The organism is Massilia sp. Root335 (assembly GCF_001425685.1).
GTDB classification, from domain to species: domain Bacteria; phylum Pseudomonadota; class Gammaproteobacteria; order Burkholderiales; family Burkholderiaceae_D; genus Telluria; species Telluria luteola.
The window spans coordinates 101,738-159,408 of record NZ_LMCY01000008.1 but is presented as its reverse complement, the minus strand read 5'-3'; the positions used below and the strand labels follow the sequence as shown (position 1 = coordinate 159,408).

General features: G+C 66.1%; 40 protein-coding genes (1 of these 40 cut by a window edge). 18 read left to right on the top strand and 22 right to left on the bottom strand.

Features of this window, described 5'->3' with window-relative positions; translation table 11 throughout:
* The 3 genes in view from tldD to ASC93_RS06605 are tightly spaced (at most 43 nt apart) and all read right to left on the bottom strand, a layout consistent with a single transcriptional unit that may run on beyond the window.
* Nucleotides 1-1,108, bottom strand: partial view of a metalloprotease TldD gene (gene tldD, locus ASC93_RS06615; protein ID WP_056439003.1) — the 5' portion only. Its footprint begins 353 nt before the window's first position; only the first 1,108 of its 1,461 coding nucleotides appear in the window; it begins with the start codon at nucleotides 1,106-1,108; the stop codon falls past the left edge of the window.
* 43 nt (nucleotides 1,109-1,151) lie between these two features.
* The gene (locus tag ASC93_RS06610; RefSeq protein WP_056439000.1) at nucleotides 1,152-1,964 is read right to left on the bottom strand and encodes a carbon-nitrogen hydrolase family protein; all 813 of its coding nucleotides are present in this window, start codon (nucleotides 1,962-1,964) and stop codon (nucleotides 1,152-1,154) included.
* A complete protein-coding gene (locus ASC93_RS06605) occupies nucleotides 1,961-6,229 on the bottom strand; it encodes a YhdP family protein (protein ID WP_082547808.1) in 4,269 nt (1,422 codons plus the stop codon). Before ASC93_RS06605 ends, ASC93_RS06610 begins: the two co-directional genes overlap by 4 nt.
* A 166-nt stretch (nucleotides 6,230-6,395) precedes the next feature.
* On the opposite strand from ASC93_RS06605, the gene glnE reads away from it, so the two are divergent.
* The 4 genes from glnE to map all read left to right on the top strand — a co-directional run bounded on the left by glnE (nucleotide 6,396) and on the right by map (nucleotide 16,606).
* Nucleotides 6,396-9,152 (top strand): bifunctional [glutamate--ammonia ligase]-adenylyl-L-tyrosine phosphorylase/[glutamate--ammonia-ligase] adenylyltransferase, encoded by a 2,757-nt coding sequence (gene glnE / locus ASC93_RS06600; RefSeq protein WP_056438997.1) that lies wholly within the window; start codon nucleotides 6,396-6,398, stop codon nucleotides 9,150-9,152.
* A gap of 195 nt (nucleotides 9,153-9,347) precedes the next feature.
* Nucleotides 9,348-12,239 (top strand): TonB-dependent siderophore receptor, encoded by a 2,892-nt coding sequence (locus ASC93_RS06595; protein WP_056438994.1) that lies wholly within the window; start codon nucleotides 9,348-9,350, stop codon nucleotides 12,237-12,239.
* 523 nt (nucleotides 12,240-12,762) lie between these two features.
* On the top strand, nucleotides 12,763-15,648 hold the full coding sequence (locus ASC93_RS06590) for a TonB-dependent siderophore receptor (RefSeq protein WP_229412622.1): 2,886 nt from the start codon (nucleotides 12,763-12,765) through the stop codon (nucleotides 15,646-15,648).
* A 190-nt stretch (nucleotides 15,649-15,838) separates the two neighbouring features.
* Nucleotides 15,839-16,606, top strand: coding sequence for a type I methionyl aminopeptidase (map, locus tag ASC93_RS06585; protein ID WP_056438988.1), 768 nt, complete (start codon nucleotides 15,839-15,841; stop codon nucleotides 16,604-16,606).
* A gap of 150 nt (nucleotides 16,607-16,756) precedes the next feature.
* On the opposite strand, the gene gap is transcribed toward map, so the two are convergent.
* Together gap and tkt are read right to left on the bottom strand one after the other, a co-directional pair.
* Nucleotides 16,757-17,767: a type I glyceraldehyde-3-phosphate dehydrogenase gene (gap, locus tag ASC93_RS06580; protein WP_056438985.1), complete on the bottom strand. Its 1,011-nt coding sequence runs from the start codon at nucleotides 17,765-17,767 to the stop codon at nucleotides 16,757-16,759.
* 94 nt (nucleotides 17,768-17,861) lie between these two features.
* Nucleotides 17,862-19,859, bottom strand: a complete 1,998-nt coding sequence (gene tkt / locus ASC93_RS06575) for a transketolase (RefSeq protein ID WP_056438982.1) — start codon at nucleotides 19,857-19,859, stop codon at nucleotides 17,862-17,864.
* A gap of 122 nt (nucleotides 19,860-19,981) precedes the next feature.
* On the opposite strand from tkt, the gene ASC93_RS06570 reads away from it, so the two are divergent.
* Nucleotides 19,982-20,710, top strand: a complete 729-nt coding sequence (locus tag ASC93_RS06570) for a 16S rRNA (uracil(1498)-N(3))-methyltransferase (RefSeq protein ID WP_056438979.1) — start codon at nucleotides 19,982-19,984, stop codon at nucleotides 20,708-20,710.
* A 123-nt stretch (nucleotides 20,711-20,833) separates the two neighbouring features.
* Here ASC93_RS06570 and ASC93_RS06565 read toward each other — a convergent pair whose 3' ends face one another.
* Nucleotides 20,834-23,725, bottom strand: a complete 2,892-nt coding sequence (locus tag ASC93_RS06565; protein WP_056438976.1) for a TonB-dependent receptor — start codon at nucleotides 23,723-23,725, stop codon at nucleotides 20,834-20,836.
* 736 nt (nucleotides 23,726-24,461) lie between these two features.
* Between ASC93_RS06565 and ASC93_RS06560 the strand changes: the two genes are divergently transcribed.
* Nucleotides 24,462-26,078: an NAD(P)/FAD-dependent oxidoreductase gene (locus ASC93_RS06560; RefSeq protein WP_056438973.1), complete on the top strand. Its 1,617-nt coding sequence runs from the start codon at nucleotides 24,462-24,464 to the stop codon at nucleotides 26,076-26,078.
* A 267-nt stretch (nucleotides 26,079-26,345) separates the two neighbouring features.
* A complete protein-coding gene (locus ASC93_RS06555; RefSeq protein ID WP_082547807.1) occupies nucleotides 26,346-29,033 on the top strand; it encodes a TonB-dependent receptor in 2,688 nt (895 codons plus the stop codon).
* Between the two features lie 104 nt (nucleotides 29,034-29,137).
* On the opposite strand, the gene corA is transcribed toward ASC93_RS06555, so the two are convergent.
* The 5 genes from corA to glnA all read right to left on the bottom strand — a co-directional run bounded on the left by corA (nucleotide 29,138) and on the right by glnA (nucleotide 35,137).
* Complete coding sequence (corA, locus tag ASC93_RS06550; RefSeq protein ID WP_056438967.1) at nucleotides 29,138-30,106, bottom strand: magnesium/cobalt transporter CorA; 969 nt, start codon at nucleotides 30,104-30,106, stop codon at nucleotides 29,138-29,140.
* 258 nt (nucleotides 30,107-30,364) lie between these two features.
* Nucleotides 30,365-31,882 carry a nitrogen regulation protein NR(I) gene (gene ntrC / locus ASC93_RS06545; RefSeq protein WP_056438965.1) on the bottom strand — a complete coding sequence of 506 codons (1,518 nt, stop codon included), beginning with the start codon at nucleotides 31,880-31,882 and terminating at the stop codon, nucleotides 30,365-30,367.
* Between the two features lie 62 nt (nucleotides 31,883-31,944).
* Entirely contained in the window at nucleotides 31,945-33,030 is a 1,086-nt protein-coding gene (gene glnL / locus ASC93_RS06540) for a nitrogen regulation protein NR(II) (RefSeq protein ID WP_056438962.1), read from the bottom strand.
* A gap of 16 nt (nucleotides 33,031-33,046) precedes the next feature.
* Nucleotides 33,047-33,559, bottom strand: coding sequence for a hypothetical protein (locus ASC93_RS06535; protein WP_056438958.1), 513 nt, complete (start codon nucleotides 33,557-33,559; stop codon nucleotides 33,047-33,049).
* Nucleotides 33,560-33,721: 162 nt separating this feature from the next.
* Nucleotides 33,722-35,137, bottom strand: a complete 1,416-nt coding sequence (glnA, locus tag ASC93_RS06530; protein WP_056438955.1) for a type I glutamate--ammonia ligase — start codon at nucleotides 35,135-35,137, stop codon at nucleotides 33,722-33,724.
* A gap of 328 nt (nucleotides 35,138-35,465) precedes the next feature.
* Between glnA and ASC93_RS06525 the strand changes: the two genes are divergently transcribed.
* Together ASC93_RS06525 and ASC93_RS06520 are read left to right on the top strand one after the other, a co-directional pair.
* Nucleotides 35,466-35,924 (top strand): rhodanese-like domain-containing protein, encoded by a 459-nt coding sequence (locus tag ASC93_RS06525; RefSeq protein WP_056438952.1) that lies wholly within the window; start codon nucleotides 35,466-35,468, stop codon nucleotides 35,922-35,924.
* Between the two features lie 99 nt (nucleotides 35,925-36,023).
* Nucleotides 36,024-37,106, top strand: coding sequence for a hypothetical protein (locus ASC93_RS06520; protein WP_056438949.1), 1,083 nt, complete (start codon nucleotides 36,024-36,026; stop codon nucleotides 37,104-37,106).
* A gap of 228 nt (nucleotides 37,107-37,334) precedes the next feature.
* Here the strand turns inward: ASC93_RS06520 and ASC93_RS06515 are convergent, their stop codons facing one another.
* From ASC93_RS06515 to ASC93_RS06485, 7 genes are all read right to left on the bottom strand, one after another.
* Nucleotides 37,335-38,702, bottom strand: a complete 1,368-nt coding sequence (locus ASC93_RS06515) for a TAXI family TRAP transporter solute-binding subunit (RefSeq protein ID WP_056438946.1) — start codon at nucleotides 38,700-38,702, stop codon at nucleotides 37,335-37,337.
* 40 nt (nucleotides 38,703-38,742) lie between these two features.
* Complete coding sequence (locus ASC93_RS06510) at nucleotides 38,743-42,132, bottom strand: transglycosylase domain-containing protein (RefSeq protein ID WP_229412633.1); 3,390 nt, start codon at nucleotides 42,130-42,132, stop codon at nucleotides 38,743-38,745.
* 500 nt (nucleotides 42,133-42,632) lie between these two features.
* On the bottom strand, nucleotides 42,633-43,433 hold the full coding sequence (locus ASC93_RS06505; RefSeq protein WP_056438940.1) for a molybdopterin-binding protein: 801 nt from the start codon (nucleotides 43,431-43,433) through the stop codon (nucleotides 42,633-42,635).
* An 86-nt stretch (nucleotides 43,434-43,519) separates the two neighbouring features.
* Nucleotides 43,520-44,344 (bottom strand): EI24 domain-containing protein, encoded by an 825-nt coding sequence (locus ASC93_RS06500; RefSeq protein ID WP_307188977.1) that lies wholly within the window; start codon nucleotides 44,342-44,344, stop codon nucleotides 43,520-43,522.
* Nucleotides 44,341-45,336 (bottom strand): sterol desaturase family protein, encoded by a 996-nt coding sequence (locus ASC93_RS06495; RefSeq protein WP_056438937.1) that lies wholly within the window; start codon nucleotides 45,334-45,336, stop codon nucleotides 44,341-44,343. The genes ASC93_RS06500 and ASC93_RS06495 overlap by 4 nt, the downstream gene beginning before the upstream one ends.
* Nucleotides 45,337-45,371: 35 nt before the next feature.
* Nucleotides 45,372-46,163 (bottom strand): polysaccharide deacetylase family protein, encoded by a 792-nt coding sequence (locus tag ASC93_RS06490; protein ID WP_056438934.1) that lies wholly within the window; start codon nucleotides 46,161-46,163, stop codon nucleotides 45,372-45,374.
* Nucleotides 46,163-47,134, bottom strand: coding sequence for a beta-propeller fold lactonase family protein (locus ASC93_RS06485; protein ID WP_056438931.1), 972 nt, complete (start codon nucleotides 47,132-47,134; stop codon nucleotides 46,163-46,165). Before ASC93_RS06485 ends, ASC93_RS06490 begins: the two co-directional genes overlap by 1 nt.
* A gap of 184 nt (nucleotides 47,135-47,318) precedes the next feature.
* Here ASC93_RS06485 and ASC93_RS06480 point away from each other — a divergent pair, with 184 nt between their 5' ends.
* Together ASC93_RS06480 and ASC93_RS06470 are read left to right on the top strand one after the other, a co-directional pair.
* Complete coding sequence (locus ASC93_RS06480; RefSeq protein WP_056438928.1) at nucleotides 47,319-47,675, top strand: FKBP-type peptidyl-prolyl cis-trans isomerase; 357 nt, start codon at nucleotides 47,319-47,321, stop codon at nucleotides 47,673-47,675.
* 233 nt (nucleotides 47,676-47,908) lie between these two features.
* Nucleotides 47,909-48,166 (top strand): acyl-CoA-binding protein, encoded by a 258-nt coding sequence (locus ASC93_RS06470; RefSeq protein WP_056438922.1) that lies wholly within the window; start codon nucleotides 47,909-47,911, stop codon nucleotides 48,164-48,166.
* Here ASC93_RS06470 and ASC93_RS06465 read toward each other — a convergent pair whose 3' ends face one another.
* Nucleotides 48,167-48,445 (bottom strand): polyhydroxyalkanoic acid system family protein, encoded by a 279-nt coding sequence (locus tag ASC93_RS06465; RefSeq protein WP_056438919.1) that lies wholly within the window; start codon nucleotides 48,443-48,445, stop codon nucleotides 48,167-48,169.
* Between the two features lie 159 nt (nucleotides 48,446-48,604).
* On the opposite strand from ASC93_RS06465, the gene ASC93_RS06460 reads away from it, so the two are divergent.
* The 4 genes from ASC93_RS06460 (at nucleotide 48,605) to ASC93_RS06445 (ending at nucleotide 53,455) form a co-directional block, all read left to right on the top strand.
* Nucleotides 48,605-50,101 carry a hypothetical protein gene (locus ASC93_RS06460; protein WP_229412621.1) on the top strand — a complete coding sequence of 499 codons (1,497 nt, stop codon included), beginning with the start codon at nucleotides 48,605-48,607 and terminating at the stop codon, nucleotides 50,099-50,101.
* 311 nt (nucleotides 50,102-50,412) lie between these two features.
* On the top strand, nucleotides 50,413-50,736 hold the full coding sequence (gene fdxA, locus ASC93_RS06455; RefSeq protein WP_056438916.1) for a ferredoxin FdxA: 324 nt from the start codon (nucleotides 50,413-50,415) through the stop codon (nucleotides 50,734-50,736).
* Nucleotides 50,737-50,894: 158 nt separating this feature from the next.
* The gene (locus tag ASC93_RS06450) at nucleotides 50,895-51,986 is read left to right on the top strand and encodes an NAD(P)/FAD-dependent oxidoreductase (RefSeq protein WP_056438915.1); all 1,092 of its coding nucleotides are present in this window, start codon (nucleotides 50,895-50,897) and stop codon (nucleotides 51,984-51,986) included.
* 233 nt (nucleotides 51,987-52,219) lie between these two features.
* A complete protein-coding gene (locus ASC93_RS06445) occupies nucleotides 52,220-53,455 on the top strand; it encodes a polyhydroxyalkanoate depolymerase (protein ID WP_056438910.1) in 1,236 nt (411 codons plus the stop codon).
* Between the two features lie 74 nt (nucleotides 53,456-53,529).
* Here ASC93_RS06445 and ASC93_RS06440 read toward each other — a convergent pair whose 3' ends face one another.
* Both ASC93_RS06440 and ASC93_RS06435 read right to left on the bottom strand, forming a co-directional pair.
* A complete protein-coding gene (locus ASC93_RS06440; protein WP_056438907.1) occupies nucleotides 53,530-53,952 on the bottom strand; it encodes a VOC family protein in 423 nt (140 codons plus the stop codon).
* A 263-nt stretch (nucleotides 53,953-54,215) separates the two neighbouring features.
* On the bottom strand, nucleotides 54,216-54,713 hold the full coding sequence (locus ASC93_RS06435) for an RcnB family protein (RefSeq protein ID WP_056438904.1): 498 nt from the start codon (nucleotides 54,711-54,713) through the stop codon (nucleotides 54,216-54,218).
* 180 nt (nucleotides 54,714-54,893) lie between these two features.
* On the opposite strand from ASC93_RS06435, the gene rsxB reads away from it, so the two are divergent.
* From rsxB to udk, 3 genes are read left to right on the top strand one after another with little or no spacing between them, the layout of a single operon-like run.
* A complete protein-coding gene (gene rsxB, locus ASC93_RS06430; RefSeq protein WP_056438901.1) occupies nucleotides 54,894-55,592 on the top strand; it encodes an electron transport complex subunit RsxB in 699 nt (232 codons plus the stop codon).
* Between the two features lie 6 nt (nucleotides 55,593-55,598).
* Nucleotides 55,599-56,246, top strand: a complete 648-nt coding sequence (gene nth / locus ASC93_RS06425; protein ID WP_056438898.1) for an endonuclease III — start codon at nucleotides 55,599-55,601, stop codon at nucleotides 56,244-56,246.
* 52 nt (nucleotides 56,247-56,298) lie between these two features.
* Nucleotides 56,299-56,940 carry a uridine kinase gene (gene udk, locus ASC93_RS06420; RefSeq protein ID WP_056438894.1) on the top strand — a complete coding sequence of 214 codons (642 nt, stop codon included), beginning with the start codon at nucleotides 56,299-56,301 and terminating at the stop codon, nucleotides 56,938-56,940.
* A gap of 23 nt (nucleotides 56,941-56,963) precedes the next feature.
* Here the strand turns inward: udk and ASC93_RS06415 are convergent.
* A partial coding sequence (locus ASC93_RS06415; RefSeq protein WP_200958277.1) for a hypothetical protein occupies nucleotides 56,964-57,671 on the bottom strand: 708 nt, incomplete at its 5' end.

Sequence of the window (57,671 nt, the reverse complement as noted above, 5' to 3'; positions counted from 1 at the left end):
TCGTCATGCGCGGCATCGGCAGGTGGGCGAACGACTCGCGGCGCGCGTTGCCCGTCACCGGCATCTTCATCAGGCGCGCGTTCATCGTGTCCTGGATATAGCCTTTGAGGATGCCGTCTTCGATCAGGGTCGTGCACTGGCTCGGATTGCCCTCGTCATCCATGTTGAGGGAGCCGCGGAGATCCTTCAGCGTGCCGTCGTCGACGACCGTCACGCCCTTGGCCGCGACGCGCTGGCCGATCATGCCGGCATACGCGGACGAGCCCTTGCGGTTGAAGTCGCCTTCGAGGCCGTGGCCGACGGCTTCGTGCAGCAGCACGCCGGGCCAGCCCGGGCCGAGCACGATGGTCATCGGGCCGGCCGGGGCCGGACGCGCTTCCAGGTTCACGAGGGCCGCCTGCACGGCTTCGCTGGCATATTTTTCCAGCAGTTCGTCGCTGAAATAACCGTAGTCGTAACGGCCGCCGCCGCCGGACGAGCCCATCTCGCGCCGGCCGTTCTGCTCGGCGATGACGGTGACGGACACGCGCACGAGCGGACGGATGTCGGCCGCCAGCACGCCGTCGCTGCGCACGACGAGCACGACGTCGTACTCGCCCGCCAGGCCGGCCATCACCTGCACGACGCGCGGGTCCTTGGCGCGCGCGATCTTTTCGACGCGCTCCAGCAGGGCGACTTTCGCCGTGGCGTCGAGCGAGGCCAGCGGATCGTTCGGCAGGTAAAGCGCACGGCCGCCGGTCGGCTGGACGCCGGCCGCGACCTTCACGCGCCCGGCGCCTGCGCGCGCGATCGTGCGCGTGGCGGCGGCGGCGTCCAGCAGGGCTGCCTGCGAGATGTCATCGGAGTACGCGAAGGCGGTCTTGTCGCCCGACACGGCGCGCACGCCGACGCCCTGGTCGATCGAAAAACTGCCGCTCTTGACGATGCCCTCTTCCAGGCTCCAGCCTTCGCTCTTGGTGAACTGGAAATACAGGTCGGCATAGTCGACCTTGTGCGTGAACATGGTCCCCAGCGTCGTGATCAGCTTGCCTTCGTCGAGCCCGAATGGCGTCAACAGTATGTCGCGCGCGACGGCGAGGGAGGAGAGATTCGGTTCGAATGGAGTCATTGCGTCGGGTCTTTCTGATAAGGATAGGGCATTGTGCCATACGTCAGAGTTTGCGGTGTTTCAGCGCCGGCAAACTCTCGCGCACCTTGGCGATGTACTCGGGATCGATCTCGCCGCTGACGATGCCCTCGCCTTCCGGCAGGATGTCCTTCACGTCGCCCCACGGATCGATGAGCATGCTGTGGCCGAACGTGCGGCGGCCGTTCCGGTGCGTGCCGCCCTGGGCCGCGGCCAGCACGTAGCACTGGTTCTCGATGGCGCGGGCGCGCAGCAGCACTTCCCAGTGCGCGAGGCCCGTCGTGTGCGTGAACGCGGCCGGCACGACGATCAGCGCGCACTCGCCCATCGCGCGGAACAGTTCCGGGAAGCGCAGGTCGTAGCAGATCGACATGCCCACGCGGCCGAACGGCGCCTCGAAGCTGCCGACCGTCGCGCCCGGGACGATCGTGCGCGCCTCGTCGTACGATTCGCTGCCCTTGTTGAATCCGAATAAGTGGATCTTGTCGTAGCGGCCGACGTGGTGCCCTGCCGGGTCGTAGACGAGCGTCGTGTTCAGCACGCGGGCAGCAATGCCCGACACGAGGGGCAAGGTGCCGCCGATCAGCCAGATGCCGTGCTCGCGCGCCTGCGCGGCCAGGAAATCCTGGATGGGGCCGTGACCCGGCTGTTCCGCGTGGGCGACCTTGTCCGTGTCCGCCATGCCCATGATGGGCCAGTATTCCGGCAACGTGACCAGCTGCGCGCCACGCGCCGCGGCAGCCGCGATCAGGCGGCGCGCGGTGGCGATGTTCTCGTCCACGTCGGGCGTGGACACCATCTGTACTGCTGCGACGGTCGACTTGGCGACGGATTTCATTGGGCTCCCTTCTTTTGCTTGCTGCGGTCCTGCTGGGCCGCCGCCTCGGCGGCGGCCGCAACGGCGGGCGAATTGTCCAGCTTGACGATGTGCGGCGACTTCCACGGCCCCGTGACCTGCATGTGGTAAGTGAGCGCCTTCATCACGGGTGCGCGCAGGAACAGTTGGGCCAGGAAACTGCCCAGGCCGATCACGGGGTTCACGGCCAGGCCGTACACGAGCGAGCTGGTGCCGAGGTTGAATTCCGGGATCACGACGACGTGCAGGTTCGTCGATTCGTGCGCGATGTCGGCCGTGCCGTCCATCAGCACCGTCGCCGCGACGCCGTGCATCTTGAGGTTGTCGGTGCGCACGACGCCGCGCGTGATCATCGCATTGGCCGTGATGCCGTCGAAGGCGAGGCCTTCCGAGAAGACGTCGTGGAAGTCGAGTTTCAGCATGCGCGGCAGCATCTGCAGGCTCAGCACGCCCAGCAGTTTCGCGGCGCCCGGGTCCTGCTTGAGGAACTGGCCATCCTCGACGTTCATCTGGATCTGGCCCGACAGGCTCGGAATGTCGAGCGAGTATGGCAAGCCGGCCCACGAAATGTCGCCGGACAGCGAGCCCTTGCCGTGGCGCAGCGTCTCCGGGAAACCGAGGCGGTCGAGCAGGCGGCCGGCGTCGCTGATGTCGAGCGTGAAATTCAATGCCGTATTGCTCTTGCCGTCGCGCGTGAGCCAGCGGCCGTTCGCCTTCAGCTGGCCGTCCGGATTCGTCAGCGCCAGCCGCTCGATGCGCCATTCGCGTCCGGCCAGCGCCTGCGCATTGCTGGCCGCCAGTTCCAGCCGTCCGAACTGCTTGCCCGACAGCTCGAAGCGCTCGGCCACGATATCGAGGCCGGGAATGCTGGCAGTGGCGCCCTTGCTCGATTCGAGCAGGTCCTTGACTTCGTTCGCGGACGATTCCGGGATCACGAGCGACGCGAGCCGGGCCGTCACCTTGCCCAGGCCCTGGCCCGTGGGCGACTCGTTCCACGTCACGTAGCCGACCACCTGGCGCGAATCGATGCTGGCCTGCCACGTATTGTTCTGGTGCGTGGCGCCGACGACGACGTCGCGCAGCGACCGTTCGCCGATGGTAAGTTCGCTGGCGCGCGCGGCGATCGTGTCCGGCAGCACGTACTGGGCCATGCCCGCGCCGGTGGCGCTGTCGACGGTCGCGTTGCCCGTCGGCGCGGCCTCGCCCGGCCCGGCGATCTCGGCGGCCGCCGCGAGCCAGCGGTCGACGTTCAGCGCCTTCATGTTCACGTTGATCATCATGCCGCCGTCGGGCTCCGGCGCCGGCACGTTGACGCCGATACCGCCGCGCTTGACGATCCACGTGCCGTGCGGCTGGCGTTCGCGCACATACTTTGCGGCGGCGATGTTGCCGAGGGCGACGCGGACCTCGTCGTGGCCGACGCCGTCAAGCCCCGTCGGCTGGCCGGCGAGCACGAAGTGCAGCGGCAGCGCTTCCGCGGCGGGCTTGTTCAGCGGCGCCGGCAGTTCGACGCCGAGACCGGCCAGGTTGGAGTCGATGACGATCTGCGACTGGCGGTCCTTCACGGTGACGGTGCCGCCGAAGCGCGCCCCGCCGCTCAGCTTGGTGCCCAGGCGCTGCAGCGCCGGCAGCGAGCCCGTGCGGCGCATGCCGTCGGCGGTGACGCTGCCGGCCATGCGGATCTGGATGGTGCCGTCGCGCTGGGTGCCGCCGGACAGTTGCAGCGGCCCGCCGAGGAAGCTGGCGCCCACGCCGTTCAGGTTGACGCCGCGCTCGGAGAATTCGATGCGGCCCAGCGCGGCTTCGATGGGCGGCAGTTCGGGGAACAGCACGACGTCGTTGTTCTGCAACTGCAGCGCGCCCTGCACCTTCGCGTCGTGCAGGCTGGCGAGCGGCAGGTGCAGCTTCAGGCCCAGCCTGGCGGCGCCGGTCGCGCGCGTGTCCTCGGTGAAGTTGCCGATCCATTCGAGCACGGGGCTGGCCGCCACGTAGCGCAGGAAGTCCGGCAGCGGGCCGGCGGCCGCGCCGTCGATGTCGAGCATCATCTCGTGCACGCCCAGCTCCGGGATCACGGCGCGCACGTTCGACAGCGCGATGCCCTGCGTGCGCGCCGTATCGGCGTGGATGTCCATGCGCGCGCGGTCGAACACGATCGACCCCTCGATGTTTTCCAGCAGCGGCCACAGCGGTGCCTTGCCGTCGGCCGCCTTGTGGCCCGGTGCGTACTCGAGCTTGCCGTCCTCGATGCGGCCGCTGACGCGGAACTCGCCCTTGGCGCGCAGGGCCGCGTTGTCGGCGTGGAACGGGAAGTGGGCCAGGTCGCCGCGCAGGCGCAGGCGCGCGTCGTGCAGGGTGCCGCCCTGGAGCGCGCCCGTCAGCCACTCGCGCAGGCCCTCGGGAGTCGCGAGCGGCAGCCAGCGGCCAATGCTCGCGATGTCGAAATTGTCGACCGTGCCCGTGAAGTCGGCGTCGCCCGGCCCCTGCCCGGGCGTCAACGGCAGCAGGTGGCGGCCGGACAGGCTCGCCTTCAGCGCGCCCTGCGACAGGTTCATGCTGTCGACTTCGACGAGCAGGCGGTCGTCCTGCGGGAAGCTCCAGCGCGCGTGCAGCGCGAGCTGGTCGAACGGCATCTCGGGTTCGGCGAACCATGCCGGCAGCGCCAGCACGAGCTTGTCGGAATCGACGTCGACGCTGCCGCCATGGTCGCTCGCGTCGACGCGGCCGGACAGGTTCCTGAAGCCGGGCAGCGCCGGCCGTGCCGCCTGGGCCGGCTGGCCGTCGGTCGCCGCCAGTTCGGCGCGCGCCGCCAGCGGATTCATGCCCAGGTTCTCGACCTCGCCGCGCACGCGGTAGCCCGTGACGTGCGGAAAGCGGCCCTGCCATTCGACGTCGGCGTCGTTGATGCGGCCGTGCGGCGCCAGTTCCGTCAGCAGCTGGCGCTGGGCCGGTGCGATGGGGAGTTGCACGGCGAGCGCGGCCAGTGCGCCCACGTCCAGCTGTGCGGCGCGCACCTCGAAGCGTTCGGGCCGGGTGCGCGTGGCCGGGTGCCAGGATTCGGTCAACGTGGCCGGCGGCAGCACGACGCCGTCTTCCGTGACGACGGCAAAGTTTTCCAGGCCGATGGCATGGCCGAGCGCGCCGAAGGTCGGCTTGCCGTCGTCCACGTTCGGCGCGATGGTTTCGCTGGCCGACAGCCGGCCCGACACGCGCGCCAGCGCCAGCGGCGGCGTGTCCGGCCCGAGGCGCGCGCTGACGCCGGCCAGCGCGAGGTCGGCGGTAAAACCGGCCAGGCGCGCGTGATCGAAGTCGAGCCAGGCGCGCACGGAGCCGCGGCCCTGCTGCAGGGCGAACGGGTAATCGACGTACTGCTTCCAGGCGGCGAGATCGGTGTTGCGCAGGTCGGCATACACCTGGCCTTTCCAGCGCCGCGCGTCGGACGGCCTGGCGCCGAACGCCGGGTGGGAAAAGCGCGCGCGCAGGTCGAGCGGGTCGCCGGCGCCCGGCGGCGGCGCGGCTTTCAGGGCGAAGCGGTGCGTCGTCCAGCGGTTCTGCAGCACGAGGGTCACGTCCGACAATGCCAGCGTCGGCGCGCCGCGCAGCTCGTCGGTCCAGGACAGCCGGCCTTCGCGGATCACGATTTCGTGCTGGCGCAGCAGCCAGTCGGCGCCGCCGCCCTCTTCCTTCCGGTTCGGATCGATGCGCACCCCGGCCACGGCGATGACGCCATCGCGGCCGCGGCGCACGTCCAGCTCGGGCCGGTTGATTTCCAGCGCGTCGAAACGGGGTTCGGCCGCCACCACCGACCACCACGACAAGGTGGCCGACACCGACGGCAGCGCCAGCAGCTGGCGCCCGGCGCGGTCGCGCACACGCAGGTCGCCGAGGTACAGGTTCGGATGCAGGCCGCGCCACGACGCGTAGACGCGGGCGATGGTCACCTGGTTGCCGAGCGCGCGGCTGGCGGCCCGTTCGATGTCCGGCTTGTAGAGGTCGATGTTCGGCAGGACCGCGTAGCGCAGTACGAGGAACAGCGCCATGAACGCGAAGTAGACGAGCAGGACGGCCTTGATCGTAAAGCCGAGCACGTGATGCGACGCCAGGTTGGCATAGCGGTAGCACGTACGCGCGCGCGCCCAGCGCTCCGCCAGCGGCACATGCTCGTGCGCGTGCTCAGGCGCGCCTCCCTGCGGGTGCGCCTGCTCGTGCGCGTCGTGCTCGCGCTGCGCCTGCGGTTCCGGGTTGTGCATCAAAACGCTCAAAGGCTCGCCAACTATTGTTTATCTGTAAATAAGAGAGCGCTTGCAACATTCGCGGCGTCTACCTTACCATCATGCTGACCCAGGGCAGCATGGCGGGCAATTTTACCCCATAGCAAGCGTCCCGGAACGCACAAACTCCTCTGGAATTCGCCCCATGCTCCAAGTTTCTCCCTCGCAACCCTCCACGCAGTCGATGGCGCCGATGTCGCGCTTTTACCAACGCTGGATCGGCGCCGACCCGGCCCGTGCCGGACGCGTCGATACCCTTGCCGCATTATCGCTGGCCTCTCTCGATTTCGGCGCAGCGCTGAAGTCCGAAGCCGCGCTCGGTCCGAACGGTTCGGTGCTCCCGACGGTACGGGCAATGCGCCGCCTGCGCAACCTGCTCATCTGCGCCATCATCCGGCGCGACCTCGCCGGCCAGGCCGACCTCGACGAGGTCGTCACGGCGATGAGCCGCTTCGCCGACTTCGCCGTCCAGACCCACCTGGCCGAGCTGATGGCCGAAATGACGGCCCTGCACGGCGAGCCGATCGGCGCCGATTCCGGCCGCCCCCAGCAGATGATGGTGCTGGCGATGGGCAAGCACGGCGGCGGCGAACTGAACGTCTCGTCCGACATCGACCTCATCTTCGTCTACCCCGAGGACGGCGACACGAATGCCGGCCCCGGCCGGAAATCGCTGTCGAACCACGAATTCTTCGTGCGCCTGGGCCGCAAGCTGATCGCCGCGCTGTCGGAGGTCACCGAGGATGGTTTTACGTTCCGTGTCGACATGGCATTGCGTCCAAACGGCAAGTCGGGCCCGCTCGTGGCGAGCCTCAACATGGTCGAGGACTACCTGATCGTACAGGGGCGCGAGTGGGAACGTTATGCCTGGGTCAAGGCGCGCGCGGTCACGGGCGATCCGGCCGACATCGCGGCCCTCGACGCCATCGTGCGGCCGTTCGTGTTCCGGCGCTACCTCGATTTCGGCGTGATCGATGCGATCCGCACCATGCACGCCCAGATCCGCGCCGAGGTCAACCGCCAGGAACGCCTGCATCCGGAGCGCAACCAGAACGTCAAGCTGGGCCGCGGCGGCATCCGCGAGATCGAGTTCCTGGCCCAGGTGTTCCAGCTGATCCGCGGCGGCCGCGACCCCGCGCTGCGCGAGCGTTCCACGCGCAAGACGCTGCGCCTGCTGGCCGAGCGCGAACTGCTGGCCGGCGACACCGTCGAGCAATTGCTTGAGGCGTATTCTTTCCTGCGCAACCTGGAGCACCGCCTGCAATACCTGGAAGACGCGCAGACGCACACCATGCCCGTCGCGCCCGAGGACAAACACACCGTCGCGCGCATGATGGGGATGGCGGACGAAGGCGAACTGCTGGCCCGGCTGGACGCCTGGCGCCACTTCGTCGCCGCCCAGTTCGACGCGATCTTCGCCGACAAGGCGGCCGGCGCCGAGCCCGTCGACCCGGACGCCCTGCTCACCGATCCGGACAACCGCGACGCCATCGCCGACCGTCTCGCCAGCCTCGGCTTCGACGACCCGCAAGCGGCCGCGAACCGCCTCGTCGCCACCTGGCAGGCGCCGCGGCTGCAGACCCTGCCCGAAGCGAGCCGCCACCGCCTCGTCGCCCTCGTGAATACGGCGCTGACGCAGATTCCGGCCGTCGTCGCCGACGCCGGGCTCGGCAGCCACGCGGCCCTGCTCGGCCGGCTGCTCGATTTCTTCGAAGCCATCGCCCGGCGCTCCGCCTACCTGTCGCTGCTGACGGAATATCCGCACACCCTGGAGCGGGTGCTGCGCATGATCAACGCGTCCGGCTGGGCCGCGACCTTCCTCACCCAGCATCCGATCCTGCTGGACGAATTGCTGGACGACCGCGGCAACGCGGCCGAAGACTTGCCCGCGCTGGCGGCCAGCCTTGCGGCCCAGCTCGACGCGGCCGCCGGCGACACCGAACGCCAGCTCGACATCCTGCGCGAAGCCCACCACGCCCAGATGTTCCGCCTGCTCGCGCTGGACCTGGCCGGCGAACTGTCGGTCGAACGCCTGGCCGACCACCTGTCCGCGCTGGCCGACCTGATCGTGTGCGAGGTCGTGCGGCGCGCCTGGCGCACCATCGCCTCGCGCCACCGCGAGGTCCCGCGGTTCGCCGTGGCCGCCTACGGCAAGCTGGGCGGCAAGGAACTGGGCTATGTGTCCGACCTGGACGTGATCTTCCTGTTCGACGACGACGACGACATGGCCGCGTCCAACTACGCCAAGCTCGCGCAGCGCTTCATCACCTGGATGACGACGCACACGCCGGCCGGCATCCTGTTCGACATCGACACGGCGCTGCGGCCGGACGGCGCGTCCGGCATGCTCGTGTCGTCCGTGGCCGCGTTCGAGCGTTACCAGCAGACATCGGCATGGATCTGGGAGCACCAGGCCCTCACCCGCGCCCGCTTCTGCGCCGGCGACGCCGCCATCGGCGCGCGCTTCGAGGCGATCCGCGAACAGGTGCTGCGCCAGGACAGGTCGGACCGCGAGGCCGAGCTGCGCGGCGAGGTCGTCAAGATGCGCCAGCGCATGCGCGATGCGCACCCGCCGCGCGACGAGCGTTTCGACCTCAAGCACGACGAGGGCGGCATGATCGACATCGAATTCATCGTCCAGTACCTCGTGCTGCGCCATGCCTGCGCGTATCCGCGGCTGACGGCGAACGTCGGCAACATCGCGTTGCTGAAACTGTGCGGCCAGCTCGGCCTCATCGACGCCGGGCTGGCCGACGGCGCGGCCGCGGCCTACCGCGCGATGCGCAAGCTGCAACACCAGGTGCGCCTGCAAGGCCAGGAAAACGCCCGCGTGGAACGCAGCCTCGTCGCGAAGCATGCGGACGTCGTCGTGCGGCTGTGGCACGACTGCTTCCACGTATAGGGGCACGCAAAGGCGCACACGAGCGCCTTTTTCCTTTCGGCATGTTGTTTTTTATCAACGTTTCCATTACAACAAATTTCCATATTGACATTTGTCAATACCGAATGCTCTGATAAGGCCAGCGTATGGTTTGATCTGCGGCAAAGTATTTACGCCCAGCCGCGCAGCCAGGAACGCGTCCTCATCGGAGAATCCATGCAACACCGTACAAAGATCGCCATGGCCGTTGCCGTCGCCTTGAATGCGATGGCCGGCCTTGCCCATGCACAAACCGCGGACGCGATGCAGCGCGTCGAAGTGACCGGCTCGCGTATCCGCCAGGTCGACCTGGAAACGGCCCAACCCGTCCAGGTGATGACCCAGGAACAGATCCAGAAAACGGGTCTCGTCACCGTCGGCGACATCCTCAACAACCTGTCCGCCGCAGGCACCCCGGCCTTCTCGAAGGGCTCGACGCTGACGTCGAACCGCGAACAGGGCGGCCAGTACATCAATATGCGCAACCTGGGGGCGAACCGCCTGCTGGTGCTGGTGAACGGCAAGCGCTGGACCCAGACCGTCGCCGGCTATACCGACATGTCGACCATCCCGGCGTCGCTGATCGAGCGCATCGAAGTCCTCAAGGACGGCGCCTCGTCGATCTACGGTTCCGATGCCATCGCCGGCGTCGTCAACGTCATCCTCAAGAAGACCATGCATGGCGGCCTGGCCAGCGTGTACGACGGCCAGAACGAGAAAGGCGACGGCAGGAAGAAGGATTACGCGCTCGCCTGGGGCACGGGCGACGACAAGGCCGACATGATGTTCGGCCTGACGTACACCGAGGACGGCGTCGTCTGGGCGAAGGACCGCGACGTCACCGCCACCGCCTATGGCCCGAACCACCTGAACGCGGGCTTCGGCGCGAGCCCGTGGGGCCGCATCCGCCAGGTGAGCGCCAGCGGCGGCGCCGGCGGTTTCAACAAGATCCTGAACCACACCGGTTCGTACCTGGGCGACGGCACCGGCTCCAATGCGCGCGATCCGGACAATTATCACAACTATGCCGGCGCCGACGCCGACACGTTCAATTCGTCGAACCAGATGATGTACACGTCGCCGACCCGGCTGGCGTCCATCTTCACCAAGGGCAGCATCGCCCTGCCGCACGAGATGCGGTTCACGGCCACCGCGATGTTCGCGGACCGCGCATCGTCGCGCGAGGTCGCCGGCTATCCGCTGAACTCGATGACGCAGTCGAAGTACCCCGTCTACATCGACAAGGACGATTACTACAACCCGTACGGCAACCAGGTGGCCGGCGCCGGCAAGGGCGTCGACCTGTTCTTCTACCGCCGCACGATCGAAGTGCCGCGCGTGACCGACAACGGCAACCGCACCCTGCACATCGACGCGAGCCTGGAAGGCGCTGTCGGCGTGCTGGGCAACGTCTGGAACTGGAACGTCGGCTACAACCACAGCGCCATCACGGGTTCGGTGCAGTCGGCCGGCAACCTGAACCTGCTGAACCTGAAAAAGGCCCTGGGGCCGTCGTTCATGAACGCGTCGGGCGCCGTGCAGTGCGGCACCGCCGCCAGCCCGATCCCGCTGGCCGAATGCGTGCCGTTCGACATCCTGGGCGGCCCGTCGGCTTCGACCGCCGCCGCGCTGAACTACGTCATGGCCAACGGCCAGGCCACGTACGGCTCGACCGTCAACAGCGCCACCGCCGACATCACCGGCGACCTGTTCGACCTGCCGGCCGGCGCCGTCGGCATGGCGGCCGGACTCGAGCACCGTTCGGTCAGCGGCTACGACCGCCCGGGCCAGTTCGAGCAGTCGGGCTATTCGACCGACCTGGCCGGCAATGCCACCGTCGGCAAGTACACCGTGCGCGAAGCCTACCTGGAATTCAACGTCCCGCTGCTGAAGAACCAGCCGTTCGCACAACTGCTGAGCGTCGACATCGCGTCGCGCTACTCCGACTACAGCAACTTCGGCACCACGACCAACAGCAAGGCCAGCGTGATGTGGAAGCCGATCCGCGACCTGCTCGCGCGCGCCACGTACGCCCAGGGCTTCCGCGCCCCGACCCTGAGCGACACGTTCGGCGGCGGCCAGCAGGCCTACGATGCCTACCTCGACGCCTGCGACAGCAAGTACGGCGAAGCGGCCCGGAACCCGGCCGTGGCGGCGCGCTGCGCGGCCGCCGGCGTGCCGGCCGGCTTCCGCCAGCTCAACCAGGCGGGCTCGCCGGTCCCGGCCGGCGGCGCCCAGACCCCGGTGCCGTTCAACGCGGGCGCCGGCAACGGCGCGGTGCAGCCGGAAACGGCGACCACGAAAACCTTCGGCCTCGTCTACAGCCCGGGTTGGCTGAACGGCGCGTCGATCGCGCTCGATTATTTCGACATCCACGTCAAGAACCGCATCACCGGCGTGACGGCGACCTACGAAATCAACCAGTGCTACGTCAGCGGCGTGCAGGCGTTCTGCGACAGGATCGGGCGCGACCCGGCCACCGGCATGATCTCGAACCTGTCGCGCGGCAACGCCAACCTGGGCGAGCTGCAGACCAGGGGCGTCGACCTGACCTTCGCCTACCGCTTCCCGCGCATGGCGTTTGGCCAGCTCAACGTGCGCTCGGAATCGACTTATACCGATACGTTCCGCATCAAGAGTACCGCCACGTCGGACTGGGAAAACGACGCCGGCGAATTCACGTACAACCGCGTGAAATCGAATCTGACCCTGGACTGGACCCTCGGCAACTGGAGCGCCACGCTGGCGTCGCGCTACTACAGCGGCGTCAAGGTGCATTGCTGGAGCGCGGCCAACAACGAAGAGTGCAGCAACCCGAACGACCCGGCCAGCTGGGGTACCGGCTATACGACGCTGGGCGCCATGGTCTACAGCGACCTGTCGGTGGGCTATGCGCTGCCGTGGAAAGCCAGGCTCCTGCTCGGCGCCAACAACGTGTTCGACCGCAAGCCGCGCATCGTCTACGACGCCAGCACGTCATTCGTGAACGGCACGTCGGCCTCATCGGCCGTCGATCCGCAACTGCCGATCGACCGGCTCTTCTACGTGCGCTACAACCAGTCGTTCTGACGGTCGCCCGCGGCAGGTCGTCGCGGCACGCATGTTGCATGGATGCCGCCTCAAACCGGCTCGATTTTTGCGGATTTACAACAACATGCGAATATATCGCCGTCTCTAAATTGTTACATTTATTTTACATTTTAATGTCAAACAAACACACTCTTGTTATTACTTAAAAACTGAGCGCAAGTTGATCCCGGTCGTTTTTCATGAAATTTTTCTCATATTTCACGTAAATTGTTTTCAAAAGCCAAATAAAGTTCGCCGATTTCGATAAGCACAACTGTCAATCATCAGCTTTTCGTTTCGGCGCAGGAGAATCGGCAGGGGTGACAAGCGTGGAAACACATCGTTACACGTGTTGACACCAAGCTACGCCGAATGATTTTATTGGCATCTTGGAAAACCGTATGCATCAAGCAAGTGCAACCCGCGTCGACCAAACCCGTCGCTAGCCGACGCCGACGGCAGTGCCGCGATCCGGCCTGCCGTTTTAAACCCTGGGAGTTTTAAAAATATGAGAGAGAAGAATTTGTCCCGTTCAATCCGGATGATCTGCCTTGGCGGCGTCGCCCTTGCGGTGCAGGGTGCTTATGCCCAGGACACGCAGCCCGCGCCGATGCAGCGCGTCGAGGTCACCGGTTCGCGCATTGCCTCGCCGAACGCGGAGTCGCCGTCGCCGCTGCAGGTGCTGACCGCACGGGACATCGCCGCCTCGGGTGCCAACAACCTGCAGGACCTGCTGCTGCAAAACCCGACCCTGGGCACGCCGACCTACAGCCGTACCAACACGGCATTCCTGACGTCCGGCGCCGGCGTTGCCACCGTCGACCTGCGCAACCTGGGCACCTCGCGTACCCTGGTGCTGGTCAACGGCCGCCGTTTCGTGTCCGGCGTGCCGGGCAGCGCCGCGGTCGACCTGAACGCGATCCCGACCGACTTCGTCGAACGCGTCGAACTGATGACCGGCGGCGCCTCGGCGGCCTACGGCTCGGACGCCGTGGCGGGTGTGGTCAACATCATCACCAAGCGTAATTTCGACGGCCTCACGATCGACGCCCAGGGCGGCGAGAGCTCGAAGGGCGACAGCGAGAAGCGCAAGCTGTCGATCACCTTCGGCAGCAGCAACGACAACGGCTTCCTGATGGGCCACATCGGCTTCACGCGCGACGGCCAGGTGTGGTCGCGCAACCGCGAAGCATCGGCGGTCGACCAGTCGTCGAAGATGGTCGTCGAGACCGGCGACCCGGCCGACGCCTTCGTCGCGGTCCGTCCGACCTACTCCAGCTACGCGCCGCAAGGCCGCTTCACCTACACGGGCGCCAACGGCAAGACCGGCAGCTACACCTACGACGCGAACGGCAACCCGATCCCGTTCGTCTCCTCGGTGTCCGGCTTCAACCGTTCGTACTATCGTTCGATCGCCGTGCCGGTCGACCGCTTCGTGCTGGCCCTGAACGGCGAGCGCAAGATCGACGAGCACAACAGCGCCTTCATCGAAGGCACCTATGTCTCGACCCGCTCGGGCAGCGTGATCGAGCCGTTCGCGCTGAGCTCGGCCGACATCTTCAGCAACGCCCAGGTGCCGGCCGGCACCATGGTCAACGGCACGCTGGTGAAGAACCCGCTGGTGCCGCAATACCTGTACGACCGCATCAGCGACACCGACGGCGACGGCATTCCCGACTACTCGTTCACGCGCCGCATGGCCGAAGTCGGCACCCGCAGCAACAGCGTGGACCGCGATACCTTCCGCCTCGCCACCGGTTTCAAGGGCGACTTCCACGCGTGGAAGGACTGGAACTATGAAGCGTATGTGTCGTACGGCCAGACCAAGGAAGCCCAGCAGTCGAGCGGCCAGGTCAACGTCCTGAACTTCCGCAACGCACTGAGCGCCATCCCCGATGCGAATGGCAACCCGGTGTGCGCGGACGCCAACGCGGTCACCCAGGGTTGCGTGCCGATCAATATCTTCGGTTTCAACTCGATCAGCAAGGAAGCGCTGGCCTACGTGAACGCGCCGGGTTCGCTGACGACCCGCACCACGCAGAAGCTGGCTGGCGGCCACATCGACGGCGAAATCTTCGACCTGCCGGCCGGCCCGCTGGGCATCGCCGCCGGTGTCGAGTTCCGCAAGGAATACTCGGAATCGACGCCTGACGCGCTGACCCAGGCCGGCCTGAACGCCGGCAACGCGACCCCGCCGACCCAGGGCGAATTCAGCGTGCGCGAAGCCTTCGTCGAGGCCCACGTGCCGATCCTGAAGGACCTGCCCTTCATCAAGGAACTGAGCCTGCCGATCGCGTTCCGCCACGGCGACTACTCGTCGGTGGGCAGCACCAACAGCTGGAACGCCGGCTTCGAATGGACCGTCGTCGACGACGTCAAGCTGCGCGGCACCCGCTCGCTGTCGACCCGTGCGCCGGACATCAACGAGCTGTACCAGGCTCCGAGCCAGGACTTCCCGACCGGCCTGACCGACCCGTGCGAAGGCGTGACCGCGACGTCGCAAGGCGTGTACGATGCACGCTGCCGTGCCGATCCGGGCGTGGCCGCGAACATCGCCAAGAACGGCCAGTTCACGAACACCCTGGCCGACCAGCAGGGCGTCAGCGGTTACAACCGCGGCAACCCGAACCTGCACGCGGAAAAAGGCCGTTCGACCACCCTGGGCGTCGTCTGGACCCCGCGTTCGATCCCGATGCTGAAGCGTTTCACCTTCACGGCTGACTACTTCAACATCAAGATCGCCGACGCGATCGTGTCGACCCCGCGCCAGTTCGCGCTGACCGGCTGCTACAGCGGCACGAACCCGGCCATGTGCCAGTTCATCACCCGCTGGCCGACCGCGAACGGCGCCAGCAGCGCCGGCGCCCTGCGCTACATCGACACCGCCGTGTCGAACAGCGGCGGCAAGGCCACCTCGGGCATCGACCTGACCGCGGCCTGGACCGACCGCGTCGGCCCGGGCACCCTGTCGACCCGCCTCGCGTACACCTACGTGAAGACCGGCTACGACGTGCCGCTGCCGGGCGCGGACCGCGATCCGTTCGCCGGTGAAATCGGCGCGCCGAAGAACAAGGCGAACCTGAACCTGGGCTATCGCTGGAAGGACCTGAACGTCAACGCCACGTTCGACTACATCGGCCGTTCGTCGCTGGACGACCAGTTCCTGTCGGGCTTCGACCTGCCGGCGAACTCGCTGCAAGTCGGTTCGCGCACCTACACGAACATGCAGGTGTCGTACCAGCTGATGAAGAAGACCGAGCTGTACTTCGGCCTCGACAACGCGTTCGACGTCAAGGCGCCGCCGATCATCTCCGGCCTGCCGGGCGACGTGACCGGCACCGAGACCGACGGCGGTACCTACGACCCGATCGGCCGCCGCTGGTACGCAGGTATCCGCGTCAAGCTCTGATCGACCGCCTCTCCGGCACGCCCGCGTGCCGGACGCGCCAAGCCGCCCGCCCTGCGCGGGCGGCTTTTTTTTCGGCGCACGGCGACGCGGCGCCACGTTTGCCGCCCAGCTTACGCGGCGGGCGTCTTGGCGGTATCATGCGCCATCGGCCGGCCCGGCAATGCGGCGGCGCGGCCCAACGAAAGTGAACATGGCTATCAAACTCAAGACAGACAAAGACATCGCGAAAATGCGCGTCTCCGGCCGGCTGGCGGCCGAGGTGCTGGAAATGATCGGCGAATACGTCGTCCCCGGCGTATCCACCGAGGAACTCGACCGGCGCTGCAACGAATACATCCGCAAGGTGCAGAAGGCCACGCCGGCCAACGTCGGCTACCACGGCTTTCCCAAGACCCTGTGCACGTCGGTCAACAGCGTCGTCTGCCACGGCATCCCCGCGCCCGCCGAGATCCTCAAGGACGGGGACATCGTCAACATCGACGTCACCGTGATCAAGGACGGCTGGCACGGCGACACGAGCCGCATGTACTTCGTCGGCACGCCCAGCCCGGAAGCAAAGAAGCTCGTCGACACGACCTACGACGCCATGATGGCCGGCATCCGCGCCGTGCGCCCGGGCGCGCGCCTGGGCGACGTCGGCCATGCGATCCAGAAGCTGGCGGAAGCCGCCGGCTATTCGGTCGTGCGCGAGTACTGCGGCCACGGCATCGGCAAGGTCTACCACGAAGACCCGCAGGTGCTGCACTACGGCCGCCCGAACACGGGCATGCTCATCAAGGAAGGCATGACCTTCACCGTCGAACCCATGATCAACCTGGGCGATTCGGACGTCGAGCAGCTCGACGACGGCTGGACGGTCGTGACGCGCGACCGGTCGCTGTCCGCGCAGTGGGAACACATGATCGCGGTGACGAAGAACGGGTTCGAGATCCTGACGCCCTGGCCGAAGACCAAGTAAAAAACGCGACGTAGGGTGGACTCCCCGAGCCCACGCGCGACGTTTGCAGTCTGCTTGCGTTACGCGTGGGCACAAGGGTGCCCACCCTACGTAATCCGCACAAATGAAAAACGCTCCCGAGGGAGCGTTTTTCATGGATGCTGCGCCGGATTACTTGGCGTTCATCAGCGCCACGGTGGTGTCCAGCATGCGGTTGCTGAAGCCCCACTCGTTGTCGTACCACGACGACACCTTCACCAGGCGGCCCGACACCTTGGTCAGCGTCGCGTCGAAGTTCGACGACGCCGGGTTGTGGTTGAAGTCGACCGACACCAGCGGCTCGGTGTTGTACGTCAGGATGCCTTTCAGCACGCCTTCCGATGCGTCCTTCATCAGCTTGTTGATCTCTTCGACCGTCGTGTCGCGCTTGGCGATGAACGACAGGTCGACGATCGACACGTTGATGGTCGGCACGCGGATCGCGTAGCCGTCCAGCTTGCCGTTCAGTTCCGGCAGCACGAGGCCGACGGCGGCGGCGGCACCGGTCTTCGTCGGGATCATCGACTGCGTGGCCGAACGGGCGCGGCGCAGGTCTTCGTGCATCACGTCGGTCAGCACCTGGTCGTTGGTGTAGGCGTGCACGGTGGTCATCAGGCCGTTTTCCAGGCCGATGGCATCGTTCAGCGGCTTGACCAGCGGAGCCAGGCAGTTGGTGGTGCAGGACGCGTTCGAGATCACGGTGTCCGTCGACTTCAGCACGTCCTGGTTGACGCCGAACACGATGGTGGCGTCGACGTCCTTGCCGCCCGGTGCCGAGATGATGACTTTCTTGGCGCCGCCCTTCAGGTGGGCCGAAGCCTTTTCCTTGGTGGTGAAGAAGCCGGTGCACTCCAGCACGACATCCACGCCCAGCTCGCCCCACGGCAGTTCCGCCGGGTTGCGCTGCGCGTACACGCGGATGCGGTCGCCGTTGACGATCATGTAGTCGCCGTCGACTTCGACGGTGCCCGGGAACTTGCCGTGCGTGGTGTCGTAACGGGTCAGATGGGCGTTGTGCTCGACATTGCCGAGGTCGTTCAGCGCCACGATCTGGATGTCCTGCTTCTTGCCGCCTTCGTAGAAAGCGCGCAGCACGTTGCGGCCGATGCGGCCATAACCGTTGATTGCTACTTTGATCGTCATTTATTCACTCCTGATTAAAAAAATCCTAACACCGAAGCATAGCGTGAAACCCGCCGTACGGACAGTCACCGGTCCGTGCGGCGGGCGCAATCCATCAGGCCGCGAGAACGGCCTTGACCTTGGCGACCACGTTCTCGACCGTGAAGCCGAAGTGCTTGAACAGCACCGGGGCCGGGGCCGATTCGCCGAAGGTATCGATGCCCACTACGGCACCTTCCAGGCCGACGTACTTGTACCAGAAGTCCGTCACACCAGCCTCGACGGCCACGCGCGGGATGCCGCGGCCCAGCACGGCAGCCTTGTAGGCCGCGTCCTGGCGCTCGAACACGTCGGTCGACGGCATCGACACCACACGCACCTGGATACCCTGGCCAGCCAGGGTTTCGGCGGCTTTCACCACCAGTTCCACTTCCGAACCCGTCGCGATCAGCACGGCGGCCGGGTTCTGCGCGTCGCGCAGCACATAGCCGCCCTTCGCGATATTGGCGACGGTCGCCGCGTCGCGCTCCATGAACGGCAGGTTCTGGCGCGAGAAGATCAGCGTCGACGGGCCGTCCTTGCGCTTGACCGCTTCGCCCCAGGCGACGGTCGATTCGGTCGTGTCGCACGGACGCCAGTTGTCCAGGTTCGGGATCAGGCGCAGCGACGAGACGTGTTCGACCGACTGGTGCGTCGGGCCGTCTTCGCCCAGGCCGATCGAGTCGTGGGTGAACACGAACAGCGAACGGAGCTTCATCAGCGCGGCCATGCGCAGCGCGTTGCGGCTGTAGTCCGAGAACGTCAGGAAGGTGGCGCCGAACGGGATGAAGCCGCCGTGCAGGGCGATGCCGTTCATCATGGCGGACATGCCGAATTCGCGCACGCCGTAGTTGATGTGGTTGCCCGGCGTGCCCGAACGCAGCGGGATCGATTCCTTCCAGTTGGTCAGGTTCGAGCCGGTCAGGTCGGCCGAGCCGCCCAGGAATTCCGGCAGCACCGGCGCCAGCGCCTGGATCGCGTTCTGGCTCGCCTTGCGGGTGGCGATGGTTTCCTTCTTGTCGATCGTGGACGCGATGGCGTCAGCAAGCGTCTGTTCGAAATGACCGGGCAGGTCGCCCTTCATGCGGCGCTCGAATTCGGCGGCCAGTTCCGGATACTGCGCGCGGTAGCCGGCGAACACCTCGTTCCATGCGCCCTCGGCGGCGGCGCCCTTCTGCTTCTGGTCCCAGGCGTCGTAGATCGGGGCCGGGATGTCGAACGGGACCGCGTCCCAGATCAGGTGCTCGCGCACCGCGGCGACTTCCTTCTCGCCCAGCGCGGCGCCGTGCACCTTGTCGCCGCCCTGCAGGTTCGGCGAACCCTTGCCGATGATGGTCTTGCAGCAGATCAGCGTCGGACGGTCCGACTTCTTGGCCTGCGCGATGGCGGCATCGACGGCCGCGACGTCGTGGCCGTCCACGTGCGGGATCACGTTCCAGCCGTAGGCTTCGAAGCGCTTCGGCGTGTCGTCCGTGAACCAGCCTTCGACCTTGCCGTCGATGGAGATGCCATTGTCGTCGTACAGCCAGATCATCTTGTTCAGGCGCAGCGTGCCGGCCAGCGACGCCACTTCGTGCGAGATGCCTTCCATCAGGCAGCCGTCACCCACGAACGCGTACGTGTAGTGGTCGACGATGTCGAAGCCCGGACGGTTGAATTCCTTGGCCAGCAGCCACTCGGCCAGCGCCATGCCGACGGCGTTGGCGATGCCCTGGCCCAGCGGGCCGGTGGTCGTTTCCACACCCGGGGTGATGCCGACTTCCGGGTGGCCCGGCGTCTTGCTGTGCATCTGGCGGAAGTTGCGGATATCGTCCATCGACAGGTCGTAGCCCGACAGGTGCAGCAGCGCGTAGTGCAGCATCGAGCCGTGGCCGTTCGACAGCAGGAAACGGTCGCGGTTCATCCAGCCCGGATTGGCCGGGTTGTGGCGATAGTGGCCGTCCCACAGCGCGACGGCGATCTCGGCCATGCCCATCGGCATGCCGGGGTGGCCGGAATTCGCCTTCTGGACGGCGTCCATCGCCAGCGCGCGGATTGCGTTGGCCATCAAGGTGGTGGTTTGCAGAGATTTCATGGGTGTGGTGAAGTCTGAGGATTGGAAAGCGGTGGCACGAGCTGGCCTTAACCGCGTATTTTACCAGAGCACGGTCGGCGGGATTTAAAATGCCGGCTCGTTAACGGTTCCGATTGCCATCCATGCCACGTTTCTACTGCCCCCAGCCGCTCGTCCCCGGCAGCCTCGTCGACCTGCCGGAAGCGGTCGCCCACCACCTGCACGTCGTGCGCCAGCAGAGCGGCGACGATCTCGTGCTGTTCAATGGCGAGGGCGGCCAGGCGCGCGCGCGGCTCGTCGAGATCGGCAAGCGCCGCGCCACCGCCGAAGTCCTCGCGATCGACGCCGTCGACGTGGAACTGCCGTTCCGCGTGACCCTCGCCCAGGGCTTGCCGGAGGGCAGCAAGATGGACTGGATCGTCGAAAAGGCCGTCGAACTGGGGACGGCGGCGATCCAGCCGCTGGCCGCGCAACGGTCCGTCGTGAGGCTGTCCGGCGAGCGCGCCGACAAGCGCCTGGCGCACTGGCAAGGCGTCGTCGTCAGCGCGTCCGAGCAGTGCGGCCGCAACCGCCTGGCCGACGTCGCGCCCATCCAGGACTTCCATCGCTGGCTCGGCCAGGGCGCGGCGGGCGGCGTGCGCATCCTGCTGTCCCCGCGCGCCGAGGCGTCGCTCGCGCAGTGGACAAGGCAGACGCCGGCGCAGGACGTCACCCTGCTCGTCGGCCCGGAAGGCGGCTTCACGGAGCAGGAAGAAGACGCGGCGCTGGCCGCGGGCGCGCTCGCATTGTCGATGGGGCCGCGGGTGCTGCGCACGGAGACGGCCGGGCTGGCCGCGCTCGCGATCCTGGCCGCGGCCTGGGGCGGAATCTGATGCTTCGATAAGTCAGTAGGGTGGGCACACCGTGCCCACGCGAACGCCGGCGTCACGCGAACGCCGACGTCACGCGAACGTTACGCGTGGGCTCGGGGAGCCCACCCTACACCTGCACGGCGATCAGAACACGTAGTTCAGGCCGAGGCTGTAGAAGCGACCGACCGCGCCTGCCTGGTGCAGCGAGGCGTTGTAGGCCGTCTGGTTGCCGGCGTTGCCGTAGGTGGCGACGTCGATCGGCGGCTGGCGGTCGAACAGGTTCAGGATCGCGCCCTTCAGGCTCAGGTTCTGCGAGACCTTGTACACGACGTTCAGGTTGGTCGTCGTGAACGAACGCACTTCGCAGTACACGCCCGGCTGGTCCACGCCCTGGAAATAACGGCGGCCACCGACGTCGAGACCGGTCGATGCGCAGTCGTTGGCTTCCAGCGACGGATCCTTGGTCGAGAACGAGCTCGTGTAGTTCATCGTCGCGGTCACATCCAGCGGGCCGCGGTTCCAGCCCAGGGTGAACTGGGCGCGGTCCTTCGGCGAACCGGTTGCGCCCGACACCACGGACGGGCCCTGCGTACCGGCCAGTTCGTACGACACGCCGCCTGCCGCCTCGCTGATGTAGCTGAAGGTGTGCGAAGCGCTCAGGTTGGCGTGCACCAGACCCATGTCGTTCGACAGGCGCCAGCGGTAGCCGACGTCGGCTTCGATACCCGAGGTCTTGGTGCCGCCCAGGTTGATGTACGGCGACTTCGCGTAGATGATCGGGCCGACCGCCGGGGTGCCGACGGTGGTGCCGGTGCCGACGCCGGTCGCGATGTCGACCGGGGTGGCCGGGCCGCGCACGAAGTCGGGCGAGAAGCTCGGGTCGTTGCCGGCCGCCGTCACGATCTGGTTACGGACTTCGATCTTGTAGTAGTCGAGCGTCGCGTTCAGGCCCTTGAGCGGTTCGACGATGATGCCGAGGGTGTACGACTTCGACTTCTCGGGCGACAGGTCCTTGCTGGTGACCTGGACGTACGGCGGGTTCATGCCGCAGGACGAAGGCACGTTGCCGGCGGTGTACTGGTGGCCGTCCTTGCACAGGATCGGGTCGTTGATCGCGTTGAACGTGAAGAACGAACCGGCATTGCCCACCTCGGCCGGGTTCGGCGCGCGGAAGCCGCGGGCGAACGTGCCGCGCACACCGAACATCTTCGACGGCGACCACTTGAACTTGGCCGCTGGCGTGAACGAGTTGCCGTAGGTGTCGAAGTGGTCGTAGCGGCTCGAGACGCCGACTTCGAGGTTCTTGATCGGCGTCGCCTGCAGTTCGGCGAAGACCGCGCTGTTGGTCTCGTTGCCGATCACGAAGGCGGACGTGTTGGCGACCTGGCCGTTGGCCGTCAGGCTGGCGGCCGGGGCGTTCTGCTGGCGCTTGTGCCAGTGCACGCCGGCACCCAGGGCGACCGGGCCCGCGCCCCATTGCATCAGTTCGCGCGAACCCACCAGGTCGATGTAGTTCAGCTTCGAATCGAGCGAGTTGGAGAAGGTCGGCGAGATCTGGGACACCAGGGCCGGCGAATTGCCGCCCACCGGGTTCCAGGAACCGTTGAAGATCGCGTTGTACAGCGCCAGACGGTCGATGTAGCCGCTGTATTTGAGGTCGAGCTTGGTCTCGGTGACGCCGGCGGCCGCATTCACGTCCCAGCCGTAGGCGCTGCCGTGCAGGTCGAGGGCGAAGCGGGTCGTCTTGGCCGTGTTGTCGATGGTCGAGACCGGATCCACGCCCGGGATGAAACCGTACAGGCGGGCCGCGGCGCCGAGCTGGTTGTACGAGGCGGTGGCCGGGATCAGGGTGCTCGGCACGCGCCCGATGTTCGCCACCAGCACGCCGTTGTTCAGCGAGGTGTAGCCGGGGACGGTGGTCGGCGAATAGCTCGGCATGAACGAGCCGAACGTGCCGGTCGTCGGATAGGAGCTGCCGCGGTTGTTGATGCTGTTACGCTGGAACATCGAGCCCTTGAAGGCCAGTTCCCAGTCGTTGTTCAGCTTCTTGGTCAGGCCGACCATCACGTTGATGTTCTCGGTGGCCGGCTGGATGTTGGTGGTCGTGTCGCGCACCGCGCAACCGCCCGCCATGTATTTCGTGTAGTTGCAGGCGGTCGGGTCCAGGAACTGGAAGTTCGCCGCATTGTTGACGCCGCCGGCGCCGGCCGCGTTGTACAGGAACGGGCTGGAGGTCGCGGTCAGGAAGCTGTTGATGCTGGACGGCACGCCGACGCGCAGGTCGTTGCCGCCGCGCGAACGCCAGTCCGCGTTGTCCCACATGAACTGGTCGCGGTCGGAGGTCTTGATGTCGCCCTGGCGGCGCCATTCGGCCGTGATGAAGGCGTTGTAGCCGTCGTTGTCCAGGTCGCCGATGCCGGTGCTGAACGACGCCTTGTGGGTGTCGCCGCCGCCGTGCTGGGTGGTGCCGCTCTCGGCGCTGAAGCGGGTGCCGGTCAGGTTTTTCTTCAGCTTGATGTTGACCACGCCCGCGATCGCGTCCGAACCGTAGGTCGACGATGCGCCGGCCTTCAGCACCTCGATGCTGTCGATGGCGTCGAACGGAATGTTTGAGACGTCGACGAAGGAGCGCTGCGAGTCGTCCGACAGCGGATACGGAGCGATGCGGTGGCCGTCGACCAGCACCAGGGTCGCGCCGACGGTCAGGCCGCGCAGCGAGACGCCCTGCGCGCCGTTGGCGAATGCGCCCGAGAAGCCGGAACCGAGGGTACCCTGGCCGTTGGCGGCGAGGTCGTTCAGCAGTTCGCCGATCGAGCTCTTGCCGCTGCGCTGGATGTCCTGTGCGGTCAGCACCTGCACGGGGGCCGGGGTTTCGGTGTCGGTGCGGCTGATCAGCGAACCGGTCACGACCACGCGCTGGACTTGCTGGGGCGCGGCACCGTCCTGCGTCTGCGCCATTGCCGGCGCTGCAAGCATGGCACCGCTGGCAATTGCGCAGGAAATCGCAAATGGCATCGACTTCAATTTAAACGTCATGAAAACTTCTCCTTCTCGAATCTCTCAAAGTGGTTTCTTACGTTCACCGAATGCAGACACGATGCTTGCGCGCGGGGGCGGCCATGCTGCGCCGCCCCCGCTTGCACCCCGTGGCCTGCAAAGGCTTTTGGCCTGGTGCGTTTGAACTACATTCACTTACACACTGAATTGCTGTGTTTTTTCATCATTCGCCCTGTAGGACGAACCCTCTCAATTAACGTTTCATCGATATCAAACGTTACTGACGTGTCGATAAAACCATAGCAAAAGCGAAAGTGTCAATAAAACACAATTGTTGAAATGTGTAGAAACAACACATTTTCGAAAAGGAAGAATTAATGTTTTCCGCTGGTGCAACGCAGCACCAGAAAGGGTTTTTCTTTAAACAAATATTGCACCATCGAAGTGAATCATAGCGACCCGTTGTAAATATTCCGCGGATTCAATCCGGGACGATGTTCGACGCACCGCAGCAAGAATTTTCGTCGACGTATGCATATCGCATGAAAGTATGGACGTGGCCCATGATGTCCGGGTCGTCACCATGCATGGGGGAAACCAATGTCGGTTGCTTGCTTACAACACAATTGACGTAAACGGCAGGTCCGGGCACCACAGCCGCCCCGGCCTTTCCTGCCGGCCCGCGCGGCCGATGCCTTATACTGGCGCCTGTACCGATCTGCCGCCGCCGGCACGGCGCCCGTCCGGCGCCGCCGCGCGCCGGCCACCACTCATCATGCTGCGAATTAACGAACTCAAACTCCCCCTGAACCACCCCGACCACGCCCTGCGCGACGCCATCGTCGGCCGGCTTGGCATCGAAGGCGACGACCTGATCGATTTCACGGTCTACAAGCGCAGCTACGACGCGCGCAAGAAGAGCGCCATCGTCCTGACCTACGCGCTCGACGTCGACGTGCGCGACGAAGCGGCCGTGCTGGCCCGGCTGGCACACGATCCGCACGTCGTTCCGGCACCCGATACGAGCTACAAATTCGTGACGAAGGCGCTGCCGGCCCCGGGCGTGCCGCGTCCCGTCGTCGTGGGCATGGGGCCGTGCGGGCTGTTCGTGGCGCTGATCCTGGCGCAGATGGGCTTCAAGCCGCTCGTGCTGGAGCGCGGCAAGATCGTGCGCGAGCGCACCGTCGACACCTTCGGCTTCTGGCGCAAGCGCAAGCTGAACACGGAATCGAACGTGCAGTTCGGCGAAGGCGGCGCGGGCACGTTCTCGGACGGCAAGCTGTACAGCCAGGTCAAGGACCCCAGGCACTACGGCCGCAAGGTGCTGAACGAATTCGTGAAGTCGGGCGCGCCGGAAGAAATCCTGTACGTCAGCAAGCCGCACATCGGCACCTTCCGCCTCGTCAAGATGGTCGAGCAGATGCGCGCGGAGATCCTCGCGCTGGGCGGCGAGATCCGCTTCCAGACGCGCGTGGAAGACGTGCTGATCGAGGGCGACGGGAATGCCCGGCAGGTCGTCGGCGTCAGGCTGCATACGGGCGAGACGATCCCGACCCGCCACCTCGTGATGGCCGTCGGCCACAGCGCGCGCGACACGTTCGAGATGCTGTACGAACGCGGCGTCTACGTCGAGGCCAAGCCGTTCTCGATCGGCTTCCGCGTGGAACACCCGCAGTCGCTGATCGACGTGTGCCGCTTCGGTCCGAACGCCGGCAACGAGATCCTCGGCGCGGCCGACTACAAGATCGTGCACCACGCTTCCAACGGGCGCAGCGTGTACAGCTTCTGCATGTGCCCGGGCGGCACCGTCGTGGCCGCCTCGTCCGAGGAAGGCCGCGTCGTGACGAACGGCATGAGCCAGTATTCGCGCGCGGAACGCAATGCCAACAGCGCCATCGTCGTCGGCATCACGCCGGCCGACTATCCGGGCCACCCGCTGGCCGGCGTCGCCTTCCAGCGCGAACTGGAATCGCGCGCCTTCGTGCTGGGCGGCGGCAACTACGATGCGCCGGGCCAGTTGATGGGCGACTTCGTGAAAGGCAGGGCGTCGACCGAATTCGGCAGCGTCGTCCCGTCGTTCAAGCCGGCCGTGCACCTGACCGACCTCGCCCCTTCCCTGCCCGACTACGCCATCGTCGCGATGCGCGAAGCCTTCGTCGCCTTCGACAAGCAGATCAAGGGGTATTACAAGGAAGACGCCGTGCTGACGGGCGTCGAGACGCGCACGTCGTCGCCGATCCGCATCAAACGCCACGACGACAACCTGCAGAGCCTGAATACGCGCGGCCTGTACCCGGCGGGCGAAGGCGCGGGCTACGCGGGCGGCATCATGTCGGCCGCCATCGACGGCATCCGCGTCGCCGAAGCCGTCGCGCTGGCGATGGTCGGCTGATCCTCCTCATCGGTTCCGGGGCCGGGGCCGGCCGGCCCCGCCACACCCCGCCGGCGTGCGCACAAACGGTGCATGTGAGGCATCAATAGATTTCGCACAGGAATATTGTTTCAAATTCTTACAACTGCTGATGTAAATCTGTCTGTTTTTGACGTAATTACACAACAAAATTACCCGGGTTTTAGTTTCTGTGGTGTATCTTTACCAGTCTTGAAATATTGGTGAACCGCTATTTCAAACTTGCTTACCTAAAACAACAGGACCAAGATGCTCACTGAAAAAACCATGGCGCGCACCCTGCGCCTCGTATTCTCCGGCACCACCCTCGCGGCCGGCTTTGGTTTCGCTGGAAATGCCCTGGCACAAACCCAGGACGCCCAGCAGGCCCCGATCGCCCGCGTCGAAATCACCGGCTCGGCAATCAAACGGATCGACGCTGAAACCTCCGTGCCCGTCACGGTGATTCGTGCCGACGACCTGAAAAAGGAAGGCATCACCACCATCGAACAGGTGATGGCCAACCTGAGCGTCTCGCAAGCCCAGCAAGGCACCAGCCAGTCGGTGGGTTCCAGCACCGGCGGCGCCTCGTTCGCCGACCTGCGCGGCATCGGCCAGAACAAGACCCTGGTGCTGCTGAACGGCCGTCGCCTGGCGAACAATGCCTACGACAGCTCGGCCCCCGACCTGAACATGATCCCGTTCGCCGCGCTCGAGCGCGTCGAAGTGCTGCGCGACGGCGCATCGTCGCTGTACGGCTCCGACGCCGTCGGCGGTGTGATCAACTTCATCACCAAGAAGAATTTCCAGGGTGGCGTCGCCACCTTCGGCGAAGACGTCCCGTCGCATGGCGGCGGCCGTTCGATCAACGCCAACGTGGCCTTCGGCTTCGGCGACCTGGACACCAAGGGCTGGAACATCTCGGCCGTGATCGACCACCAGGAACAGTATCCGCTGACCGGCACCGACCGCTCGTACAACACCCGCTATCCCGGCGGCCTGTCGTCGTCGACCTTCCCGGCCAACTACTACCAGGGCGGCGACAGCGTCAACCCGGCGGGCCCGGGCTGCACGACCGGCGTGCACCTGATCCCGGACGGCGGCACCGGCTGCCTGATGACGACCTCGTCGTTCGTCGACTACGTCCCGCGCAACGTGCGCGACTCCGGCCTGATCCGCGGCACCATGAAGCTGGGCGAGCACGAACTGGGCGTCGAGTACCTGACGAGCCAGAGCATCGTGGCCACCACCATCGCCCCGGTCCCGTACGGCGGCCTGTACATGAACCGCCTGCGTCCGGACGGCACGGCCAACCCGTACTTCCCGGCCGGCCTGGATGCGGCCTACACGGAACCGTACATGCCGGACGGCGTGCAGCCGGGCTTCGCCCACGTGAAATGGCGCGACATGCCGAACGGCGTGCGCCAGGACAAGAACACGAACCGCCAGCAGCGCCTGGTCGTTTCGCTGCAAGGTAACATCGGCGGCTGGGACTACGAGAGCGCCGTCACCTGGAACGAAAACCGCGTGCAGGAGCAGCTGTTCGGCTACAGCGACGGCGGCATCATCACCCAGGGCGTCCTGAACGGCGTCATCAACCCGTTCGGCGACCAGTCCGCCGCAGGCACCGCCCTGCTGAACTCGGCCGCACTGTCGGGCACCATCCAGAGCGCCCGCGGCCAGTCCACCGGCGCCGACTTCCACGCCAGCCGCGAAGTGGGCGACTGGCTGAACGCCGGTCGCGCCGCCGCACTGGCACTGGGTGTCCAGGGTACGTACGACAAGTTCACGAGCGCCGCCAATACGGAGTTCGCCGAGAAGGTCGTCGCATCGACCGGTATCGACCCGAACACGTTCAATTCCGGCACGCGCCACGTGTTTGCCGGCTACGGCGAACTGAACGTCCCGATCAACAAGACCCTGGACGTGACGGGCTCGGTCCGCTTCGACAAGTACAGCGACTTCGGCAACTCGACGAACCCGAAAGTCTCGTTCCGCTGGCAGCCGGCACAGTCCGTGATGCTGCGCGGTTCGTACTCGACCGGCTTCCGCGCGCCGTCGCTGTACGAGATCCACTCGGCACAGACCTACACCAACACCGCCGGCACCTACGACGACCCGATCAACTGCCCGGGCGGCACCCCGCTGCCGGGTCACTCGCGCGCCGCGAACTGCAGCCAGCAGTTCCAGGTGCTGGGCGGCGGCAGCAACACGCTGCAGCCTGAGAAGTCGAAGAACGCCACCCTCGGCCTCGTGATCGAGCCGCTGAAAGGCCTGAGCGTCGGTTTCGACCTGTGGGCCCTGAAGCTGGATCACCAGATCAGCACGCTGAGCCAGGACGACGTGTTCGCGGATCCGGTCAAGTACGCCTCCGTGTACCACCGCAACCCGAACGGCGAACTGTCGGTGGACGGCTCGCAATGCCCGAACCCGGCAACCTGCGGCTATGTCGACCTGCGTAACCAGAACCTGGGCGGCATCATCACCAACGGTCTCGACCTGTCGGCCAACTACCGCTTGCGCAGCGCCGCCTACGGCAACTTCACGTTCGCGTCGAACACCACCTACGTCCACAAGTACGACTACCAGAACTCGGAAGGCGGCGAGTGGCACAAGAACGTTGGCGTGTACTCGGGCAACAACCCGGTGTTCCGCTGGCAGTCGACCAACAACCTGGTGTGGAACAAGAACGCCTACTCGGCCGGCCTGACCGCGCACTACAAGAGCGGTTACGTCGACCAGGACCCGACCAACCACGTCGCTTCCTACACCACGTTCGACACGTTCGTCGCCTGGACGCAGCCGAAGGGCCTCGGCCTGACGGTCGGCGTGCGTAACCTGTTCGACAAGGATCCGCCGCTGTCGTACCAGGACGCCACGTTCCAGGCCGGCTACGATCCGCGTTACACGGATCCGCTGGGCCGTACCTTCTACGCGCGTGCAACCTACACGTTCTAAGCTGGCCGCCACGTAGCAATGCAAACGCCCGGTGCTCGCGCACCGGGCGTTTTTTATTGTGCCGGTGATTCAACGCAGGGCGGGCTCACCGGGCCCGCCCTGCATCACAACCAGCCAGCCTTCTTGAACTTGCGATACATGTAGACGCCCACGGCAATCATGATGGCGAGCGCCGTCGGATAGGCCCACTTCCACTCCAGCTCGGGCATGTACTTGAAATTCATGCCCCACACGCCGGCGAACGCCGTGAACACGGCAAAGATCGCCGCCCACGCGGCCAGGCGCTTGTTCACTTCGCTCTCGTCGATCGAGACCATCGACAGGTTCACCTGGATCGCGGTGCTGGTCGTGTCGCGGATCGAGTCCAGGCGGCCGCCGATGCGGATCAGGTGGTCGTGCACGTCGCGGAAATAATCCTGCGTGCCGGTGACGAGCGTCGGCACGCGGCCGCCGTGCAGCCGGCCGATCGCTTCCATCAGCGGCATCACGGCATGGCGCAGGACGAGGCCCTTTCTCTTCAACTGGTACAGGCGCTCGACGTTCTCGCGCTGGGCGCCGTGCGTGAAGATGCGGTCCTCGACGGTCTCCAGTTCCGACTCGAGCATGTCGACGATGGGGAAGTAGCGGTCGACGACGGCGTCCATCAGCGCGTACATCACGAACGCCGATCCCATCTTGAGCAGGTGCGGTTCGCGCTCCGCGCGCGCGCGTACGCCCAGGAAGCCCTTGGCCGAATCGCGCCGCACCGACAGCACGTAGTTCTTGCCGGCGAAGATCGCCAGTTCGCCGGAGGCGAGACGGTCGCCTTCGACGAGGTCGACCGTGTGCACGACGGTGAACAGGCAGTCGCCGTATTCTTCGATCTTGGGGCGCTGGTGGCCGCGCGCGGCGTCTTCGACGGCGAGTTCGTGCAGGCTGAACTCTTCCTTCATCTGCGCCATTTCGGCGTCGGTGGCATCGCGCAGCGCAACCCAGACGAAGCAGTCGGGTTTAACGAGAAAATCGCTGATGTCCTCGACGGGGATGTCGCACAGCTTCTTGCCTTCCTGGTAGGCGACACAGTTGATCAGCATGTCATCGGGTGGTTGTTGCTAAGATGACAGAGCTTACACCAACGTCACGCGTGCCGGCATTACGCGAACGTCCGCGTGGGCTCGGGGAGCCCACCCTACGCGCCCCGCCCGCCGTAGGGTGGGCACCCCGTGCCCACGCGCGCAGTGTCGAACAAGCCCCGCGGGCCTTTCGAATAAGGCCCCCGGGCCTTTCGAATAAGGCCCCCCGGGCCTTTCGAATAAGGCCCCCCGGGCCTTTCGAATAAGGCCCCCCGGGCCTTATTCGTCCTTCGCGCCGTCGATGCCGAGTTCGGCAATCTTGCGCGTGATCGTATTGCGCCCGATCCCGAGCCGGATCGCCGCGTCGTTCTTGCGTCCGTGGGTGTGCTTCAGCGCCGTGCGGATCAGTGCCGATTCGAACTGGCGGCCCAGCACGTCCATCACTTCGACCTGCCCTTCCGACAGCATGCGCGCGGCCTGCATTTCGAGCAGGCCGATCCAGCCGTCGGCGCCGTTCGGCGGCGCGCCATGGTCGGCGCCGTGCGCCGCGGCTGCGGGCGGCGCGGCGAACGCGACCGTGCCTTGTGCGCCGACGCCCGAGCCGAGTCCGACGGCAAAGCCGTTGCCGCCCGCCGGGGCGGCCTGGGCCTGGGTCAGGTCGCGCGGCAGGTCCTTCACTTCGACCGTCTGGCCCGGCGCCATCACCGTGATCCAGTTGCACAGGTTTTCCAGCTGGCGCACATTGCCGGGGAGTTCGAGGCCGGTCAGGAAACGCACGGCCTCCTCGCTCATGCGCTTGGTCTCGACGCCCAATTGGCGTGCACTCTGCACCAGAAAGTGGCGCACCAGAATGGGGATGTCTTCGCGCCGCTCGCGCAAGGACGGAAGGCGCAGGCGAATCACGTTCAGGCGGTGGTACAAGTCTTCGCGGAACAGGCCGTCGCGCACGCGCTGTTCCAGGTTCTGGTGCGTCGCGGCGATCACGCGCACGTTGGCCTTCACGGGCTGGTGCCCGCCCACGCGATAAAAATGGCCGTCGGACAGTACGCGCAGCAAACGCGTCTGCAAATCGAACGGCATGTCGCCGATCTCGTCCAGGAACAGCGTGCCGTTCTCGGCCTGCTCGAAGCGGCCGCGCCGCATCGCCTGCGCGCCCGTGAACGCGCCGCGCTCGTGGCCGAACAGTTCGGATTCGAGCAGGTCCTTCGGGATCGCCGCCGTGTTCAGCGCGATGAACGGCTGCTGCGCGCGCGGGCTGTGCTTGTGCAGGGCGCGCGCGACGAGCTCCTTGCCGGAACCGGATTCGCCGGTGATGAGGACCGTCACGTTCGACTGCGACAGGCGGCCGATGGCGCGGAACACTTCCTGCATCGCGGGCGCCTGGCCCAGGATCTCCGGCGTCTCGCCGGGCGCGATGTCGACGCTGGCGTCGCGCAGGCTTTCCTCGAGGGCGCGCCGGATCAGCGCGACGGCCTTGTCGATGTCGAACGGCTTGGCCAGGTATTCGAAGGCGCCGCCCTGGAACGAGGCGACGGCGGAATCGAGGTCGGAGAACGCGGTGATGACGATGACCGGCAGGCCGGGATGGCGTTCCTTGACGGCCGCCAGCAGGTCCAGGCCCGATTCGCCCGGCATGCGGATGTCCGACACCAGCACCTGCGGCGTATCCGTTTCGAACGCTGCCAGCGCTTCGCGGCCGCTGGCAAAACTCCGGGTGGCGAGGTTCTCGCGCGCCAGGGCTTTTTCCAGCACCCAGCGGATCGATGCATCGTCGTCGACAATCCAGATTGGTTTCATGTAATTCGTTTTTCCCGCGAAGGTTCAAGGGGGACCGACGCAGCCGCCCTCTCATCCGCTGCTTATGGCAGGGGAATCAGGATGCGGAAATCCGTCAATCCAGGCCGGCTTTCGCACTCGATCAGTCCCATGTGCTGCTGCACGAAGGTCTGCGCCAGGGTCAGCCCGAGACCGCTGCCGCCTTCGCGCCCGGAGACGAGCGGATAGAAGATGCGGTCGCGGATATCGGGGGCGATGCCCGGTCCGTTGTCGATGATATGCAAGTCTAATGCCAGGCCGTAACGCACCTTCGCCAGGGTGACCTGGCGCGCCACGCGGGTGCGCAGGACGATCTCGGCGTCGCCCGCCGCGATCCGGGCGCGCAGGGCCTGGGCGGCGTTGTGGACGATGTTCAGCACGGCCTGGATCAGCTGTTCCTTGTCGCCGCGGAACTCGGGAATCGACGCGTCGTAGTCGCGCCGGATGGCGAGCCCGGACGGGAACTCGGCCAGCACGAGGCTGCGCACGCGCTCGCACACTTCGTGGATGTTGACGTCGCCCACGATGTGCGGCCTGCGGTGCGGCGCCAGCAGGCGGTCGACCAGCGTCTGCAGGCGGTCGGCTTCCTTGATGATCACCTGCGTGTACTCGCGCAGGGAACTGAGGTGCACGTCCGGCAGTTCCAGCTCCAGCAGCTGGGCCGCGCCGCGGATGCCGCCCAGCGGGTTCTTGATCTCGTGGGCGAGGTTGCGGATGAGCTCCTTGTTGGCCAGGCTCTGGTCGAGCAGGCGCTCCTCGCGGTCGAGCTTCAGTTGCTGGACGTTCTCGCGCAGCTCGACGACGACCTCGGCCTCGCCGGCCGCGCTGACGATGCTGTGCACGTGCAGCGGGTCGCGCGCCGGGCGGAACAGCGTGAGGTCCTGGCGCAGGTCGGCGTATTTGTGGGCGATCGCCTGCTCGCACAGGACGCCCAGTTCCTCGCCGTTGGTGAACAGGCCGACGAGCTTCTGGCGCGACAGTGCCTTGGCGGACATGTCGAGCAGGTGCTCGGCGGCCGGATTGGCGTAGCGCACGAGCCCGCCGGCGTCCGCCACCAGCACGGCGGAGGCGAGCATGTCGAGGCCTGCGAAACGGTCGTGCTGGAGGGGCTGGGCCGGGGTTCCGTTCATCGCAGGGGTGTCGTCCTTATCGTATGTTGGCGATCTCGCGCCTGAGCGCTTCGATGTTCTTTTCGCTGCGGCCGATGTCGTCGCGCATCTGGGCCACGCGCTCCTGGTACTTCGCGTAATTCTTTTCGTTGCCCTGGCGTTCCGGTTCGCCGTTGTTGAAGTCGCGCTTCAGGTCCGCCAGTTTCCGTTCCTCGGACCGCAATTCGTCCTCGAGGATCGCGCGCCGGTCGTCGTCGCGCGCGCGCTGCGTGGCCGTGTCCACGCGCGGGAATCCCGCCGGATTCGGGTTCGCCGCCGGGCGCCCCGCCCCTTGCCGCATCGTCACCGCGGGCGCGGCGCGCGGCGCCGGGGCCGGCGTCGAGATATAGCCGGGCAGGTCGAGCACTTTACAGCCGGGTTTATTGATGTCGGTGAACTCCACCCGGCCGTCCTTGGAAACGCATTTGTAGACGACGGAATCGGCCCGGGCACCGTCGTGCGCGGCAAGTCCCGCGAGCAACGCCAGGCGCAGGAAGAAGCTGCTTGTCATTCGCATCGGGGCAGTCTGGATGCATGGTTGGGAAGCTTCCGACTATACCCCATCCAAGAAAAAACGCGAGGCAGCCGGCTGGCTTTCCCCGCGTTTTCGTTACTGTGTGGATACACTCCAGTGCCGTTCGTTTCCAATCCGGCACTGGGTGATGCCAACGAATTACGACGAGTAGTACATGTCGAATTCGGCCGGGTGCGGGGTCATGCGCAGACGCTGGACTTCCTGCATCTTCAGGTCGATGTAGGCGTCGAGCATGGCATCGCTGAACACGCCGCCGCGGGTCAGGAACTCGCGGTCCTTGTTCAGGGAGTCCAGCGCTTCTTCCAGCGACGAGCAGACGGTCGGGATCAGCTTGTCTTCTTCCGGCGGCAGGTGGTACAGGTCCTTCGTCGCGGCTTCGCCCGGGTGGATCTTGTTCTGGATACCGTCCAGGCCGGCCATCAGCAGGGCTGCGAAGCACAGGTAGACGTTGGCCAGCGGGTCCGGGAAGCGGGTCTCGATGCGGCGGCCTTTCGGGTTCGCCACGTGCGGGATACGGATCGACGCCGAACGGTTCTTGGCCGAGTAAGCCAGCTTGACCGGGGCTTCATAGCCCGGCACCAGGCGCTTGTACGAGTTCGTGCCCGGGTTGGTGATGGCGTTCAGGGCCTTGGCGTGCTTGATGATGCCGCCGATGTAGAACAGCGCGGTTTCCGACAGGCCGGCATAGCCGTCGCCGGCGAACAGGTTCTTGCCGTCTTTCCAGATCGACTGGTGGACGTGCATGCCCGAGCCGTTGTCGCCGTTCATCGGCTTCGGCATGAAGGTGGCGGTCTTGCCGTAGCTGTGGGCGACGTTCCAGATCACGTACTTCAGGTTTTGCGTCCAGTCGGCGCGCTCGACCAGGGTCGAGAACTTGGTGCCCAGTTCCATCTGGCCCGCACCCGCCACTTCGTGGTGGTGCACTTCGACCGGGATGCCCAGCGATTCGAGGATCAGCGAGATTTCCGAACGCATGTCCTGGAAGCTGTCGACCGGCGGGACCGGGAAGTAGCCGCCCTTGACGGAAGGACGGTGGCCGCTGTTGCCGCCTTCGAATTCCTTGTCGGTCGACCACGAGGCTTCTTCCGAATCGATCTTGACGAAGCTGCCCGACATGTCGATCTTCCAGCGGACCGAATCAAAGATGAAGAATTCCGGCTCCGGGCCGAAGTAGGCGGTGTCGCCGATGCCCGACGACTTCAGGTACGCTTCGGCGCGCTTGGCGATGGAACGCGGGTCACGATCGTAGCCCTTGCCGTCCGACGGTTCGATCACGTCGCACTGCATGAACACGGTGGTCTCTTCAAAGAACGGGTCGATGTTCGCGGTGTTCGGATCAGGGATCAGCAGCATGTCCGATGCTTCGATGCCTTTCCAGCCGGCGATCGACGAGCCGTCGAATGCGTGGCCGGATTCGAATTTGTCTTCGTCAAAATGCGAGATGGGAACGGTCACGTGCTGTTCCTTGCCGCGGGTATCGGCGAAGCGCAAATCAACGAACTTGACTTCGTTGTCCTTCAGCATCTGCATTACATCTGCGGCGGTCCTTGCCATTCGTATCTCCTAAGTCAAAAAGGGGTGTCGACGCCGACGGGGCGTGCGACAGGCGCATTTCCTTCTAAGCAGAAATTATGCCAGCATTTTTCCCTGAACAAATAAATAATGAATACTTTGAGGCCACTCAATTTGGCCCTTAAAATCAATGACACCGTATGGGTGCACGGATTTGATGCAAACTCATGCATACGCACCAAACAAGTGCAATTTTTCGAGTATGCACCGATTTGATGCACAGTGCACCAAAAGTGCGAGCCGATGCGTCGCTGCGAACTGTAACGGTGCGGCGACGGCGCCCGCAACCAGGATAGATGGAGAACATGACATGAGTACGACCGACGAGATTCTCGCCAATGCCCGGACCCGCGCGCCCGGCCAGCCTTACGCGGGCGCCGTCACCCCGCTGGAAGCGTTCGCGCTGCTGCAATCGGACCCCAGGGTCAAACTGGTCGACGTGCGTACGAATGCGGAACGCGACTGGGTCGGCCGCCCCGCGCTGCCGGACGCCCAGCACGGCGCCGTGCAATGGTCGCTGTACCCCGGCGGCGCGCCGAATCCCGATTTCGCCACGCAGCTGCAAAACGTCGCCGCACCCGGCGACGTCGTCCTGTTCCTGTGCCGTTCCGGCGTGCGTTCGCGCCACGCGGCGCGCACGGCCACGGAACTGGGCTACCCGAATGCGTTCGACATCCTGGAAGGTTTCGAAGGCGACCGCGACCCCGAAGGCCATCGCAAGACCGTGGGCGGCTGGTGCAAGGCCGGCCTGCCCTGGATCGGCGCCTGATCCCCGTCATCTCCTGGCCGCACCGTGACAATCGCTGAGATTCCGCACGGTGCGCGCGTGCTAGCATGCCGGCTCACCGCTGACCTGGAGATGGAACCCATGAAGATCGAATCCGCCGTACCCGCCCGCCTGCGCGTGCGTCTCCTGTGCGCGGGCGTCGCGGCGCTGTTGTGCGCATGCGGCCCCGGCGGTCCCAAGCGCGAGACGGACGACGGCAGCGGCGGCGACACCGGGCCGAGCACGGGCATTTCCGTGCTGGCCGGCGATGCCGCGGTCAGCGGCAGTTCCGACAACAAGGGCGCGGCCGCCCGCTTCAATACGCCGCGCGGCATCGCCATCGACGCGAACGGCAACCTGTACGTGGCCGACCAGCTGAATTTCGCGATCCGCAAGGTCGCGCCGGACGGCACCGTGTCGACGTTCGCCGGCAAGCGCGGCACGAGCGGGACGAAGAATGGCACGGGCACCAACGCCCTGTTCACGCAGCCGTCGGCCATCACGATCGACGGCAACAGCGACCTCTACGTCACGGACGGGGTGGCGATCCGCAAGATCACGCCGGACGGCACCGTCAGCACGCTCATCACGTTCGCCGCCAGCGACTTCTCGGGCGACACCCGGCTCTTCCCCGGCGGGATCGCCGCGGACGGGTCCGGCAACCTGATCGTGACGACGGGCGTCGACACGCGCCGCGTCCCGCTCGCGAATCCGAACCGCTGGACGAAGCTGGAAACGGGTGCCGTCGAGATCCTTCCCGGCACGATCGACCCGGTCACGCGCGGCGTCGCCGTGAATGCCGACGACACGGCCTACGTGGCCGACCTGAAAAAGACGATCAGCCGCGCCACGTCCGGCGCGTCGAGCCTGGCGACGTTCGCCGGTACGCCGGGGCAGACGGGCAAGGACGACGGCAACGCGACGACAGCCCGCTTCCAGCAGGTAGTCGCGCTCACGGTCGCCAAGAACGGCGACCTGTACGCCGCCGACGCCGTCAACAACACGATCCGCAAGATCACGACGAATGCGGTCGTGACGACGCCGGCGGGCACGGCCGGCGCGACGGCGCTGAAGACGGGCAAGCTGCTCGGCAGCTTCGCCACGCTGCGCGGCCTCACGGTCGCCCCCGACGGCACGCTGTATGCGACGTCGGGGCATGCCGTCGTCAAGATCGTCCTGCCGTAACGCGGCGAACCCTCGCCAACACAGCGGCAACGTCACGCGTGGGCACGTGGTGCCCACCCTACCGGCTGCAAATACGAACGTGGCGTGGGCACGTGGTGCCTACGCCGGCCGCGCCCACCCCACTGGCTGTGCAGAACGTAGGGTGGGCACACTGTGCCCACGCGTAACGCCGACACACCGGATACGTCACGCGTGGGCACATGGTGCCTACGCCGGCCGCGCCCGCTATTAGCCGTCCTGCGCGGCTGCGGGCACCGCCAGCATGACCTTCACGCGCTGGCGCACGAAGTTGATGTGGCTGCGCAGCCCGTACAAGGCATCGGCATACGCCAGCGGGATCGAGATGTGGTTGACGCGCTGCTCGATGTCGTCGAGGCGGCGCAGCAGCTCCGCGCGCGCCTCGTCGCGGTGCGCGTCCCCCGCATTCTCCAGCGCCTGCTCGACGGCGCGCAACTGGCCGTACCAGCGGTACACGCGCGAGCGGATGCGCCATACGTACAGCGGCGGCACGATCTTCGACAACGGGATGATCAATGCCGCCAGCGCCACGACGACGACCCACAGCCGGTCGAACAGGTTCGCCAGCCAGAACGACAGGTAGCGCTGCAGGAACGGCGGGCCGTCGCGGTAGTACTTGGCCGCTTCGCGCGCCACCGGGATCTCGGTGTAGCGCGGCGACGGGAACTGCCCCTGCTGCTGGAACCAGCCCGTGCCGCCGTGGATCTCCGTGGCCGCCTTGACGAACAGGTCCACCAGCGCCGGATGCAGGTCCGCGCGCGCGACGAGGGTCGCGGTCGGCGCGATCAGGTCGATGTTGCGCGCGGGGATGTCGCGCCCGAGGTCGACGATCCCGCGCGGCAGCACGACGTGCGTCAGGAACGGCAGCCGGCGCGAGTACGCCTCGGCCTGGTGGAAATCGAACAGGCGGATGCCCGGCGTCTGCAACAGCATCTGGATCAGCGGCGCTTCCGGGGCCGAGCTGAACACGAGGCCGTCGATATGCCCCGCCAACAATTCCACCGTGGCGGGCGTGTTCTCGAGCGAGGACGTGGTCAGCTGGCCCGGCTCCAGGCCGTTCACGGCCAGCACCTGGCGGAACAGCTTGGGCACGCCCGTGCCTTCCGGACCGAGGTTGATGCGCAGGCCCTTCAATTGCGTGATGCTGCGCACGTCGAGCTTGCGCCCGCGCGCGTCGCGCTCGCGCAGGAACAGCCAGACGGGTTCCGTGAACAGGCTGCCGAGGGAAACGAGGCCGCGGCGCTCCGCCTGCGCCTCGCTCGTCGAGCCGCTCTGCACGAAGGCGATGTCGGCCTTGCCGTCGATGAGGCGCTGCAGGTTGTCTTCCGAACCGGGCGAGCGCTGCTGCTCGACCTTGATGCCGTCGCGCGCCAGGATGACGCCGTACTGGCGGCCGAATTCCTCGTACGCGCTGTTCTCCTGCCCCGTCGCGAGGACGACGTGGCGCGGCGGCGCCGGGTCGACGACGATGTACGCGACGATGCAGGCGGCCAGCACGAGCACGGCCGTCGGCGCCACCGCCAGCAGCAGGTCGCGCAACGATACGAGGCTGAATTTACGCAGCGGGAGCCGCTTCATGCGGCCCGGCTCCCGTGCGCCGGGTTAGCGCACCCGGCGCTCACTGCAGCACTTCTTCGACGGCGGGCGGCTTGGCACGCGACGTCCTGGGCGGCGTATCCGCTTCGGCCGCGGGCTTCGCGGCCGGCTTGTGCACGGCGGGTCTGGCGTGGCCCTCCGCGTCGCCCTTGTGGACGACGGGTGGTCTGGCCGGGACGTGTTCGTCGGCCGCGGGCTTGTGCGGCGCGGCGTGCGCGCCCTCGCCCACTGCCTTCGGATGCGTCTCGCCGGCCGGCTTGACGGCGGGCTTCTCGGCCGGCTTCGCACCGGCCTTGGCGGCCGGGGCGGCATCGGCATCGGCGGGCGCCGCGTCCGCCGGCACGGCCTGCTCGGTATCGCGGGCGACGGCGTCCGCCGGTCCCGCCGGCGCCGGCGCGGCGCGCTCGACGTGCAGGCCCGGGATGGTCACGGTGTCCTGGTGCGCGATCATCGGCATCAGGCTCGGGGCCAGCGTCACCAGCAACTGCACCGGCAGCGCGCTCGTGAAATCGTAGTGGGCCGAGTCCGGACCATGGACGTACGCCGTCATGCTGCCGAAGAAGCGCTCGCCGATGTTGAACACGAACGTGGCGGAGCGGTTCACGTAGCGCGACTCGATCAGGCGGTGGCCGGCGCCGTAGACGTCGAAGCGCTGGTCGCCCGTGCCGGTCTTGCCGCCCAGCGCGATCACGCTGCCGTCTTCCTTGACGAAGGCGGTCTTGACGCGCTTGGCCGTGCCTTCCTGCACGACGCCGCGGATGGCGTTGACGACTGCGCGCGCCACCAGGGGATTCAGCACCCGCTCGCCCTTCTCCGCGTCGCTGCGCTTGACGAGGGTCTCGTACGGCGTGTCCTTGGCGAAGTGCAGCGAATCGATGCGCTGCGTGGGCTTGCGCACGCCGCCGTTGATGAGGATGCCCATCAGCTCGGCCAGCGCGATCGGACGGTCGGCCGATGCGCCCAGGGTCGTCGCGTACGACGGCACGAGCGAGTCGAACGGATAGCCCATCTTCTTCCACTGCGCGTGGATCTTGAGGAAGGCTTCGACCTCGATCAGGCCGGCGATGCGCTTGTCCTGGGCGTGCTTGCGGTGCGTCTTGAACAGCCAGGAATAGACTTCCTGGCGCTGCTTCGTCGACGCGGCGACGACCTCGTCCCAGCCGGCTTTCGGATGGGTGCGGAAATAACCGACGAGCCACAGCTCGAGCGGGTGCACGGAGGCGACGTAGCCGCGGTCGGCCAGCGACATGTTCGCGACCGAGTACTGGTCGTACATCTTGGCGATGCGCTCGTCGTCGACCTCGGCCTCGGCCGGCAGATACTTATGCAGGAACTTCGCGAACTCGTCCGGCGACGCGTCCGGGTAGATCGTGCGGTGCACGGCCGCGATCTTCGAGGCCTTGATGCGCACGCCCTGCATCAGCGCCGTCTCGATCTCGTCCCAGTTCTTGCCGCGGTACTTGTTCCAGAAGCGCGCCAGGAAGTCCTTGCCTTCGCGGTCGGCGAAGCGCGACAGGTATTCGGCGCGGCGCGGGTCGTCGGCGTCGGCCAGCAACTGGGCGGACGAACCGGGCAGCTGGAACATGTAGTAGCGCACGACGTCGCGCATCAGGCGCACGAACACGAGGTTCGTCGAGTGCTGCAGCGCCTCCTGCACGGTGAGGATGCGGCTGTCGTCCAGCTTGCTGAAGTTGCCGAAGATGTGCACGCCGCCACCGGTGAAGAACGCTTCGCCCGGGTTGCCCGAATACTTGCGCTCCATCGCCGCGCCCAGCATCGGCACGAGGCCGCGGTCGGCGCCGTCCGGCAACGCCTTGAAGTAGTCGACGGCCCACTGGCTCAGCCGGTCTTTCGGATCGACGGTGACCTTCGCGAGTTCCGCCTTCGACATCGGCTCGTAGCGCTGGTGCAGCTGGTCGATGATGTCGAGGTAGGTCGTCAGCGTGCGCAGCTTCGCGGTCGAGCCGAGGTCGAGCTTGGCGCCCTCGTTGATGTCGAGCGGCTGGTCGTAGTTGTCGGTCTGGACGCGCAGGTAGTTGGCCTTGTCGCCGCGCTCCATCAGCGTGAAGCTGTACACGACCTTGGACGGGTCGCCGTTGCCCAGCATGCCCTTGCCCGTCAGGCCGGCGGCGGCCGCGGCTTCGTTGTCGGTCAGCTTGCGCAAGGCGGCCGTGACGGCTCTCTGCGCATCGGCGTTCAACGTCGTCACGACGGAGAGGTCGAGGCGGTCGAGGTTGTACAGGCGCGAGTCGCCCAGCAGGGTCGCCAGGTGGTTGCGCACGGCGTTGGCGGCCTTGCGCGTGACGAACGTGTTCGCCGGCGGCGGCGCCACGCCCGAACCCAGCGCGGGATGCAGCACGGTGGCGAGCGCGGCGTCGCGCAGCTGGGGCGAGATCACGCCCGCCTGCGCCAGCACGCGCAGGTGCGAGTTCGTGAGGGTCTCGAGATCCTTTTCGCCGGCGCCCAGGTAGTAGGCCGGGCGGCGCTGCGCGATCATCAGCGACAGCGCTTCCTTGTAGACGAGCGCGAAGTCGGGGGTGACCTGCGCATTTGCCTGGTTATTGGACAGGACGCGGTTGACGTCATTGAAATCGCGGCCGTACCAGACCCACATGCCGTCGCCGATGCCGTTCACTTCGCCGTAGCCGAGCTTGGCCGACAGCGGCACGGTGTTCAGGTATTCGAGCACGATGTGGCGCCGGGTCTTGCTCGTGTCCTCGCCGTCCTGGTAGGAACGCAGCGTGGCCGAGGCCATCTGGCGCAGCTTGTCGCCCAGCGACGCCGTGCGGCCTTCCGGCGAATGGCGGTACTTTTCGATCTGCGTGGCGAGCGTGCTGCCGCCGGCGACGCGGCCGCCGCCGCCCAGGCCCACCGCATGGACCGTCTTGTCGAACACGGCTTTCGAGAAGCGGTCCCATTCGACGGCCGGGTTGCGCTTGGGATAAGTCGTGTCGAGCAGTTCGCGGTTCTCGATGAACAGCAGGCTCTTCACGAGAACCTGCGGCGCGGCGTCGAACCGTTCGTACAGGCGCTCGGGGAAGCGGGCCGAGAACAGCGGCGCGCCGCTGCTGTCGAGGATGTCGAGGCCGGCGCGCGTCTTTTCGCGGTACGTTGCAAACAGGCCGAGGTCGGCCATCTGCAGCATCTTGGGCGACATGCGCGCCTGTTCGACGACGACGTAGTCGCGCGTCTTGAGCTTGGCCAGGTAGTTCGGCAGGTTGGAGTAGCCGAGGCGCTCGTCGTACGGGCTCGCCTGCGGGAAGCGGATCGCGTTGCTGGGCCCCTTGCCGACGCGGTAGGTGAGCTTGCTCGCCAGGCCGGCGAAGAAGCGCGCTTCCAGCGCCGACGTGCGGCTTTCGTACACGCCCACGGCGGACACGGCGGCCACCACGAGCAGCAGCAGGACGAGCATGGCGCGTTTGGTCCTGCGCCAGCGCCGCTTGGGCGGCGCCGGCTGCTGTGGCGGCGGCGCGGCGCCGTCGCCGGTGTCGGCGTCCGGATCGAGCGCGGGCTCGAGACTGGGTTCCAATCGCGGCGGCATGATACGAACGGGAACATCCTGCTCGGCCGCCATGGCGGGCACGCCGGCGAGAGAGGGTTGCACCGGCGCGGCCCCACCAAAGAAGCGGTGGAATGCGCGGGCGAAGAAGCGGGGCCGTCGGAGACGGCGAATACTATCCATGATGGCTCAACCGGTTTGAAACACGCCTGCAAATCCCGTCAACCTGCTCGCCATCCTGCTGCTGGTCGGTTCGAGTGATCCCAGGTCGTAAAAGTTCACAAAGCAGGTGGCGACCTCACTCTGGATCGTCCCTGCTCACAAACATCATTCCACCACATCAATGTGACATGCAGGAACCACACATGCAGTTTTTTGACGTCGCCCTGCCATTTTCGCAAAAAAACAACGGCTCAGTTTGCCCGGCTGTCCACGGGCGGCAACGGCTGTGTTTCCACTTCCATACGTTCGAGCGCGGCGCACATGTCGGCCCACGCCGCATCGACCTGTTCCGGCTCGCCTTTCACGCCCAATTCGATATGGCGCCGCGTGTGCGCATCGCCCACGCTGGGCAGGCTGAACACGCGCACGCCGGGGTAGCGCGCCTCCAGCGATTCCATCAGCGGCGTGAGCGCCGCTTCGGCCTGTTCGTACACCAGCAACGCCCGTTCGCGCCGGGGCTCGCGGTGGAAGCGGTCGGCATACAGGGTATCGAGCACCCACGCGATCATCGGCCACGCCATCACGGGAAAGCCGGGCACGAAGTGGTGCTGCGCCACCGTGAAGCCGGGGATGCGGTTGTAGGGATTCGGGATCAGGCGTGCGCCCGCGGGGAATTCGGCCATCTTGAGGCGCTGCAGGTTCTCGGGGGCGCGCAGGTCGGCGTCGGCACCCGCGGTCTCGCGGATGCGCTCCTCGACCAGCGTACGCCCTTCCGGATGCAGTTCGAGCGGCACGCCGAGCGCCGCGGCGGCGCACTGGCGCGTGTGGTCGTCCGGCGTGGCGCCGATGCCGCCGCAGGAAAACACGACGTCGGGTCCGGCGAACGTGCGCGTCAACAGCGCCGTGATGCGCGCGGGTTCGTCGCCCACGACCTCGGCCCAGGACAGGCGCAGGCCGCGCTCGCCCAGCAACTCGATGACCTTGGGCAGGTGCTGGTCGCGCCGCTTCCCGGACAGGATTTCGTCGCCGATGATGATGAGGCCGAATGCCATGCGTACCTCCTTCCGGTTCCAGTGTGCCACAGTGCGCCGCAGCCTGCCGCGCGCATTGGCCGAGCTTCGGCTGCGTGCACCGACGGTCAGGGCACGATGTCTTTCAGGACCTGTCCGGCGCGCAGGTCGGCCAGCGCCTGCAGGCAAAAGTACTGGAACCACAGGCCCGTGAAGATGAAGATGATGAGGTAGAGCCAGATCGACAGCACGGCCAGCACGGGGAACAGCACCACCGAGAACAGCGCGCCGCCCACCCACGCGACGCCCGGCAGCGCGCCGAGCAGGCCGGACACGGTGCCGATCAGCAGCAGCGACCGGCGCTGCGCGTGCACGATCGTGCGGCGCTCCTCGAGGCTCGCGTGGATGGCGAGCGCGTCGTAGCTCATCACGCGCGCCGTGAGCCAGCCCCACAGCACCGCCTGCACGATGAGGGCGACGGGCGCCAGCGCGTACAGCGGCAGGGTGACGAGCCACAGCAGCGCGAATACGACGATGCCCGACAGGTTCACGCCGAGGCTGCCCAGGAAGCTGCCGCCTTCCCTGCGTTCGAGCGCCGGAAACTGCACGCGGCTGACGTGGCGCGCAATGGCCGGCATCGCGCCCACGCCGATGAACAGCAGCGACGTGATGATCATCAGCGGCAGCAGCACGAGCATCGCCACGAGCGGGATCACGAGCGTCTTCAAGAAGCCGAGGCCCAGCGTGGCGAGGATGCCGTTGCTCGTCTCGAACAGGCCGTAGTCGGCGAACAGCGCGTGCAGCCAGTCCAGCAACGGCTGCATGCCGGCGTACAGCAGGCCGCCCCACAAGGCCAGCGACAGCAGCAGCGGCACGATGGACAGGAGCAGCATGCGTCCCGAAAACTGGGAGCGCAGCGCGCGGCCGTAGGCGATGGCGACGGGGCGCATCATGCCGCGTTGCGCCGGCTGCCGGCTTCCATCAAGCGCACGAGACCGAGCCACTGCTGGCGCCAGAAACCGCGCCCGTAGTCGCGCGCGGGCCGGCTGGAGCCGTCCGGATTCGTGCGCGCGAACTGGTCGCGCACGCCGGTGCCGTGCCAGCCGGCGGCGAAGTTGGCGGTGCCGAAGACCAGGTCCCACACGGGCAGCAGCACGCCGAAATTGCAGCCGCCCAGCTCATGCCCTGGCGATTCGTGGCCGACGCCGACGGCGTGATGCGTGCGGTGGAAGCGCGGCGACACGAGCAGGCGCTCGCCGAGACGGCCGAAGTGGATGCGCACGTTCGCGTGCTGCAGGCTTTGCAGGCCGCGCGAGACCGATACCAGCAGCACGTACTGGCTCGGCGCCACGCCGATCGCGAGCGCGAGGACGGCCATGTAGACGTCGCGCAGCAGGTCGTCCAGCAGGTGGTTGCGGTCGTCGCTCCAGAGGTTCATGTTCAGCTGGCTGTGGTGCAGGCTGTGCAGCGCCCACCACCAGCGGAACCGGTGCTGGCCGCGGTGGAACCAGTAATCGAAGAAGTCCAGCACGACGAGGTACAGCAGGAAGCTGGCGAGCGGGTGGAAGCCCGTCATGAGCCCTTCCAGGTTGAACGGGTGGACGCCTTCCAAGCGCAGCAGGCCGGCGACGTGGTCCAGCACGGGGTCGAGCGTGAAGAACACGGCCATGCCGAACAGGCCGAGGCGGTGGATCAGCGTGTAGATGAAATCGTTCCAGCGCGCGGCGCGGTCCGTCATCTCCTGCACGGGGATGACGGCTTCCAGCGGACGCAGCACGAGATACAGGGCCGCCACTTCGCAGGCGCCGGCGAGGAACCACTCGACGCCCTCGAAGGCGTCTTCGAGGTATTCGCCGAGGCCCATGGCGAACATCGCCGGTTCGACCATGTGCTCGAACAGCCATCCCTGCAGGAAGGCGAACCAATCGAGGAAGTGCTGGATCATGTGTCTTTCAGTGTGTCGGTCGGGATCAACGCCAATCAAGGCTGCATGCGGCGGTAGTCCGGATGCTCCCTCAGTGTAGCGAAACAGAAGCCTTTGCGCTCGAGCCCGGAGATGAGCGGCTCGAGGTTCGCGGGCATCCACGGGTCCTTGCGCGACCAGATGCCCATGTGCGCCATGAAGATGTCGCCGTCCTTCAGGTTGTCCAGCGCGCGCCTGAGGAGCACGTCGTTCGGGAATTTGTCGCTGGACGTCTCGTCGCCCGAGAAACCGGCCGGCGCCCAGCCCACGTGCCGGTAGCCGCATGCCTTGGCGGCCGCCAGGATGTTGGGCGAGCTGTGGCCGCCCGGCGTGCGGAAGATCGGGTCGAGGTGGCGGCCGGTGAGCTGCGCGAAGCGCGTGTCGACGCGGCGCAGTTCATCGCAGTACTGCTGCTGCGTCCACGTTTCCCGTTGGCCGGCGTGGGCGCCGAACTGCGGCTTGACGACGATGCGCCCGCCGGCCGCGTCGCGCTGGAAGTAGACGTGGTCGAACGTGTGGCTGCCGAACGCGTGGCCTTCCGCCACGCGCGCCTTCCAGAAGCCGGCCCAGGACGGATCGAGCGACCAGTCGCCACGCACCGTCTTTTCGTTGGCGAGGAAGAACGTGGCCTTGATGCGGTGGCGGCGCAGCGTGTCGGCGATCAGGTCGGCCTGCGACTGGCTGCCCGTGTCGAACGTCAGGTAGATCGTGCCCTTGCACGCGGGCGCCTCGTCGGGCTGTGCCGCCGCCTGGGCGATCGAGGTGGCCGCCAGCAGCGCCACGGCCGCGGCGTACGGGGACCGCGCCATCACAGCCGCGGCGCCGCGTTGGCGAAGAACACGCCGTGCGGCGAACGGCCGACCGGGATCAGCTTGATCACCTTGCGGCTCGCCACGTCGATCACCGCGACCTTCTTGATCCAGCGGAGGGTCACCCACAGCGTCTTGCCGTCGGCCGTGAGTTCCATGCAGTCCGGACCGCCCGGCACCGGGATCATGCCGACGTTTTCCAGCGTGACCTGGTCGATGATGTTGATCGAATTCTGCACGCGGTTCGACACGAACACGTGGCGGCGGTCGCCCGCGGCGCGGAAGTTGTGGGCGCCGTTACCAGTCTTGATGCGCTTGACGGTCTTTTGCGCGCGCCAGTCGATCACCTCGACGTAGTCGCTGCCCATGATCCCGACGAGCAGGTACTTGTCGTCCGGCGTCATCGTGATGCCGGCCGGGAGCTTGCCGACCGGGAGCGTCCATTTGACGGCCTGCGTCCTGAGGTCGATCGCGCTGACCTGGTCGCTGCCCTGCTGCGTGACGAACGCCGTCGTGCTGTTCGCATCGAACGCGATGTGGCTGGGCATGCGCGCGAGCGGCAGCCGTTTGCTGAGCGTGAGGCTGGCGCCGTCGTAGCGGTAGATGTCGACGTGGTCCATGCGCAGCGCCGCCGACACAAACCACTTCTGGTCCGGGGAGAAGCCGATCTGGTACGGATCGAGCACGCCCGGCAGGCGGCGCTGCACCTTCCCGGTGACGGGGTCGAGGAAGACCAGCTCGTTGCCGGCGGAACTGGCGACGATCAGCGACTTGTTGTCCGGCGTGGCCATCAGGTGATGCGGCTCCTTGCCGACAGCGAACGTGCCGTTGTCGGCGCCCGTCGCCTGGTCGAGCAGCTGGACGGTGGCATCGCGCGAATTGAGCACGACCACGACATTCGCATCGGCGGCCTGGATGGCCGAAAACAATGAGAAACCGAAAATGAGAGACTGGTGGAAGCGACGCAGCATGGAACGGCACGAGCCCAGGAGGAAAAGCTTTATTCTAAGGGGAAACTTGAACACCCCGTAGCGCCGGGCACCGCAATCGCACGCGGGCGGCGCGCCGCCGCAACACAGTGGCCAGGACGTCAATGGCACTTTGACAGGCCATGCACTACAATCGGCCTTTCACTCTGAACAACAAGGGAAAACCATGTCCATCACCACCACGAATTCCGGCTTGCAATATGAAGACACCGTCGTCGGCAGCGGCGCCGAGGCGAAGGCCGGCAACCACGTGACCGTGCACTACACCGGCTGGCTGCAGAACGACGACGGCAGCACCGGCGTCAAGTTCGACTCCAGCAAAGACCGCAACGACCCGTTCCAGTTCCCGCTGGGCGCCGGCCACGTGATCCGCGGCTGGGACGAAGGCGTGCAGGGCATGAAGGTCGGCGGCGCGCGCCGCCTGATCATCCCGGCGAGCCTCGGCTACGGCGCACGCGGCGCGGGCGGCGTGATTCCGCCGAATGCCACCTTGATCTTCGACGTCGAGCTGCTGGACGTTTGATTTACGTCTGCGCCTGGTGGGCACAGGGTGCCCACCCTACGGTCGCGTCGACGTAGGGCGGGCACCCGAGCCCATCAGGCAGCTGCAGGGTGGGCTCCCCGAGCCCACGGAGCTGTAGGGTGGGCTCCCCGAGCCCACGAAGCAGACCGAGCAATTCTTCTAAAAACCCGCCGAACGGGGTGTGATCCCGACACGATGCGCTAAGATGCCCGCACATCGTCAAAGGAGTTACCATGAGTTTGCAAGAACAGTTCGCCCAGGCCCAGCTCGATTCGAAGAACCTGCCGGAGCGTCCGGACAATATGACCCTGCTGAAGATCTACGCGCTGTTCAAGCAGGCGTCGAGCGGCGACGTCGGCGGCGAGCGTCCCGGCTTCACCGACATGGTCGGCCGCGCCAAGTACGACGCCTGGGCCGCGCTGAAAGGCACGGCGCAGGACGAGGCGATGCAGCAGTACGTCGACCTGATCGACGAACTGAAGGACCAGTAATCAGGCGTTGAACGTCTTGCGCATGCTTTCCCCCACCTTCTGTTCGATGGTGGACGCGAAGGCACTCATCAGGAAGCCCAGCTTGATGCGCAACGCGGCCTGGCGCTCGCCCAGGGTGAGCGCCCCTTCGACGCCGCTGCGCGCGAAACGCAGTACGTCGCCCTCCCATTGGCAACTCAATCCATATTCACGGGCCAGCTTGTCCGCCACCTTCTGCGCGGCGGCGCGCGCGTCGGTCTGACTCAGGCTGTGCGGCTGGGTGATGCTGATGTCCGGCATGCGATTTCCTTACTGATTCAAATCAAACAAGCCCGCCATCATGCCAGTTGATGGGCGCAAAGGCCAGCGCTTGCCTGGAGAATAATCAATTGATGAGCCTCAATGTCGCTATCGGGTAAGGGGCGACCATGCCTCGTATGCATCAAGGAGGAAGCGATCATGGACTCATCCGCCCCCACCCGCCGCCCGCGGTTGCCCGTCGGGTTCGTGCCGACGCCGAGCAGCGCCTACCGCCAGCACCGCAAGGCCGCGCAGCTGCTCGACCAGCCGGGCAAGCCGCGCCCGCAGGCCGGCCCCGGCAGCCCCTCGGCGCCCGAAGCCGGCCAGCCGGCCGACGTCCCCCTGCCCTACGCGTCCGGCGCGCGCGTGCTGATGTGGAAGCAGGACCCGTCGGTCGACGAGATCGGCACGCGCAAGGTGTTCCTGCCCGGCGTCGTGCTGGCCGGCCCGCGCGACGCGCGCATCGTGCTGGCGTCGGGCGATACCGCCATCCCGCCCGTCGAACCGAATGCCTTCGGCGACTTCGTGACGATGCCGGACACCCCGCAGTTCGACGCCGTCCACACGTTCGCCGTCGTGCGCCAGACCTTGACGATGTACCAGCGCGCGCTGTCGACGGCGGGCAGCGCGATGCCCCTGCCCTGGCAGTGGAACAGCAGCACGGACACGTCGCCGCTGCAGGTCTGGCCGTACGGCCTGCCGAACGTGATGAACGCCTATTACAGCCGCGCGCAGGCCTGCCTGAAATTCGGCGACTTCGTCCCCGGCGGAGACACGGCGCGCGTCTACACGTGCCGCTCGTTCGACATCGTCTCGCACGAGACCGGGCACGCCGTGCTGGACGGCCTCAAGCCGCAATGGCTGCTGGCCGACAATCCGCCGCAGACGGGCGGCCTGCATGAGTCGTTCGGCGACCTGACGGCGATCTTCCTGGCGCTGTCGCAGCTCGACCAATGCGACGCCGTCGTCGCCCAGACCAAGGCGCACCTGCACGATAAAACCTTCCTGGCCGACATCGCCGAGCAGTTCGGCCTGGCCCTGGGCAGCACGACCGGCCTGCGCAATGCCGACAACGACCTGACCCTGTCGCAGGCCGGCACCGAGGTGCACGCGATCTCGCAAGTGTTCACGGGGGCCGTCTACGACATCCTGGCCGACGTGTTCGCCTTCGAGCGCAATCCCGCGCTGGAAGATTGCGCCAGCGTCCTGCACCGGGTCGCCGGCTGGCTGCGCGGGCTCGTGCTGCGCGCGCTGATCGCCGCGCCGGACGCGGCCGCCACGTATGCCGACGTGGCCAACGAGATGCTGCGCATCGCAAACGACGACGGCAAGCCGCAGCCGGTCATCAACGCCATCCGCGACCGCTTCGCCCAGCGCGAAGTGTTCGCCGTGACGGACGCGCCCGGCGCCCGCCAGGACCGGCGCGCCTGCTGCGGCACGATGAACCTCGCCGAGTACTACGACGTCGAACGGGTGCTGCAGGCGGAAGCGGATGCGCTGGCGCGCTGGTGCGCCGAACACGGCCGGCTCGGGCCCGCCGGCGCAACCCCGCCGGCGACGCAGACATCCCTGGCGCTGACGACCGTCACGGTGACGGATGCCGCCGGAACGGCCGTCGCGACGACCGCGGTCGTCGACCTGCCCGCGTCGACATGACCCGCCCGACGGGCCCGTTTCCCGGGCCTGCCGGGGCCGCCAGCGCACATTTGCTTATGTGTATTGTGTATAAGCCTGATTTGTCGTAGAAGCAGAATTGCCCTAAAATACAGTGCTTTGCCGCGTCCGGCGAACGGGCGCGTCGGAAAACCTGCTGCGCGTTGCACTGTCATTTTGCGATGCTCGCTGTACTGCTCGTACGGCTGCGCTTCTCGAATGCCATTGCTGCCGCTCGCGAGGGTTTTTCGAGGTGCCCGAACGTTCCCTGTAAAAGTCACGCGCCGCCGCCTCCACTCACTGATAGGACTGTTATGACCCACGTTGTCACCGAATCGTGCATCCGTTGTCGCTATACCGACTGCGTGGATGTATGCCCGGTAGATTGTTTCCGGGAAGGCCCGAATTTCCTCGCCATTGACCCGGACGAGTGCATCGACTGCGCCGTGTGCGTGGCGGAGTGCCCGGTCAACGCGATCTACGCGGAAGAGGACGTGCCGTCGGACCAGCAGCAATTCATCAAGCTCAACGTCGAGCTGGCGCGCCACTGGCCGTCCATCACCAAGACCAAGCCGGCCCTGCCCGACGCGGAGGAGTGGAAGGACGTCAAGAGCAAGCTGGACCAACTGGCCCGCTAAACAACTTCAGACCCAACTCAGTATCAGGGTCGCGCCAAACCGTAGCGAGCGGCGGCAGAAGTGGTCGAGAAGCGCAGCCGTACTGGCGTACGGCGCGCATCGCAGGCCGCTTTGCAACGCGCAGCAGGTTCGGCGTGCCCCCTTCATAGGAAATTAGCATGACTACGACCCCCGAAGCGGGCACCATCGCTCCCAACAGCTCCTTTGCCGGCGCCATCGAAGCCGATGCCGTGATCATCGGCGCGGGCCCGGTCGGCCTGTTCCAGGTGTTCGAGCTGGGCCTGCTGGAGATCAAGGCCCACGTGATCGATTCGCTGCCGGCCGTCGGCGGCCAGTGCGTGGAACTGTACCCGGACAAGCCGATTTACGACATCCCGGCCGTGCCCGTCTGCACCGGCCAGGAACTGACCGACAACCTGCTCAAGCAGATCGAGCCGTTCGAGCCGACCTTCCACCTGGGCCAGGAAGTCACGACCGTCCAGCGCCGTGAAGACCACCGCTTCAACGTCGAGACCTCGACCGGCACCCGCTTCATCACCAAGACCATCTTCATCGCGGCCGGCGTCGGTTCGTTCCAGGCGCGCACGATCAAGGTCGACGGCATCGAGAAGTTCGACAACAGCCAGCTGTTCTACCGCGTCAAGGATCCGAGCCTGTTCGAAGGCAAGAACCTCGTCATCTGCGGCGGCGGCGACTCCGCGCTGGACTGGGCGCTGAACTTCGTCGGCAAGGCCGAGTCCGTCGTGCTGGTGCACCGCCGCGAAGATTTCCGCGCCGCGCCCGCGTCCGTCGCCAAGATGAAGCAGCTGTGCGAAGAGTACGAAATGCAGCTGATCACCGGCCAGGTCACCGGCTTCGACGAAAAGGACGGCCAGCTGTCCGAAGTCAAGGTCACCGGTGCCGACGGCGTGACCCGCCGCGTGCCGCTGGACATGCTGATGGTGTTCTTCGGCCTGTCGCCGAAGCTGGGCCCGATCGCCGAATGGGGCCTGGACATCGAACGCCGCCAGCTCAAGGTCGTGGACACGGAAAAGTTCGAGACCAACGTGCCGGGCATCTTCGCCGTGGGCGACATCAACACCTACCCGGGCAAGAAGAAGCTGATCCTGTCGGGCTTCCACGAAGCCGCGCTGGCCGCCTTCGGCGCCGCGCCGTACATCTTCCCGGACAAGAAGATTCACATGCAGTACACGACGACCTCGCCGAAACTGCACAAGATCCTCGGCGTCGAGACACCCGTGTTCGACTGATCGTTCCGTAACGCCGGTACGACGAAAATGCCCCGCCCGTGCGGGGCATTTTTCTTATGTAGTGCACTTAACGAACCGGGTCCGGACAATGTGATACTAATGGTGCAATGCAGTAATAACTGATTTTGACTCAGGCTCGATGTTGCCCCGCGCCAAGCCGAATGAGCCTATAATTGATCGAACACGTTGCGCAATCGATTTCAGGTGCGCACAGAGTCATGAAGGAAAAAATTATGCTTTACCAACTGCACGAAATGCAACGCTCCTTCCTGAACCCGCTGATGCAGTGGGCCGATGCCTCTGCCAAACTGTTTTCGAATCCGGTTTCACCGTTCGCGCACACCCCGTTCTCGCAGCGTATCGCTGCCGGCTACGAGCTGATGTACCGCCTCGGCAAGGACTACGATAAACCTGCTTTCGGCCTGAACTCGACCATCATCGACGGGAAGACGGTCGGCATCGTTGAACGCGCGGTCGTCAGCAAGCCGTTCTGCAAGCTGCTGCACTTCAAGAAGGACATGAACGACGGCGACTTCGCCGCGCTCGAACAGCCGACGGTGCTCGTCGTGGCCCCGCTGTCCGGCCACCATTCGACGCTGCTGCGCGACACCGTCCGCGCGCTGCTGCCCGGCCAGGATGTCTACATCACCGACTGGGTCGACGCGCGCATGGTGCCGATGTCGGACGGCCCGTTCCACCTGGACGACTACATCTATTATGTCCAGGATTTCATCCGCCACCTGGGCCCGGACGTCCACGTGATCTCCGTCTGCCAGCCGACCGTGCCCGTGCTGGCCGCGATCTCGCTGATGGCGACGAACAAGGACGCGAAACTGCCCAAGACAATGGTCATGATGGGCGGTCCGATCGACCCGCGCAAATCGCCGACGGCCGTCAACGACCTGGCCATCGAAAAACCGTTCTCGTGGTTCGAGAACACGGTGATCTATGCCGTGCCGGGCAATTACCCGGGCTTCGGCCGCAAGGTCTATCCTGGCTTCCTGCAGCACGCCGGCTTCATCGCCATGAACCCGGGCCGCCACGCCCAGAGCCACCGCGAGTTCTACCAGCACCTGATGCGCGGCGACGACGATTCGGCGGAAGCACACCGCAAGTTCTACGACGAGTACAACGCCGTCCTCGACATGCCAGCCGAGTACTACCTGGAAACGATCAAAACGGTATTCCAGGAATTCCGCCTGCCCAAGGGCACGTGGGAAGTGGGCGGCCAACTCGTGCGTCCGCAGGACATCAAGGACGTCGCGCTGTTCACCATCGAAGGCGAGCTGGACGACATTTCCGGCGCCGGCCAGACCCACGCCGCACACGAGCTGTGCAGCGGCATCCCGGCCGACAAGCAGCAGACGTTCACGGCACCGAAGTGCGGCCACTACGGCATCTTCTCCGGCCGCCGCTGGCGCGAAATCATCTGCCCGATGATCGGCGAGTTCATCCGCAAGAACGCCTGAGCGTTGCCTGCACCCATAAAAATGCCGCGGCCGAAACCGCGGCATTTTTCATTGCGGCGCCAGGCGCCGGCAGGTCAGGCGGCGCGGGCGTACGTGCCGCCCGCCTCGATGGTCCAATGCAGTCCGAACCGGTCGATGACGACGCCATAGTGCTCGGCCAATGTCGTCGCGCGCAAGGGCACGCGGATATTGCCGCCCTCGCCGAGCGCCTGCAGCACCCGGCCGGCCTCGTCCGCGCTCGCCAACTGCAGGCTCACCGAAAAGCCGCGGAAGGCCAGGTCGCCGGCATGCTCCGCGCCGGACAGGTACAGGGTGGTGGAACCGACGCGCAATCCTGCACGCAGGATCATGCCCGGGCTGCCGGGTTGCAGGTATTGCGGCGGACCGTCGGGCACCGCTGTCAGCTGGAACAATACCTCGGCGTGGAGAATGTCACGATAAAAGGACAGGGCTTCGGCGCACAGGCCGGGAAAATAGATCGTTGGAATCGCTTGCATGAAAGTCGTTGAATCCATGAATGGAAAGTGGATGGCCCACCGAGCGACCTTCTTGCGATCGACGGGAAGGAAGTCGGGCCTCGCTTACGTTACTTGCGCTCGGCAGGAATACGTGGTTCACGATGGCCTCCTTTCTTCTGTTGATGGCGCGTCAAGTCTAAAGCAGATTGCTGCCGGGCTCAAGACGCAAAAGCCGCTCCCGCGTCGGCAGGAACGGCCAGGCGACTCACCTGCCGGGGCCGCCGTCAAGGCAGCCCGCGGCGTCAGTGATTGATGATCAGGTCCGCGATAATGCCGGTGGCAACGGCCGCCAGCACGTAATCGCCACCCGTCTGCACCCAGTGGTAGCCCCGTGGTGGCGGCCGCAGATTGTGGTCGCGCCAGTTATCCACGACATATTGATGGTTGCGGTAGCGGCTCGGCAGATGGCCGCCGCGGCGGATGTCGTGGTTGGGTCCGGCACCATCCCAACGGCGGTCGCCGCCATGACCCTCGTCGCCGTAACGGCCGCCGCCGCGGGCCTGGTAGCCGTCGCGGCGGTCGTCATTGCGGCGATCGTTGCCGCGCCAGTCGCTGCGGTCGTTGCCGTGCCGGTCGCTGCGGTCGCCGCGGTCGTGGTCGCGCTGGCTGTACGGTCCGTCGCCACGGCGGCTGTCGTCGCGGTCGCCGCCGTGATAACGGTCCTGGGCAAAGCTCGATGCGCCGGCCGCGCTCAGCAGCGCCGCCAGCAACGTGGACATCGCGAGGTGCTTCCTGTTCATAAGACCCTCCATGTAGTTCATTGCCTGGACACCAGTAGACCACCGGACTCAGCCTGCATCCGTTCGTTGCAGCACGAAACCATGCAAATTGGATTAACCGCCGGCATCGGAGGGGCATTTCGACTGGCTCGGGCTTTTAGCGGATAATGTCGGTTTATCCAGTTTCGAACCAGCATCGCCGTGACCAAGACGCTCGCCGACCAGATCGAAGACCTGCTGCCGCAGACCCAGTGCACCAAGTGCGGCTATCCCGCCTGCCGCCCGTATGCGGAAGCGATCGCGCGCGGCGAGGCCGGGATCAACCAGTGCCCGCCCGGCGGCATGGAAGGCGTCGCGCGGCTGGCGCGGGTCACCGGGCGGCCCGTCATTCCGATCAACCCGGCCAACGGCGTCGAGCGTCCGCGCCCCGTCGCCTTCATCGACGAAAGCCTGTGCATCGGCTGCACCTTGTGCATCCAGGCGTGCCCCGTCGACGCGATCCTCGGCGCGGCCAAGCAGATGCACACGATCATCCCGAGCCTGTGCACGGGCTGCGACCTGTGCGTGGCGCCCTGCCCGGTCGACTGCATCGCCATGATCCCGCTCACGGACGACCCGGCCGGCGAACCCACCGGCTGGGCCGCGTGGTCGCAGGAACAGGCCGACGCGGCCCGTGCGCGCCACGACTTCCGCAGCGCGCGCCTGCGCCGCGAAAAGGAAGAGAACGACGCGCGCCTGGCCGCCAAGGCCGTCGAAAAGATGCGCGCCGTGACGGCGGAAGAGACGAATACGGCGGAAGAGCTGGCGGAAAAGGAACGCAAGCGCGCGATCATCGCCGCCGCCATCGAGCGCGCGAAGCAGAAGGCCGCCACGCCGCCCGCTCCGGACAACAAAGAATAAGCACCGATGAATCCCGCCAAACGCCTCGAGATCTTCACGCGCTTCCGCAACGCCAATCCGCATCCCACCACCGAGCTCGAATACACGACGCCGTTCGAACTCCTGATCGCCGTGCTGCTGTCCGCGCAATCGACGGACGTCGGCGTCAACAAGGCCACGCGCCGCCTGTACCCGGTCGCGAACACGCCGCAGGCTATCCTCGACCTGGGCCTGGACGAACTCAAGACATACATCTCGACGATCGGCCTGTACAACAACAAGGCGAAGAACGTCATCGCCACGTGCGAGATCCTCGTGAACCAGTACGGCGGCGAAGTACCGCAGTCGCGCGAGGCGCTGGAGGCCCTGCCCGGCGTGGGCCGCAAGACGGCGAACGTCGTGCTGAACACCGCGTTCGGCGAACCGACGATGGCCGTCGACACGCACATCTTCCGCGTCGCGAACCGGACGAAGATCGCGCCCGGGAAGAACGTCGACGACGTCGAACGGAAGCTGCTGAAATTCGTGCCGAAGGAATTCCTGCACGACGCGCACCACTGGCTGATCCTGCACGGCCGCTACACGTGCGTGGCGCGCACGCCCAAGTGCTGGAACTGCATCATCAACGACCTGTGCGAATACAAGGACAAGACGCCGGCGCCGAAGGACGCGTGATGCCGGATCGTCAAGCATGGCCGGCGGCGGAGGTCTCCGGTATCATCCGGGGATGAACGAGATTTCTTTCCTTCCGTTTGTCATTGGCGTCGCCGGCGGAAGCGGCAGCGGCAAGTCGACGGTGTCCCAACAGGTGCTGGCCTCCTTCGGCGCCGACATGGTCTCGGTCGTGATGCAGGACGACTACTACCGCGACCAGTCTGACCTTCCGCCCGAAGTCCGCCGCAAGCAGAATTACGACCATCCCGACGCCTTCGACTGGCCGCTGCTGGTACGGCACGTCCAGGCCTTGCGCAACGGCGAAACGATCGCGATGCCGGAGTACGACTTCACGATCGACAACCGCTCCACCAGAACCATTCCGGTCAAGCCGGCCCCGGTCGTCGTGATCGAAGGCCTGTTCGCCTTGTACGACGCGGACCTGCGCGACATGATGTCGCTGAAAATCTTCGTCGACACCGCTCCCGACGTCCGCTTCATCCGGCGCATGCAGCGCGATATCGCCGAACGTGGCCGTTCACTGGAGAGCATCGTCGGCCAGTACCTGGACACCGTGCGGCCGATGCACAAGCAATTCATCGAACCGACCAAGCGCCACGCGGATGTCATTTTGCCCCACGGCGCGAACGGCCCGGCCGTCGACATCATCACCACCAAGGTCGCGAGCGTCATCGGCCGGTTGCGGCGGCCCTGACGCGTGGACCGGGGTGATGCCGTTCACTTCGTGAGGACCAGCGAAAAGAAAATCCGGGTCGGCCCGTTCGACAACTTGAAGAACAGCTTGTTGCGGCCCTTCCTGAAGTGCACCACGCGCGTGCCTTCGTTCAGGTTGTAGTCGCGCACAAAGGTGTTCTTCGTCTCGTAGACCAGGCCGAAGAACGAGTCCTTGTTGACGTTCCCGCCTTTCCAGACCAGCCGGTCGTTGAGCCACAGTTGCGCATCGTCGTCCGCGCCGACCCAGATCGTCAGGTCCTGCTCCGCGTCGAGCATCAACTCCGTATAGCCGTAATACACGGCGTCTTCCGCGTGCACGGGCGGTTCGAGGGGATAGTGCGCCATGTCGACGTAATCCCATTTGACGAGGCGTCCGCCCTTGCCGCGATATGCAGCGTCCAGCACGACGCCCTGCTCGGGCGGATGGCGGTAATTGGCAAACAGCCCTTCGCCGTGCCGCCCGTCGAATGGACCGATCACGTACCAGCGGTTGACCCAGACGCGGTTCGCATACGTGCCGCCGGGGCCGATCATTGTGCCCGCGCCCTTGACCATGGTCGCCGCGTCGACGGTCGGAACGTGCGCGGCGCCACCGCCGAAGAAGGCGCCCATGCGGCCGGTGTAGGCCTGCGTCGCGCGATCCGGCATGTCGGGATTCGCGAACGCGACGATCCGCTCCAGCGCCCCGCTGCCGATGCCTTGTCCGGGCTG

Bases quoted from the DNA above. Each gene is read 5' to 3' on its own strand.
- ASC93_RS06465 (WP_056438919.1), bottom strand. From the start codon at position 48,445: ATGCCGGACATCAGCATCACCCAGCCGCACAGCCTGAGTCAGACCGAC.
- fdxA (WP_056438916.1), top strand. From the start codon at position 50,413: ATGACCCACGTTGTCACCGAATCGTGCATCCGTTGTCGCTATACCGAC.
- glnA (WP_056438955.1), bottom strand. From the start codon at position 35,137: ATGGCAAGGACCGCCGCAGATGTAATGCAGATGCTGAAGGACAACGAA.
- ASC93_RS06515 (WP_056438946.1), bottom strand. From the start codon at position 38,702: ATGAAGCGGCTCCCGCTGCGTAAATTCAGCCTCGTATCGTTGCGCGAC.
- ASC93_RS06470 (WP_056438922.1), top strand. From the start codon at position 47,909: ATGAGTTTGCAAGAACAGTTCGCCCAGGCCCAGCTCGATTCGAAGAAC.
- corA (WP_056438967.1), bottom strand. From the start codon at position 30,106: ATGCTGATCAACTGTGTCGCCTACCAGGAAGGCAAGAAGCTGTGCGAC.
- ASC93_RS06560 (WP_056438973.1), top strand. From the start codon at position 24,462: ATGCTGCGAATTAACGAACTCAAACTCCCCCTGAACCACCCCGACCAC.
- ASC93_RS06450 (WP_056438915.1), top strand. From the start codon at position 50,895: ATGACTACGACCCCCGAAGCGGGCACCATCGCTCCCAACAGCTCCTTT.
- ASC93_RS06505 (WP_056438940.1), bottom strand. From the start codon at position 43,433: ATGGCATTCGGCCTCATCATCATCGGCGACGAAATCCTGTCCGGGAAG.
- udk (WP_056438894.1), top strand. From the start codon at position 56,299: ATGAACGAGATTTCTTTCCTTCCGTTTGTCATTGGCGTCGCCGGCGGA.
- ASC93_RS06440 (WP_056438907.1), bottom strand. From the start codon at position 53,952: ATGCAAGCGATTCCAACGATCTATTTTCCCGGCCTGTGCGCCGAAGCC.
- ASC93_RS06500 (WP_307188977.1), bottom strand. From the start codon at position 44,344: ATGATGCGCCCCGTCGCCATCGCCTACGGCCGCGCGCTGCGCTCCCAG.
- nth (WP_056438898.1), top strand. From the start codon at position 55,599: ATGAATCCCGCCAAACGCCTCGAGATCTTCACGCGCTTCCGCAACGCC.
- ASC93_RS06520 (WP_056438949.1), top strand. From the start codon at position 36,024: ATGAAGATCGAATCCGCCGTACCCGCCCGCCTGCGCGTGCGTCTCCTG.
- map (WP_056438988.1), top strand. From the start codon at position 15,839: ATGGCTATCAAACTCAAGACAGACAAAGACATCGCGAAAATGCGCGTC.
- ASC93_RS06535 (WP_056438958.1), bottom strand. From the start codon at position 33,559: ATGACAAGCAGCTTCTTCCTGCGCCTGGCGTTGCTCGCGGGACTTGCC.
- ASC93_RS06480 (WP_056438928.1), top strand. From the start codon at position 47,319: ATGTCCATCACCACCACGAATTCCGGCTTGCAATATGAAGACACCGTC.
- ASC93_RS06435 (WP_056438904.1), bottom strand. From the start codon at position 54,713: ATGAACAGGAAGCACCTCGCGATGTCCACGTTGCTGGCGGCGCTGCTG.
- ASC93_RS06595 (WP_056438994.1), top strand. From the start codon at position 9,348: ATGCAACACCGTACAAAGATCGCCATGGCCGTTGCCGTCGCCTTGAAT.
- ASC93_RS06570 (WP_056438979.1), top strand. From the start codon at position 19,982: ATGCCACGTTTCTACTGCCCCCAGCCGCTCGTCCCCGGCAGCCTCGTC.
- ASC93_RS06485 (WP_056438931.1), bottom strand. From the start codon at position 47,134: ATGCTGCGTCGCTTCCACCAGTCTCTCATTTTCGGTTTCTCATTGTTT.
- glnE (WP_056438997.1), top strand. From the start codon at position 6,396: ATGCTCCAAGTTTCTCCCTCGCAACCCTCCACGCAGTCGATGGCGCCG.
- ASC93_RS06605 (WP_082547808.1), bottom strand. From the start codon at position 6,229: ATGCACAACCCGGAACCGCAGGCGCAGCGCGAGCACGACGCGCACGAG.
- ASC93_RS06460 (WP_229412621.1), top strand. From the start codon at position 48,605: ATGGACTCATCCGCCCCCACCCGCCGCCCGCGGTTGCCCGTCGGGTTC.
- ASC93_RS06495 (WP_056438937.1), bottom strand. From the start codon at position 45,336: ATGATCCAGCACTTCCTCGATTGGTTCGCCTTCCTGCAGGGATGGCTG.
- ASC93_RS06490 (WP_056438934.1), bottom strand. From the start codon at position 46,163: ATGGCGCGGTCCCCGTACGCCGCGGCCGTGGCGCTGCTGGCGGCCACC.
- ntrC (WP_056438965.1), bottom strand. From the start codon at position 31,882: ATGAAACCAATCTGGATTGTCGACGACGATGCATCGATCCGCTGGGTG.
- ASC93_RS06610 (WP_056439000.1), bottom strand. From the start codon at position 1,964: ATGAAATCCGTCGCCAAGTCGACCGTCGCAGCAGTACAGATGGTGTCC.
- gap (WP_056438985.1), bottom strand. From the start codon at position 17,767: ATGACGATCAAAGTAGCAATCAACGGTTATGGCCGCATCGGCCGCAAC.
- ASC93_RS06525 (WP_056438952.1), top strand. From the start codon at position 35,466: ATGAGTACGACCGACGAGATTCTCGCCAATGCCCGGACCCGCGCGCCC.
- tkt (WP_056438982.1), bottom strand. From the start codon at position 19,859: ATGAAATCTCTGCAAACCACCACCTTGATGGCCAACGCAATCCGCGCG.
- ASC93_RS06555 (WP_082547807.1), top strand. From the start codon at position 26,346: ATGCTCACTGAAAAAACCATGGCGCGCACCCTGCGCCTCGTATTCTCC.
- glnL (WP_056438962.1), bottom strand. From the start codon at position 33,030: ATGAACGGAACCCCGGCCCAGCCCCTCCAGCACGACCGTTTCGCAGGC.
- ASC93_RS06565 (WP_056438976.1), bottom strand. From the start codon at position 23,725: ATGACGTTTAAATTGAAGTCGATGCCATTTGCGATTTCCTGCGCAATT.
- ASC93_RS06510 (WP_229412633.1), bottom strand. From the start codon at position 42,132: ATGCTCGTCCTGCTGCTGCTCGTGGTGGCCGCCGTGTCCGCCGTGGGC.
- ASC93_RS06445 (WP_056438910.1), top strand. From the start codon at position 52,220: ATGCTTTACCAACTGCACGAAATGCAACGCTCCTTCCTGAACCCGCTG.